The following is a 57,671-nucleotide window of genomic DNA, read 5'->3' as shown; positions in this document are numbered from 1 at the left end:
ACTGTCGATAATAATCCGGTTGTGATCGCGAATACGTAGTGCAGCAGCAATGGCAATTTCAATTTTGCACTGTGAGACTTTATCAGTTTCGACTTCAGGAAGCAGCTCTTTAGGAATGGGCACTGCGCCACCATAGCGACGTAACAATAACCCGTTCTGCTCTAATGCGGTGAGATCTTTACGGATGGTCACTTCTGATGTTTCAAAACGTTGAGCTAGTTCATCAACGCTGAGCTTACCTTGTTCTTCAAGTAGCTGAATGATGGTATGACGACGTTGCTGAGTATTGCGTTTTGACATAGTATTTGAGATTCATTTATAAAAGATAAGAGCGTAAGAATATCATAGATTAACAGCGGCTGTTATCTATGATATCTGACAAGAATGGCGTGCTAGCCTGAGAAGTATAAATTGTTACGCTGGATTAAATTGAATTTAGATAAGTGATCAGGATCGATATCGCTACTGCTAATCGCTTTTGTTATCGCAATATTATCATCAAGACAATGGCGTAGTAGTGGCTGTTTTTTTATCGGTTCAAGCTCATTGAAGTCAACAATAAGCGGCTGCCGTAAGCTATCTATAATCCCCATTTGTACCTGGGCTTGATTACTATTATCGTTACCGTAATTGACGATGGTTCCAACCGGAAATATGCCAATCATCTTAATAAACTGCTCGAGATACGCTTTATTGTAATGCTTATTCGCTTGCTTAAATAGCAAACCGATAGCAAGGTGTGGTGAATAGCGATGTTGCGGTAAATTGGCATTGCACATTTCGTTATAGCGGGTCGTGATCGCCACTAATTGCGCGTATTTTGATATTTTCTCTTGTTTGAAGCCGCGTGGATAACCGCTGCCATCAAATTTTTCATTGACCTGCAATATGCTATGAATGATGTTATCAGAGAGTGCCTCTATACCTTGTAGTCTTTGTGCTGCATAGGCGGGGTGTTGTTTAAGGTAATTCACTTCTGGTTTTGTCAGTTCAGATTTTTTATTACGAATTGAAGCGGGCACCCATAGCATGCCATATTGACTGAGTAAGGCTGTACTGGTGACGATTGCCATATCTTGGCTGCTAAACGCGAGTTGCTTGGCTAAACAGATACTGAGTACAGCTACATTCATGGCATTTTGATAAAGGGTATCACTTGATAGCTCTTCATTGCATAACACGAAGCTAAAGTCATGCTGCTGCTCGGCAGCAATAGTTAATTCACCGGACAGTAACTCTAATAACTGCATTGCTTTTTCAGGTTGTAAGCTAAGCTTGCTGTAAATATCTTTAAGAATGGCAATTTTTTCTTGATATTTAGAACGGCTATGACGGATCTGTTTCCACCAGGTCTGTTGCTGCACTAATTGTGTTAACTGTTGCTGTTTTTCTTTTTCTTCATTGAGCTGAGCTTGTTGTTCGGTGGCTTCAATATCTTGTTGTATTTGCGCTGTTTGTGAAGCGATAGCTGCTGAATCTTGAGCCAACTCGGATGTTTCCGACGCCACGGTCACCGCTGCTATGGTTTGTGGCTGCGAGAGTTTGCTGCGAGAAAGGTCAACAGAAATCGTTGCTAAACCAAGGTGTTGCACTATTTTAAGTTGTTTATCATCTTTAATTAGAAATGAATTAAGAATAAAAGGGTGGGATGTCCAACCAATAGGGAGATTAATATAGTGACCTACTTGGAGGTCTTTAATCATGAATGAGACATTTTCCATTATTTACCTTAGTTATTACCTTAGTTATTTACTGAATTATTTCTGCTCGTTTATTTAAACGTTAAAGCTTGAGCTGGTATCTGCTTACAATCAATGAAGTCGTGCTAAAGCATTATTAAATATCACTTCTAAATAGCGCATTGAAAATACAGTCAAAATAATTATAGGGGATAAACTTGGTGTTATCAAAACTAATGTAGCGAGGTGTGGGCTAGTTATCTTATTCATCAATAACATTAAAATAAAGGTAAAGTGCGACTAGTAATAAACAAATGCAGTTTACTATCGTATATATAAGAAAAGGGTGGGGAGTATAAAGTGGTTTATTCAACCTTATACTCCCCACCCTTAGTAGGTAATCGCTACCACCTTGTGCTGGATAGCGATGGCGGTATTAGCGAACAGTTATTTTTTTACTGTTTCTTTTTTCGCCGCTTGTTTTTCTAGTACGTAGCTTTCTTGATAGTCATTACCGTAGTAAGACGCAAGTAATAGTGCTTTTAGCTCGCTGATTAATGGGTAACGTGGGTTAGCACCTGTACATTGATCATCAAACGCTTCCATTGCTAGTTGGTCAACTTTAGCAAGAAAATCTGCTTCGTTAACACCCGCTGCTTGGATTGATTTAGGAATATCTAAATCAGTCTTAAGTTCGTCTAACCAGTTTAGTAATGCGTTGATCTTGTCTGCTGTTTTACCTTCACGGAAGCCTAAATGTTCAGCAACTTCTGCGTAACGAGCACGTGCTTTCGGACGGTCGTATTGTGAAAATGCCGCTTGTTTCGTTGGCATATCCGTTGCGTTATAACGAATTACGTTAGTGATGAGTAATGCATTCGCTAGACCGTGTGGAATATGGAATTCGGCACCGAGTTTGTGCGCCATTGAGTGACACACACCCAAGAAAGCATTAGCAAAGGCGATACCCGCAATCGTTGCGCCGTTGTGTACTTTTTCACGTGCGATTGGGTCTTTCGCGCCGTTTTTGTATGAACTTGGTAAGTACTCTTTTAACAGTTTAAGTGCTTGCAATGCTTGGCCATCAGCGTATTCGTTTTGTAGAATTGATACATAAGCTTCTAGTGCATGCGTTACTGCATCATAACCGCCGAATGCTGTTAGTGATTTAGGCATATTCATGACTAAGTTTGCATCTACAACAGCCATGTTTGGTGTTAATTCGTAATCGGCAATAGGGTATTTTTGGCCTGTCACTTCATCTGTTACTACTGCAAATGGTGTTACTTCAGAACCAGTACCAGAGGTTGTCGTTACTGCAACTAATTTCGCTTTGATACCCATTTTAGGGAATTTGTAGATACGTTTACGAATGTCCATAAAGCGCATAGCAAGGTCTTCGAAATGTGCATCTGGATGTTCGTACATTACCCACATGATCTTCGCTGCATCCATTGGTGAACCGCCACCGAAAGCAATGATAACGTCAGGTTGGAAGCTGTTCATCACATCAACACCTTTCTTCACGACTGCTAGCGTTGGGTCAGCTTCAACATCGTAGAATACTTCGGTATCGATGCCTTTGCTTTTTAGGATTGTCACTAACTCGTCAACATAACCGTTATTGAATAAGAATTTATCCGTTACGATACACGCACGTTTTTTGCCAACAAGATCGTCCATTGCAATTGGTAATGAACCACGGCGGAAGTAAATTGATTCTGGAAGTTTATGCCACAACATATTTTCAGCTCGCTTAGCAACAGTCTTTTTATTAATAAGGTGTTTAGGACCTACGTTTTCAGAGATAGAGTTACCGCCCCATGAACCACAACCTAGCGTTAGAGATGGTGCTAGACCGAAGTTATATAAATCACCGATACCACCTTGCGAACTTGGTTGGTTAATCAGGATACGAGCTGTTTTCATTTTATCGCCGAAGTCTTTGATACGATCTTCGTTTGCATCTTGGTCTGTATAAAGCCCAGATGTATGGCCGATACCGCCAAGCTCAACCATCGTGATTGCTTGTTCTACTGCGTGTTTGTAATCACGAGCGCGGAACATACCGAGTGTTGGAGACAGTTTTTCGTGAGCGAATGCGTCATCAACGTGTACTTCAGGACCTTCACCTATAAGTACTTTAGTGAAAGGCGGTACTGTAACACCAGCCATCTCAGCAATCTTAATTGCAGATTGACCTACAATCGCTGGGTTCATGTTGCCGTTGATTAAGACGATTTCACGTACTTTATCTGCTTCTTTCTTCGATAAGATGTAACCGCCGTGCGTAATGAAACGGGCTTTTACTGCGTCATACACTTCGTCAACAACAATAACAGCTTGCTCTGATGCACATACAACACCGTTATCGAATGTTTTTGACATTAGAATTGAAGAGACTGCACGTTTAACGTCAGCAGTTTCGTCAATCACGATAGGCGTGTTACCCGCGCCAACACCAATTGCAGGTTTACCTGAAGAGTAAGCCGCTTTAACCATGCCTGGACCGCCAGTTGCAAGGATAAGGTTGATGTCTGCGTGATGCATTAATGCATTTGATAGTTCAACTGATGGTTCATCAATCCAACCAATGATGTTTGCTGGTGCGCCTGCTGCAATCGCTGCGTCTAGTACAATTTTCGCTGCTGTATTCGTTGCATTCTTTGCACGAGGGTGTGGCGAAAAGATAATACCATTACGTGTTTTAAGCGAGATAAGAGCTTTAAAAATAGCCGTTGAAGTTGGGTTTGTTGTTGGTACGATACCGCAGATGATGCCTGTCGGTTCAGCAATCGTAATAGTACCAAACTCGTTGTCTTCTTCGATGATTCCGCATGTTAATGTGTCTTTGTATTTATTGTAAATGTATTCTGATGCAAAGTGGTTTTTAGTTACTTTGTCTTCAAGTACGCCCATACCTGATTCATCGACAGCCATTTTAGCGAGTGTGATACGAGATGTAGATGCGGCAAGTGCTGCTGCACGGAAAATTTTATCAACTTGTTCTTGGTTGAATGTAGCAAATTCTTGTTGTGCTATTTTTACTTTAGCAACCATTGCATTGAGTGTTTCGATGTTTTTAACAGTCATATTATTTCCCTTAAAACTAATTTGAAATCTTAAAAAGTATTTACAAAGTGTTACCTCTTAATGAATACCTTTGATTCGAAGTATAGGTAATATTTGGGATTAAAACTTGATTAAGATCAATTGTTGTAAAATAACGTATTATATTTTCATAAGAGTGTTAACTGGGTCGTAAATATTAGATATTTACGTATTGTGTAATTTTATTTCAATTTGGCTTGTGGACCGTTTAATTATGATTTTATGATTAATCGTAGAAAATGTTCGTCTATTTGACAAAGTTATTGTTAATTTAAGACGTGTTGCGGTAGCATTGTCTGAACTGTTTATTATAGGATTTAATACTATGCCAAAATTATCTAAGGTTATGGCGACAGCGCTTAACCAACAAATGACAAAAGAATTTACTGCATCTCATCTTTACCGCAGCATGGCGTCTTTTTGCTATGCATCTGATTTTATTGGCGCAGGTGATTTCTTTTATAAACATGCTGCTGAAGAGCAAGTTCACGCTCAGTTATTATTCCGTTATATGATCGACCGTGGCATCCAGCCATTAATGGAAGCGATTCCTGCGGCTGAGTCTGAGTTTTCGGACTTACTTGACGTGTTTAACCAGGCGTTAGCGCACGAAGTAATGATCACTGAATCGATTTCTGAAATCCTTGGTCTTGCTCATGAACTAAGAGATTTCCAATCAGTTGCTCACCTAAATACATTAATGGAAGAGCAAACTGAAGAAGAAGCCTTGTTTAATGGTATCGTTAGCCAAATCCGCCGTGTTGGTGTTGATAATGGTTACGGTCTATTCATCATGGATCAAGAATTAAAAGCAATGAGCAAAGCGCCAGCGCCAGCACCTATCACGATTTAATTCGTTTTAGCATCGCACTGTACGCGTGAACGTATTGTTATTCGTTTAAAGTGACGACTTTTTTGATATAAAACCGCTTATGCTTAGGTATTAGCGGTTTTTTGTTTTTTTAACTTACACTTTAGTGGTATGGTTGCTCGTGTAGAACGTAAACTTAAATGAATAGGTAGAATAATTATGTCGAATAATAACAATACTGATATTAAAGATTGCTGTGGTGCATTTGCTGAAATCGGCAGTATTATCCAACCTGATGATACTGAGCTATCTTTCCCTATTTCCTTTGATTCACAAGTTGCTGCAGATGAAAAACGCAGTGAACTTGAAGCATATGTGAATGAGCAATTTGATGAAGAAGTCACGATTGATTTTACTGCACAGGGTGAAAATGCTTACCTAGTGACGTTACAATTTACATGTACTGCTGAAAAAATGATTTTTGAAATGAACTTACGCCATTTAATGGCTTAGTTTGTGGCTGGATTATTCTATTCAATATAGTTTGTCTTGGCTCGACGCTAGGTAGGTTGACAGTGTATTGAATAAAAAAGGCATATAGCGCTCACTATATGCCTTTTTTTATGTTGTTTTTATTCAGAACACTTTTTCAGACTCTTAACCGAAATGTTGCTTACAATAAGCAAGTCGTTGGTCTAAATTCATGCTTTCGGTATTAGCGGCTTCGATTTGTTGTAATCTTGGTAGTAATCCCATGCCATTTGCAATCTGAATCGCCAGTCCTGGACGGGCGTTCAACTCTAGCAGCATAGGTCCATGATCACGATCTAATACCACATCGGCACCAAGATAGCCTAAGCCTGATATATCATAACACTGAGCAGCTAACCGAATAACTTCCTCCCAGTGCGGTACTTTTAGCAGCGCTAATTCTTTTTGGGTGTCAGGGTGATGACTTACCATTTCATCATACTGAACCGCGTTTAACGCTTCACCTGTAGTGATGTTGATACCAACACCGACAGCGCCTTGGTGTAAATTAGCCTTACCATCAGACATCGAGGTTGATAAACGCATCATGGCCATCATTGGAATGCCTTTGAATACAATAACGCGTACGTCTGGCACACCTTCAAAGCTATAACCTTCAAAGCTATCATCAAAGACGATCAGTGCTTCCACAACCGCGACATCGATACCACCACCGAGCGAGAATAAACCCGCTAAGATATTCGAGCAATGACGTTCAATATCATCGATAGAGCATTCGCTGCCACTAGGCTTGTAATAACGCCCGCCTTCGACTTTGGTTATGACTAAAATACCTTTACCACCAGAGCCTTTAGCAGGCTTGATCACAAAGCCATTAAGCCCAGCAATAAGCTTATCAACCGATTTAACCGAATGTTGGTTATCAATAACGCCAAGCAACTCTGGCGTGCTGACATTAGCGTCTTCAGCTATCTGCTTGGTCTTTAGTTTGTTGTCCACTAATGGAAACAGCTTTCTTGGGTTGTAGCGTGATATATACATATTATTACGCTGGTTCATTCCCAAGATACCCTGTTGCTTTAGTTTCCGTGGTTGAGCAAACTCTTTAAAAAATGAAAATGTCATCATTAGTCACCTTGCATGTCTTTAAAGCGGCGTAATTCAAGCAAACGGTAACCGGTATAAGTACCTAGCATTAAGATAATAGACATAATGATAAGCTGTAAACCGAGGAAGTTGAATGCCCAGTAACGGAGTACTTCATTGCTAATTGTTAGGTAGACAAGTACGGCAACAAATAAGCTACCACCACCTTGAGCGAATACTTCTTTCGGGCCCTCTTCTTCCCATAGAATTGACATACGTTCGATAGTCCAAGATAGGATAATCATTGGGAAGAAGGTGATTTTCAGACCTTCAGTTAAGCCAATTTTGTATGATAATACCGAGAATAGGCAGATAATGGCTATCACGGTAATGATGACCACGGATATTCGCGAGACAAGCAGTAAGTTTAATCGGGACAGGTAAGAACGGATCACTAAGCCGATACCGACAATCAGAGTAAAGCCAATCAGACCGGTAGCTAAACTTGTTTGTACAAAAGCCATGGCGATTAGAACCGGCATGAAAGTACCTGATGTACGTAGTCCAATAAGGATACGCATCATCACCACGATCATCACACCGAGTGGAATAAGTAAAATGCCTTTGAATAACGCTTGTTCTTCAAGTGGCAGGCTATAAATACTGAAATTAGAGAGGTTAGTACTATCAGCTTTTTCTTTTAATACCTGCATCACAGGCTGAGTTTGCTGAATAATAGAGAAGCTCACACGCGAGTTTGAGCCACCAATAAGATCTAATGTTGGTTCGCCGTTTTGTTCCCAAAGCAGGAGGTTTTTCGCATCTGCTGTTTTACCTAATTTCACATCAATTAAGCGAGTATCATCTTCGCTAAATACTAATACGAAAGGTTGTAGCTGTTGCTGACGTCGACCGTCTTCAAGATACAAACCTTTAACCAGTAAAGCTGGGATATTGGCTTCATTTAATAAGGCCACAAATAAATCTGATTTACTGTTCTGCTGCAGCATTAATTCAGCATTTTGGCCTAAATCATCCGCAGAAAGTAATTTCAAAAGTTCACGGCTATATGAAAATGCATCGGCGCTTTTTTCCATAGCGCTGCTAACAATTTGTTCTGCCGCTATATCATAAGGCGGTAACCAAGTCGTTTTATGAATACTCACATCTTGTTCATTAATGACATCTAATGGGATATCGTTGGTTAGCACATTTACTTTGTAGTATAGGTCTTGCTTACCTTCGGCGTTACGAATTGTCCATTGTGCACGATCATCAACAAACGATAATCCATAACCTGGAGATGCGGCTGTTTGATTTAAAACAGTAAAATTGCTTTGTGTTGAAGGTGTAGCAAAAGATGCATTAACTGCATCGCCTTGTGCGGTAAATTCAACTTTTGCTTCAATCATCCATGTTGAGTAAGTTTCACCTGGTAACCAAGGGATCTCACCAGTGTAATGGCGTTGTGCAATGCTGCCAACTCCAAGTAGGAAAAGTATCGCAACGAAAATGCGAAATGGGATCTTAGAAGGCATGATTAGTTAGTCCCTTTTTTAGCTGAAGTGGGTTGTTTTTTAATAGACGCGGGTTTATTTTTCGGTTGAGTATACTCTTTTGCCACATCGACAACTGCAATGTCTTTTAAGAACGTGCGGCCTAATAGAATTGGGAACGTCATGCGGCTACGATCTGCTAGTGTAAATTCAGTTTCTGTTTTTATACTACCAAGCTCAACGGGTATACTAACAACATAGCGTTCCAATGCTTTAGTGGCATTGGTTTGACGAATTTTAACGGTGCGGACAACGGGTGCTTCAATCGGAAATACTTCATTATCATCTTTGTGGGATAAATTGAATTTAACCCAATCACGGCCATCACGTTCAAATTTAACGATGTCAGTCGCATTTAATGATGAGGTTGTTGCGCCTGTATCGACACGTGATTTGAAATTAGTCTGTAATTGATCAAACCAAATCCATTCCTCTTGCCCTAGAATAACTTTACCAGCGATGTCACTTTTTACTTTTTGTGTTGTTGGTATGACGACTGGAACCACTTTACTTGCTGGTTTCTGCGCTCCTAATCCATCAAGTTGTTCAGTTAGTTTGCCAATGGCTTCATCTTGTTCTTTGAACTTATCTGGTTGTGCTTGTAACGTTGTTAATATTTGCTGTTGTTGCTGCAAAATTGTTTCTATTTGTGTTTGCTGTTTACTGACTATCTCTGTATTCGCTTTATTTTGTGTCATGGCACAGCCATTTAAAAATACAAGGCTAAGAGCACTAGCAATGGCGACTTTTGAGGTTTTTAATGTGCGAATTGTAGTTGTATTTTTCATTAGGTATTTGGCCCTATAGACTGATGAAAAAAGAGGGTTAGTTCACTAAAGTGGGATAATAGTTCCGTTATTCCTATATAAAAATATATATTTTTAACATAATAATAAATTTATATTTAAAAAACCGCTTGTTTCCCTTAAGCGTAGTGACTGCCTATCTCAAAACGATGGTATTGAATCGATTATAGTTGTTTTTAAGTTTGATGTTCACAACAACGATAGTATGACATACCATAAATGTGAAACATCTCTAATACAATAGTTATATATCAATTATTTATACGGTCGTTGTTTAAAATTTGTAATTTATCGGGGCTGATTATTACTGGAGGGGGATTGTTATAGGAGTTGTAGAATGCGAGATAATACATTACGCCGCACTCTACATTAATAATGGTATTAATTACTGAGTGATGGTTTCGCTTGATGTGTAAGTACGAGCGACATCAACCATGACAATATCTTTTAAGAATGTACGGCCCAGTAATACCGGGAAAGACATGTGACTACGGTCGGCGAGGGTAAACTCGGTAAGGGTTTTTATATCGCCTAGTTGGACCGGTAATTCAATAATAGGGCGGCGTGTTGGTTCTGTGCTATTCGCTTGACGAATTAAAATGGTACGCGCTACCTTCGCTTCGATGATTTGGCTATCAGTAAGGTTTTTATTGAAGCTAAATCGTACCCATTTTGTGCCATCACGTTCAAATTCAACAATGTCTGTCGCGTTTAATGATGATGTTGTAGCACCGGTATCGATACGAGCTTTAAATTTTTCAGTTAAATCATCAAGTAGCACAAGTTCTTCAGAACCGATCACTCTTTTATCAAGCGGAGTTATTGCTTCAGAAGACTGTGTAATAACAAGCCCGTTTTTACTTTCGTCTAATTTATGTTGTGCTTCATAGATCGCGATATTTTTACTGTTGTTGTCGATCTGTTGGCGTAATTTCACGTAATCTTCAAGTTTGGTATTAAGCTCAGTGATATTTTGCTTTTGCTGCTCGAAGAATTCAGGTTGCTGACTTAATGTTGCTAAAATAGTATTTTGTTGCTCAACTAATAAGGCTATTTGTTCGCTTTGCTGTTCGATTTGCACTGTCAGCTGCTCAGCTCTTTCTCCTTGATTGAGAAATTGATCGACATTGGCGCAGCCTGAAAGTAGGGCGCTAAGTATGACAGCTTTAATTAATTGATGAGGTTTTTTGAAAGTATCCATTTCTAACGTTAACTCTAAATTAATCTATGGGCAATGCGCATCATTTAATGCGCTTGTTGTCAGTTGAGGCGCGTATTAAGCGCCTCAATCATTTTATTCGTCTAACGGTTCAGCATAAGGTTTTGTCGCAATTAATACCGCGCGCTTTGGTGCTGGGTAGCCTTCGACTGTTTTACTGTGGTCGTTTGGATCAAGGAAATCAACTAAAGACTCATTACGCATCCATTCTGTTGCGCGCTGTTCTTCGATACTGGTATCAGAGACATCCACGATGCGAACATTTTCAAAACCGAGTTTTTCAACCCACAGTTTAAGTGCCGCGCAGCTTGGTAAGAACCAGACATTACGCATTTGTGCATAACGATCGCCCGGTACTAATACGGCTTGGTCATCACCATCAATGACTAATGTTTCTAATACTAATTCACCGCCATCTCGTAGCTGATTTTTAAGCTGTTCTATATGATCGATTGGCGATTTGCGATGATACAGGACACCCATCGAGAAAACTGTGTCGAAGGCACGTAATTTAGGTAATTCTTGAATACCAAGTGGTAATAAATGTACGCGTTGATCGTTATTGGCAAAGTGACGGATCGCTTCAAACTGCACTAAAAATAATTGGCTTGGGTCGATACCCACAACAAATTCAGCGTCATCACCCAGCATACGCCACATGTGATAGCCGCTACCGCAACCAACATCAAGCACGTAACGGTATTTTAATGGTGAGATAAATTCACGTAGGCGTTCCCATTTCCAATCACTGCGCCATTCAGTATCAATGTGAATGCCATGGATGTTGAACGGGCCTTTACGCCACGGGTGGAATTTTTGTAACAGGCTTTCGGTTTTACGCAGGTCGCTTTCGCTTAATTCACCTGGCGCGCCAACTTCAAATTTGTCGGTGATGTTAATGTGCTTAGTTTCAATCTTAGGTAGCTTCTTTAGTACCTTTTCCCAGCGCGGTAAAAAACCATGTTTGTGTTCGCGTTCCCACTCGTGCATTTGCGCGGGTAGGGTGTATAACCAATGGTGTAACTTGTTTTTTGCAATTATCTGGTAAAAATTTGAAAAGTCGATCATGGGTAACCTATATTACGTTCAATTAATGCTACTGCTTAAAATTAGTTCGGTGTATTGTCGCTATTGCTTGCGCTGATTTAATGGCAACCCTATTTTATCGCAACCATAGAGCCAAAATTAAAACACTGGAACCAAGAGTTTGCGCTGCTAAAGCCAATTTCTTTAAGTCGTTTTAAATGAGTTTCTATGCTATCGGGACGCATCACATCTTCAATCGCGCTGCGCTTTTGACTGATTTCTAACTCGCTATAACCATTAGCACGTTTAAAATCTTCGTGTAAATTAATCAGCAAATCATTGACGTTTTCATCACCAAAGCAGAATTTTTCTGACAAGATCAAAATACCGCCTGGGACTAAACCGGCATAAATTTTAGCAAGAAGTGCTTGGCGCTCTGCTGATGGAATAAACTGCAGGGTAAAGTTCAGCACCACAATAGATGCATTGGTGATATCCACTGCACAAATATCGTCACACAATACTTGTACTGGCGTATCACTTTTATAAGCCGATAAATGGCGCTCACAACGCTCTAGCATGGCTTGTGAGTTATCTATCGCTACGATATTACAGTTGCTTGCTTGTACGTTACGGCGCATAGCAATCGTCGCAGCGCCCAGTGAGCAACCTAAATCATAAAGTTGGGTATTATCTTGCGCATAACGCGCGGTCATCATGCCAATCGCAGAAATGATATTTGAGTAACCGGGTACAGAGCGTTTAATCATATCCGGAAATACTTCTGCAACACGTTCGTCAAAGGTGAAATCACCGATTTGATCTAACGGGGCTGAGAAAATCTGATCGCGTTGTTGCATTGTTATAACCTGCAATAAAAATTAGCAAAATAAGGCGGCATATTTTAGTTAAATTGACTGGCTTTGTCTCTAGCTAAACACCATATAGACGGATTAATTTGCTTGTTTCGCGCTCGTGTTGGTTTTTTCAGCGCTAATAATGTGTTTTTTGTTAATAAAATAACGGTTATTTAACCAGCAGGGAGCAATGGCGGTCGAGATAATCAACGCATTTACGCGCTGTGAAGGAGTAACTCCGAGCAGTTTAGGGATAACTTTACGTTGTTTGAGTATAAGTATTGGTTGCGGTGCTAATTTCTATTACAATAACGGTAATTTTTTGAGGGTTGCCAAAGTGGCTACCCGATTCATCGATTAGTAGGATTATACAGATGCGCACAGTGTATTGCGGACAAGTAAATGAAGCACATATCGGCCAGCAAGTTGAATTGTGTGGTTGGGTTAATCGTCGTCGTGATTTAGGCGGTGTTATTTTTATCGATTTACGTGACCGTGAAGGCATTGTACAAGTTGTTTATGATCCAGATGTAGAAGCTGTATTTGAACGTGCTAGCCAATTACGTAACGAATTCTGTGTGAAAATCACAGGTAAAGTTCGCGCACGTGACGAACGCCAAGTAAACAAAGACATGGCTACTGGTGGTATTGAAGTTCAAGGTCTAGAACTTGAAGTTATCAATAAAGCAGACGTTCTACCGCTTGATTTCAACCAAGTAAATAGTGAAGAACAACGTCTTAAGCACCGATTCCTCGATCTACGTCGCCCAGAAATGAGCAACCGTTTAAAGATCCGTGCTAAAGCAAGTAACTTCGTACGTCGTTTCATGGATGACCACGGTTTCCTAGATATCGAAACACCAGTGCTAACTAAAGCAACGCCAGAAGGCGCACGTGATTACCTTGTACCAAGCCGTACACATAAAGGTCAATTCTTCGCTTTACCACAATCGCCACAGTTATTTAAACAGCTGTTGATGATGTCTGGTTTTGATCGTTACTACCAAATTGTTAAATGTTTCCGTGATGAAGATTTACGTGCTGACCGTCAGCCTGAATTCACGCAAATAGATATCGAAACTTCATTCATGACTGCCCCACAAGTGCGTGAAGTGACTGAACGTTTAATCACAAGCATGTGGAAAGAAATCTTGGACGTTGAATTACCAGCGTTCCCAAGCATGACTTATGCTGATGCAATGCGTCGTTTCGGTTCAGATAAACCTGATCTACGTAACCCGTTAGAGCTTGTTGACGTTGCTGACATTCTTAAAGATGTTGAATTTAAAGTATTTGCAGAACCTGCTAACAACCCTAAAGGTCGTGTAGCGGTATTATGTGTTACTGGTGGTGCTAAACTTTCTCGTAAGCAAATTGATGAATACACTAAATTTGTTGGCATCTATGGCGCGAAAGGCATGGCATGGATGAAAGTGAAAGACGTAGCAGCTGGCGCTGAAGGCGTACAGTCTCCAGTAGCTAAGTTCTTAACTGCTGACGTTATCACTGCATTACTTGAGCGAACTAACGCGAAAGACGGCGATATCATTTTCTTCGGCGCAGATACAAACAAAGTTGTAACTGAAGCACTTGGCGCACTTCGTCTTAAAGTAGGTACTGATTTAGAACTTACTACAAACGAATGGAAACCACTTTGGGTTGTTGACTTCCCAATGTTTGAAGAAGATGGCGAAGGTAACCTACACGCGGTTCACCACCCATTCACAGCACCTATGGGCGTTGACGCAGAAGAGTTACTAGCTAACCCTGCTGACGCAATCTCAGACGCATACGACATGGTTATTAACGGCTATGAAGTTGGTGGCGGTTCTGTGCGTATTCACAAAGGTGAAATGCAAAAAGCGGTATTCGAAATCTTAGGTATCGAAGCACAAGAACAACAAGACAAGTTTGGTTTCCTACTTGAAGCACTTAAGTACGGTACGCCGCCACATGCTGGTTTAGCATTTGGTTTAGACCGTCTAGCGATGTTGCTAACAGGTACTGATAACATTCGTGACGTTATCGCATTCCCTAAAACTACAACAGCTGCGTGTTTATTAACATCAGCACCAAGTGAAGCAAACCCTGCATCACTTGAAGAGCTAAGCATTGCTGTAGTGAAGAAAGAAAAAGAGGAAGCGACTGACGCTGAGTAATTTTATTCACTGCGAATAGCGGTGATTAATGTAACTTAATCGAAGGTAATAAAAAACGGATATAGCCTTTGGTTATATCCGTTTTTTTATGGATGCTTACAGGCGAGATTGCATGCAGACCGAGCTTTTTAAAATGCTGCAGGGCAACGCATTAAAAATTGATACTCATCGAGTGAGTTTAGAGTATTGAGCTATTTATTATTCTACATCCAGTAGCGAGATCACCCAGCGTTGTAATGCATCGTTATTATAACGCGGATGCCAAGCGGCTATTACATCAAACTTGTCGGGTGAATGAGCTAGTGATATTTCAACTAAATCTAAGCCTTTAATCGCCCTCGATGGTAGAAATGCGATGGAGTCTGTGGTGTTTAAATACATTGGTACAATAGAAAAACAAGGCGCGGATACCACTACGTTGCGAGTTAAGCCAAAGCTCTTAAACCAATCATCTATAGAGCCTTTGAAATTAGGGCGCGAGGGTGAGGCAATAATGCTGGGGTAACTGGCAACGTCCGCTAACGTCGGGTCGGTATGAGCAATCGATGAATTCGGCGATGCCACACACACATGATGTTCTTCAAATAACTTCAGTACAGGGTAGCTTTCGGGAATGTAATCTGGAAACGCGATTGCCAAATTTACTTTGCCACTTTCCATTAGTTCATCGAGCTTATCTATTTCAAAATCTCTGACGATTAATTTTAAATTTGGCGCTTGCTGTCTTAATGTCGCGACCAAGCTTGGTAACAGCACTTGCTGGGCGTAATCGGTGGCTGCAATGACAAACATGCCAGAGATGGTTTTTGGATCAAATGAAGTAGGAGCTAATAAGGCTTTAAAATCAATTAGCAACTTATCTACATTAATCGCTAATGCTTCGGCAAAGGGCGTTGGAGTGAAACCTTTCGAGCCTCTTAAGAATAGGCGATCATTAAATACATCGCGTAATTTCTTTAAATGTTCACTCACGGCTTGCTGGGTCATACCCAATTGCGACGCAGCTTTTGAGGCATTTTTTTCACGGTATATTGCTTGAAAAATCCTTAGCTGTTTTATGTCTAGTCGGTCTAATTTACTCAAAAATATCCCCTCACTGCATCTATTGATAACACATCATTTCATGTCTATTAAATTATCACATACCAAGTAAATATTGTATTACTAACAATGAATCATTGTTTCAAGTTGTAGCTGTAGTTATCTATCATGACTCCATCGAAACAAACTTAATAAGTGGAGAGCAACATGAAAACAATTATTCTAATCGGTGCACTGGGTAAAATAGGTCAAGCAGCTTTAATGGGGTTAGGTAACCACAAAGTTATTACCGCTGGTCGTTCTGGTGATGTTGACCACATTGTTGATATTACCAATGAAGAGTCTATCCGCGCTTTATATGAAAAAGTAGGGCACTTTGACGCTATCGTAAACACCGTAGGTGCTTGTGAATATGCCAGCTTTACAGAGATGACAGAAGCGCAGTGGATGACCACTGTCATGAGTAAAATGATGGGACAAATTAACCTTGTGCGTATTGGCCAAGAATACATTGCTGATGCTGGTTCATTTACTTTAATCAGCGGTATCTTAAACGTTAAACCAATTCCTTATGCGATTGCTGATGCAACAACTAGCGGTGCGATTGATACATTTGTGAAATGTGTAGCGCTAGAAATGCCACGTAATACCCGTATCAACGTGGTTAACCCAACTGTACTTGCTGAAGCGTGGGATGTTTACGGCGAAATGATGGCTGGATTCCAACCTGTGCCAAGCGCATTAGTGGGTAAAGCGTTTGAACGTTCAGTAGATGGCTTTATCAACGGTGAGGTTATCTTTGTTGATGCGTAATATGAAGCTGTATTAGTTCATTGATGTAAGCGAATTCATCAGTAATCAATCAAGCAGGTGCATTCCACCTGCTTAATTGTAGATAAAGTTGGTGCTGTAGTAGCTAACGCCTCGTTGATTGCTAAGGCTTAAACAGTATTTTTACACTGCTATCTACGTCTGCTTCATCCATATAGCTAATACCATTAGCATGTTGGCTGATGGTCGCTTTGACTGTATTGGCGTTAGCCACTTCCACTGGTGGTGTTGCTTTACCGGTAAACAGTTGCTTTGACCAGTACGATTCCAATTGTGCTAAACTCTTCTTGGTTACTTTCTTATGAAATTTTGCTTTCATCGGATTACTTGATATCAGCTCAATTACGTATAGATCACCTTGGATAAATTTATTCTTTTTACCTAAGAAAATTTTCTTAGCATCTTTTTTAGTTAGACCATCAGGTAGTGATGGGTTACCGACAATGACGATGTCTGCAAACGCTGGGAATGTAAATAATGCGCTAAGCAGTAAGATGAGTATGTTCTTTTTCATGATTAGCCCCTTAGAATGTCGCATCGACTTTAACGGTGAATACAGTCGTGCTGTCTTCTCCGTTGCCTGTAGTTAAACCACCATCAGTATCGCCAAATTTCGTTGCGTAAGTTACATCGAACTTCATCGCTAAACCTGGTTGAATATCCCAACGCGTACCTATGCTGTAAGCATTACGTTGATAAGTTAATGATTGTGAAGTTATTTTATGCATGCCTGTTAGTGATTCACGTTCTTCATTATCCACGGTTTCTAAGCGAGCTAGTGACACGTAAGGCATTACTTGATTGAGATGGTAACCTAAAGTGACATAACCAGCGTTGGAATCCGAAAAGTAACCATCAACGCGAGTCTGGGTTGCCTCACCCATGACTAGCCAGTTTTCATCTTCATAACGAATACCAAAGCTGGCATAAGAACCTGACTCTGAATCAATATCGGGTAAAATTGAAATCGTTGTGTCAGGTATTCCATCCTGATTAGTATCAATTAGCATTTTACTAAAATTGACATCTTTCACTGTTGCCACGGTATAGCTCGCGCGTACAGTCCAATAATCATCATACCAAGACGTCACTAGGCCTACTATATCTTCAACACTCCCGGCACCGCCAGCAGAGCTTTCATCACTCATTTCTTCATTACCGGTGAAGGCTTGTAGATTAATGTATGAATCATCTAGTTCAATCTCATAATTCGCATCAATACCGGTAAATGATGTAATTGGTACGCGACCGTAAACCTCTTCTGGGCTGCGAGCCCAAGGTTGTGCGTAACCAAGATCTAAATAATCAGATAGCATGAATAACGGTAGGCGTAATTTACCCGCACGTAATTTCAGAGCATTATCAAACGTGTAACCAATGTAAGCTGACGTTACTTTTGGCGCCCAATCGAGTTCACCCTTAGCAACGAGCTGAATTGCAGCCTCAAACTGTTTTGATGGTTTAAAAGTGGCTTGTACACCAAATAAAGAATCTTCGTGATAACTGCCATCCGTTGTATACCCAGCATAACCCGCATCGTTATTAGCAATACCAAAAGCACCCGAGGCAAAGCCGCTCACGTGAACCGTATTTTTGTTTATATTGGCCACTAAGCTGCTAAGCGCAGTGACTTGTTGTTGCAGTTGGGCTACGTCTTCAGTGGTGTCGCTTGCGTGCACACTTGAGCTTGTTATCGCTGCGATGATAGCTGTGGTGATGATTGTTTTTTGCATATTAATGCCTCTATTCCCTTATGGCTTATCGTTAATCTTGATTGTTCATTACTAAAAATTAGAGCCTGAACTGCTTGGTTAAATGCTGAAATTGATGGTTAAGCGTCTGTACTTGTGCGGTGATTTGCTCTAATTCATCGGCATTGTTTTTTACGTCACTCGCATTGTCTGCGATACTTCCAATGCTGGTTTCGATGAGATTTGAAGCGCTACGCTGTTGCTCTGCAGCCGCTGCGATACGTTCATTAATTTCGTTGATGGCACTTACCTTTGTCGTGATACTCGCCAGTGCTTCAACGGCATTGTAGGATTCGGCGACACTTTTATTGGCTTGAGTAACACCACGATTCATGGCTGTTGAGGCTGCGCGTGATATCTTATTGAGGTCGTCTAAAATATGCTTAATATCAGCTGTCGATGCTTGTGTTCTTGACGCGAGATTACGCACTTCATCAGCAACAACAGCAAAACCACGCCCTTGCTCACCGGCTCTAGCAGCTTCAATCGCGGCATTTAGTGCTAATAAATTAGTTTGTTCCGCTATTTCACCGATGATATTGATTGCACCACCGACTTTCGCGGTGAAGGTCAGTAATTGACTTACAACGTCTGCACTGTTTTCTACATCGCTAGCGAGTAGGGTGATCGATTCAATCGTTGTTTCAATGACTGCGTTACCGTCAATGGCATCTTGATTCGCGGCTACTGTGGTTTGCGATGCTGATATCGCGTTGTCGGTAATAGAGCTGATTGCGACTAACATCTCACTGATCGTTGATGATGTTTCTGTCACGTCTTGCGATTGTTTTTGCGAGCAGGTTAAATTGCGTTGGCTGTTATTGTTTAGTTGGTCTGTAATGTTTGCTAACGCCGTTATATTATTCGCGGTATCTTGCATTGATCCTTGTAGACGTTCGACGAATAAATTAAACCAAGTAACTAGCTCAGCCAGTTCATCCTTACCTTTATAATCAATACGTACTGATAGATCGCCGTCGCCTTCTGCAAAACCTTGTAAAGACCTGCTAACACGGCGCAAGTTTCGACTCATGGTTGAGCTCGAACGCCAAGCGTACAAAGCTGCCAGCATTAAAATGAATAAACTGAAAATATTGAACCAAAAGAATTGTTGTTTGGCGATATGGGTTTCAGCTAACGTCGCGCTAATTGTTTTTTCAAACTCAGCCTCTAATTGATTTTTGATATCTTGAAAGTGAGTCACTAACAGATTGAAATTTTTAACGTTAGCCTGTGCAAGCAAAGATAACTCAGCATTGCTTATCTCACCATCAATGAAATAGTAAGCGACATCCGAGGCTTTTTTAGCGTGCGCTAATAGTGCTGTGTCTAATACTTGCACGTCTTTTGTGTATGCTTTTGAGATGAGGTTGAGTTGTTTCAAATTACCATCGATTTGCTTGACAATATCTTGTGCTGATTCGATGTATTCTTCTTCCGCTAACATGACTGCTGTTTCTATTTGTTGGTCAAATTGCTGCAGTAAATTGTTATTGGTGATGGCAATTTCTAATGCTGGGTAATAATCTGTTTGTACGCGGTTTAAGTTTTGACTCACGATCCGATCTAGTTGCCCCTGCATATAAAATGAGGAACCAAATGTAGTGAAAATAAATGAAGTGAAAATAATAAATTTAATTTTTAGCGGCATACTGGTTCTCCTTAACCTAGGAGCATCATAGTACACAACAGTCTATATTAGGTTTGTGTTATCGTTAACATAACCCGAGTTTTAGTTATGCTATGTTATTTTATGGTACAACTAACACATTGATACTTAACTGCTAATTTCAAGTGTCATAATGTTGTTAGTGGTAAGGCTATCTACCATATGTATGATTATGTGGTGAGATGTAGAAAAAACGTAACAAAGTGTAAGCGAGGTGTAAGATTAAGTGGGGTTCGATCATTAATTAACCAAAGTAGGGTTTAAACTCTAACCTGAGATCCGTATTGCAGGGTTAAGATGCAGCTACAATGCAATTTCTACCGTTACGTTTTGCTTGATAAAGTGCTTTGTCCGTATGAGAGATAAACTCATCGACGTTAAAGGAGTTGTACTCGTGCCATTGCGCGAGTCCAATACTGACTGTTAGTCGTATCGTATCTTGACCATAAGAGATCAGCAGTTCTTGGATGTTATTACGCAGTCGCTCTGCTATCACGTGTGCTTGAGCGTTATCCGTTTCCGGCATTAATATAGCGAATTCTTCACCGCCAATACGGGCCACGATATCTGATGACTTAACACTATTAAAGCAGGCGTCATAAAACTCTCGCAGCGCTTGATCGCCCCCCGCATGACCATAAGTGTCATTAATACGTTTGAAGTGATCAATGTCGAGCAGTAATAATGACAACTTTTGCTTATCTTGTTTGGCAAAGTTGATCTCCTGCTTGAGGACCAAGTTAAACTTACGTCTATTTAATGCGCCTGTTAAGGTATCTCTTGATGCTAATTCTCGGTATCTATCTCGTTCTTTACGACGGTCGAGTAATGATTGTTGCTGACGTTTAATAATGTTTTTTGACATGTCAGCCTGTAATAGTTTTCTGCGTAATGTTTCATACGCACTATACATGGCGCCTATTTCGTCCTTAGACGTAGACTCATTCATTTGTTGGTTATAGCGGCCTAATGTAACTTGCTTTAAGGCATGGGTAATTCGGCGAATGGGGGTGATGACACTGTGATATAAAATAGTCGAAAATAAGGTGTTCAAGACAACAATCGTGCTAATAATGATAATAACTAGATAGAACCTAGATTCTAATTTTTCGAGTTTTAATTGTGTTTTAATATCGAGATCATGGATGATTTTATCGCTAATTATTTCGATATCATCAATGCGATTGGTTAGCTGCAGGAACCAACGTTGACTGTTTTGCTCTCTTTCTGGTTTGAGCATGAAGTCTTCAATCGTATTGTTAATAAATGCTTTTTGTTCTGCTGTATTACATAGCTTACCACAAGCCTGTTGTTGATCTGGAGTGGCTGAATAATTAAAAATAAAAATAGCATTAAGCTGCATGCCAAGCTGCATATATAGCTGCTTGTAACGTTCAGTGTGCATTAATTCATGTTTAGAGAGATCATCATCGATGAGTAATGTTCCGAGTTCTCGTTGCTGACCGAGGATCTCTTTTAATCCAACAATGGCATTAATCGCTGTAATGTTATTAGCAAATTCAGAATCCATTTCTATTTGTGATAAACGATTTACACGTGATAATAGTTTGCCAATAATCAGGTTATAGCCTGTAAGCATTTGTTCACTACTAATTGTTGTATTTTTTAAGCTATTTCGAAATATGATCAACTCGGCAATATCAATTTTGGTTGAGTTAATAAATTCGATTAACATTGGCTCTGTTAGTAGCGCTTTACGTGAGTTGAGTAATGTGGTGAACGCATATATTTCTTCATTACTTTTGTATTGTTGGGCTGCAAGCGCTTTAGAAAATCGTTGATAGTCAGAACTGATATAGCTGGATAATAATCCGCGTTCTACTTGCAAATTGTGTGTGAGTGAATTCACTTGCTGGACGATCTCGGTGAGGTTGTCTAATAGCAGCATATTTTTATACTGTAGGTAGTTGTCTTTAATGGCGATAAAGCTGAGGAATAATATACCAAAGATAGGTAATAATGACGTAATAAGTACGCGTGTTGAAATGTTAACACGATGGCTTAGCCATTCAGAAGCGCGCTGAAATATGGCTTTAAACGAGACGCGACGCTTTTCTTCACTGTAAAAGGCATGTACATAATCCATATCTGCTATCAGGATATGTTCAATAACCCAATCATATAAAAATTGGCTAACTTCGCCAGCGGCCTCTGCATTATTAGAGTGAAGCAGTTTGTTTTTTAATTCAGGTAGTTGTATTAAAAATTGGTGATGACCTTTTTGGTGTTCAATAAAATCTTCGAACCCCATTGTCTTCATTAACGCTTCTTCATGTTTAAAGTGTGAAACGATACAAGCGGTAAGTTCTGCAAAATGTTTTTCAATTGTTTCTACATTCGCATTAATATCAATCGCATCGATTATAGCGGCTATAATAATAAGGATCTTTTTATGGTCGGCATCAATCTCATCGATACCAACACACATGTCTTCATTCCATTCGAGACTAATCATCAGAGCGACTACTTACCATTGACTAAAGAGCTTGCAGTATAAAATTTCATTTATTTATGTCAACATATTTAGCTGTAGAACAATCCTAAATGAGTGTTTTTATTAGGGTTATTCATATTTGTTCATGTTTCTTTATCTTTATAGGGGATGAATGCGATATCGGTAAGTAACTACTATCCCTGTATTTATTAAACTACGTCGGTTTATGTGCTTGCTGTGGCGCTATTATCTTTTCGTAGGCCGGTTAATCGGTTTTGGGTAATACCAAACACCGAGTTATGTGCGTATTCTCCTTTGTTGTTCCTTGAGCCTGCGATGATGTTAGTGAGTAAATTAATCGCTTCGGTGACATGATCAATTGCCCAAATATGGAATCGACCTTGTTCAACTGCGACAATGACATCGCTCCTTAACATTAAATTGTGGACATTAGCGCGTGGAATAATAACCCCTTGTGTTGATAGTGTTGTAATCGATGAGCACACATCAAAGAAGCCTTCTATTTTTTCATTGACGCCGCCGATAGGCTGCGCATGGCCAAACTGATCCATGGAACCTGTGATGGCTATATCCTGCCGCAATGGCAGTTGTGAAAATGCCGACATAATGGCGCAGCATTCGGCGAGTGAGGCGCTGTCACCATCGACTTGACCGTAAGACTGCTCGAACGTTAAACGCGTTGTCAGTGGAATGATGTCAGTCTGGCCAAATACTGATGCTAAATAAGCGGATAAGATCATCACCCCTTTAGAATGGATATTACCACCAAGTTTTACCTGCCGTTCAATATCGAATATTTCCCCTTCACCAAAAGAGGCTGTGGCTGTGATACGACCTGGAATACCAAATTGACTGTCTGATGTAGCAATGACGGAAAGCGCATTAATTTGGCCAATTACTAGGCCTTTAATATCAATGAGCGTGGAGCCGTTCATAAAGCTGTGCAATAGATAATCTTGCAATCGACCTGATCGTTGCTGTTTGTTTGCCAGCGCTTGTTCAACATGGTGATGGCGAATTAGGGTGGCATTGGCGAGTCGGGCGCAATAGTTAGTCTCGCGCAGTAAATTAGCTATATCAACAGAGTGCAAGGAAAGCATGTCTTGATCTTCTGCTTGGCGAGAACTGTACTCGATGATCCTGATCATGGCTTTACGGTCGCAATGCAGCATATTATTGTCGTGCACTATGCTCGAGATGAATTTAGCATAGTTGGCTTCGGCGATATCTGTTCTAGGCATGACATCTTCAAAATCAGCGGTGACGCGAAATAGCTCTCTAAATTCAGGGTCATATTGTTGTAGCAGTTGATAAGTCTGATAATCACCGAACAGTATGATCTTAACCGTCAGTGGTATTGGTTCGGGATCTAATGAGATAGTGCCTGATAAGCTGACCTCGCGTTCCAGTGAGCTGAGGCTAAGTTTGTTGGCGCGTAAGGCGCGTTTCAAACCATCCCAAACATAAGGACGCTCGAGGACTTTGATGGCGTCAATCATTAAGACACCGCCATTAGCGCGATGCAAGCTACCAGCTCGGATCAAAGAGGCATCGGTGAACACGGTGCCTTTAAACGTGGCGTTTTCGATATAGCCAAAAATAGTATGGTAGTTAGGGCTTTCTTCCACGACGATGGGGAAGGTGTTTGTTTCTTGACAAACCAGTACGTTAATTTGATAGCGGCGTGGAATTTTTTTGTCTAACGCTGCATAAGCCAAGGTGATATCATCCTCGCTGTCTTCCACAAAGATATCCAGATTGTCTAATATGTCTTTATTCATCGCAATTAAATGGGCTTTGACGTCGGGTAAGTGGCTATATTTCTCTTTTAATGGGGTGGTGCAATGCACTAATACGTCCAGCGCTATTTGTTCATCGAGCTTTTGGATCTTATCGGTGAATTCTTCTTCCCAAATTGTTAATTGGCGAATAATGCCACGTAACTTTATTTCCAACTCACTGATCTTCGTTTCAAAACGTTTTTTTTGGCTGTCCGTTAACGCGTTAAAATCACTTTCAGAGTAGGCTTCATTTTTGTCGTTCATGGCAACGAGCTGGTAATCTCCTTGCACTGTGAGCGTTAAGCTAATGCTATGTTGTTCGGCTGATTTGGTCAGATCTTGTAATATCGCTTCTTGTTTACTTTCTAATTGATTTTTGAGTTTTTCGGCGCGAGCAAAATAGATCTCGTTATCAAACGTCATCGATAAGGCTTTGACTAAGCGTAGGCTAAGGCTTTCAACTTCTTTTTTAAATTGATGAGCGGTGCCTGCAGGTAGTTTTAGTACTTTGGGAATGCGGGCGTCGTCAAAATTAACCGTATAGCACCAATCAAAAATTTGCTGGTTGTTGGTACTTGGATCATGTCGGTTAAGGTAGCGTAATATCATGGTGCGCTTGCCGAGGCCATTGTGTCCAAGTGCATAAATATTGTAGCCTTTTTCTTTTATAGACATGGCAAATTCAACCGCTTGTTGTGCGCGATCTTGACCGATAATTTGGTCGAGTGGTTGCAGGTGTTTAGTTGACTTACAGTCAGCAGCAAGCTTGGTGAGTGTTGCAGCTCTGTATAATTGGCTACAACTTAGAGGTTTTATCGACATACAGTTCCCTCTTATAAAACAGCTATTACCCCTAGTGTAGACATAGATCGCTTGTGTGAGCATACTGTTTTATAATTCATGGCTGACTTATAAGTTACAACGAGAGAGTACGTAGGAATGATAGTGAACGCTGATACCCTTATTATATTGGATTTCGAGACCACGGGGTTATCTCCTGATATGGGGGATCGCGCGATTGAAATCGGTGCGGTAAAAATTGAAGATGGCGAGATCACGGGGCGCTTTCAAGAGTTGATGCATCCTGGCCGTCGTGTCAGTAGTTTTATTGCTGATTACACGGGTATCACCAATACCATGCTCGAAGATGCTGCGCCTTGTGAAGAAGTGATGCACCGCTTTGCCGATTTTATTCAAGGTTATAATTTAGTTGCCCATAATGCTTCATTTGATAAGCGTTTTTTAGACGCTGAATTAACCCGCATTGGTCGCAGTTATAATGGTGAGTTTAGTTGTTCGCTGCTGGTGGCTCGACGCATTTTTCAAGACGCGCCGAGTCATAAATTAGGTGAACTGATTAACTATACTAATATCCCCTCAGACGGTGGTTTTCACCGCGCGTTATTTGATTCTGAAATGACCACGAAACTTTGGTTAGTGATGCTAGATGAAATAAAATTACGTTATAACTTGGCCTATATTCCTTTCCCATTAATACAGAAGTTAGTTAAAACGCCAAAGAAATCAGTCGATACTTTTTTACGTCGTTATCAGCAATAACTTAACTGCAGCGGTGATACAAATATCCTATTTAACGGCTTAGGGTTAACTGACATCGTAGCTACGCAATATTTATGCAGTATTTATATTATGTGCAGGTGCTGTGGTGGTTTATATACGAATGATACAGATGTACTAAATATAACTAAGTTGCGTTGGTTAATCGTACAGGTCAAAGTGTCAGGTAAATAATTTACACTGCTTTAAATAACTATTTTTGTAGACGTAAATATCGCTATTTGCAATGTAGTAGCGTTATATAAGCCGTTGATAGGTTGGGGGATGTGAGTGTAGTGCATAACGCTAATATACCTATTCTGTTATATACAGGTGTTTTTCGATGGTGTAATTGGCCGCATTATACGCTTGTAAATTGCTCCTATTTAGCTATTATTTTTGGCTTTTAATCGTACGATGCAAATAATGATGGAGTTATAATGAGCAAGCAAGCTGTGGCAAACACACCTGATAAACCCTCTGGGGCAATGGATAAATTTTTGAATTTAATTGAGCGAGCAGGTAACAAAATACCTGATCCTGCGATTTTATTCTTTTGGGGCTTAGTCATTGTTTGGCTATTATCAGCGTTATTTTCACAGTTTGATTTTGGTATGATCCATCCGATCACTGGTCAAGCTATCGAGATTAATAATTTACTCACCGGGCAGTCACTGGCTTCTTTCCTTGCAAATATGGTAACTACATTTACCAGTTTTGCGCCGTTAGGTATTGTACTGGTATCTATGCTTGGCCTTGGTGTGGCTGAAGCATCTGGCTTTATTAATACTGGTTTGAAGAAAATGCTTAACTTCACTCCAGCTAAGTTATTAACACCTATGTTGATCTTGGTGGCTATCATTTCACATACTGCTGCTGATGCCGGTTATGTGTTAGTGATCCCGATGGGTGGTGTGATCTTCCATGCGGCAGGCCGTCATCCCTTAGCGGGTATCGCGGCTGCATTCGCAGGTGTATCTGGTGGTTTCTCGGCTAACTTTATCCCATCGGGAATTGATCCGCTTCTTGCTGGCTTTACGCAATCAGCTGCACAAGTATTAGACCCTGCTTATGTGGTTAATCCACTGGCAAACATTTTCTTTACTGGCTTATCTTCAATCCTTGTTGTGTGTGTTGGTTGGTACGTAACAGAAAAAATCATTGAACCTCGTCTTGCTGCAACACCTGTTGATACAGACGCTGAAGAAGCGCCTAATTTAGCTGTGTTATCAACCGCTGAATCAAGAGCATTTAGCTATGCGGGTTGGACTATGGTTGCAGGTATCGTGGCATTAATTACTGCGTTATACCCTGAAACATCGCCATTACGCTCACCTGAAGGCGAATTAACGTCATTTTCAGCGCCGATCATGCAATCAATTGTGCCACTTATTTTTGTACTATTTATTATTCCGGGTATTGTTTACGGTCGTGTTTCTGGCTCGTTCAAATCAGGTGATGATGTCATTAAAGCGATGGCAGCGACTATGGGGACTATGGGCGGTTACATTGTAATGGCTTTCTTCTGCGCACAATTCCTTGCGGCATTTAGCCAGTCTAACTTGGGTACATTACTAGCGTTGTCTGGTGCAGATCTATTGAAATCAATGGATATGCCGGGGCAGGTGACGATTGTTGGTATGATCTTATTGACGGCATTTGTTAACTTATTAGTTGGTAGTGCATCGGCAAAATGGGCATTAATCGGTCCAGTACTTGTGCCTATGTTGATGGCTGTTGGTATTTCACCTGAACTTACCCAAGCGGCTTATCGTGTTGGTGACTCAGTGTCTAACATTATCTCACCACTAATGGTGTTCTTCCCATTAGTTGTTGTTTACACACAACGTTATATGAAGAGCTCTGGTATTGGTACATTAGCAGCATTAATGATGCCTTACTCGATTGCGATGTTAATCGGTTGGACAATCTTCTTACTTGGTTATTGGGCGCTAGGTATCCCACTGGGTATTCAAGCACCTTATACATATAGCATGGGCTAATTAGCCTCGCTTTAGTTAATGAAACTAAACATTAAAGCCAATTTAATTAAAGAGTTAAATTGGCTTTTTTTGTTTTTTTATACCAGATTTATATTACTGATAACAAAGTGAGCAAATAATTGTGCAACTTGTATTTATAAGTTGGCTCGGTATATCATGATCAGTCCTCTTTATTATAAAGCCAGTCGGATTTTACGGTTTATATTTAAGCATTAGTAGTGAAAGGATTCTCATGTCTCGTTCTGTCTTTGTTATTTTGTTTGTATTGTTATCTGGTTGTGCCGCCGCTGTCGTGGCTAATTATGATGTCATGTATGGCACTGAAGAAGTTCAGGTGCGCACTGTTTCCCCGATAAGCCCTCAGGCATCAACTTACCTTAACGAAGTTCAACCTTTGCTTAACCAACGCTGTGTGGTGTGCCATGGCTGTTATGATGCGCCTTGCCAATTAAAATTAACCTCTCCAGCAGGTATTGAGCGTGGTTTGAGTAAGTCATTGATACACAGTGGTTCACGTTTATTGGCTATTCCACCCACACGATTATATGAAGATGCGACATCGACTCAGGCATGGCGTGAGCAAGGCTTTTCTGCGGTATTAAATGAACGTAAGCAAGTCGATGAAGCTAATTTAATGGCCAGCGTACTGTATCGCTCATTAGCATTAAAGCAGCAGGATAGCTTTAATCATGACTCTGTTACTAGCAACATATTACCTGAAAGCTATGACTTTTCGCTTAATCGAGAGCAGCAATGTAGCACCATCGGTGAGTTTGATGATTACGCATTACAACATCCTGAAGGCGGTATGCCCTATGGTCTGCCAGCACTGAGCAATGGTGAATTCACATTATTGACGTCTTGGCTGTCAGCTGGGGCTAAAATGTCAGCTTTACCAGTACTTTCTGATGAGCAGCTTACGAAAGTAGCATATTGGGAACAATGGCTGAATAAAAGCACATTAAAAAGTCAGTTGGTTAGCCGCTATATTTATGAACATTTATTTCTATCTCATCTTTATTTTAGTGAGTCAGAACCAGCCTATTTTAAATTAGTACGCTCGAAAACCCCACCGGGAATGCCAATAGAGATCATTGCCACACGCCGCCCTTATGAAGACCCAAAAACAGCACGTGTTTATTATCGCTTGCAGCGTGAACGTGAAACTATTTTAGCTAAAACACATTTACCTTATGCGCTAAATCCAGCGCGTATGGCAACATTTAAAGAAATTTTTGAACAACCACAATATGAAGTCAACAGCTTACCAAGCTATAAACCGGAAGTTGCCTCGAATCCGTTCATCACTTTTGAAGCAATACCTGCGCAATCGCGTTACAAATTTATGCTACAGGAGGCTCAAAATACCATTATGGGCTTTATTAAAGGGCCTGTTTGTCGTGGTCAAATAGCGGTTAATGTAATTGATGATCATTTTTGGGTGTTTTTTGTTACACGTGAAGCCCAAGCCGGACTGAACAGTGATAATTTTCTTTCTGAACAGAAAGCGCATTTACGCTTACCTGCTGAATCGGAAAGTAACGCAGGTGTCGTCGTCACTTGGTATCAATATTCACAAGCGCAAAAAGCATATTCACAAGCGAAGAAACGCAAAGTTAATCAGCTATTTAATCAAGAGTCATTATTAGATTTACATTTGGTTTGGAGTGGTGAAAACCTCACATCTGCGAATCAAAATCCGCAAGGGAATGACAACGCTGCACTGACTATTTTCCGTCATTTTGATAGTGCGACTGTGGTGAAGGGGCTAGTGGGGCAGGCACCTAAAACAGCTTGGTTAATTGACTATCCCTTACTCGAGCGTATCCATTATTTATTAGTCGCTGGATTTGATGTGTATGGTAATGTTGGCCATCAATTGAATACCCGCCTATATATGGACTTTTTACGCATGGAAGCGGAGTTTAATTTTTTAAACCTATTGCCTAAAGACAGTCGCCAGCAAGAGCATGATTATTGGTATCGTGATGAAGGCATTAGCTTACAAAAATATTTAGAAGAGAGTGATCATTTTGTCGCCAAAGACAGCGATATTGATTACCAGACACAAGATCATAAAGCGCCATTTCATAAACTAGAGCTGTTCGGCTTATTGAAACAGCATCTTGCGCAGGTATTACCAACTCAATATGCACTAGAGCAGGAAGGTACACCCGCTAAAGAAGTTGCATTGATGCAGGTGCTTATGGCACTGGTGGGGAAACCGGTTAATCAGTTGCCAGAAACTGCGATATTATTGGTGAATGATGGTGATAAGAAGCGCGTTTATAGCTTAGTGAAGAACGTTGCTCACAGTAATATGTCTAGTTTATTGGATGAAGAATCGAATTTATTACCGGCAGAAGATACCCTAACGGTGGTGAGTGGCATTATTGGTGATTATCCTGGCGTGTACTTAACGGTAGATGCAGCACAATTACCGATATTTGTTGCGCGTTTAGCTGCGATGCAAACTGCCACAGATTATAGTGCTTGGTTAGATGATTATGGTGTTAGGCGCTCAGATCCTCGATTCTGGCCACACAGTGATACCATTCAAGCGCTTAATCAGCAGTTACAGCCTATTAACGCAGGCTTATTGGATTATAACCGCTTACAAAATAGGTAATTTACAGCGTTATAAGCAATTGATTTTTTGATGCTTAAAACGTACAGTAACGGGATATTAAAAAGCCAGATGATGGCGTGATTATATTAAAATCGGCGGGCAAGATAGGTGGCCATTTATGTCAATGATTAAACCATGGAAGTTAATAAGTCTGTTATTTATTTTACAGCTGTTAGCTGGCTGTGAATCAAAACTAGAACAAACACAAAAGACAATTACGCAGCAAGTGCTCACTACTGAGCAGTCACTTGAACGACTTGGCACGGCAATTGAAACCGGCTCAATTCGTAATGCAAGATTGTTATCTGAGTATGCGCATGTTCTAAAACAACAAAAGCCAGAGCTTACTCGTATCGCGGACTTGATTGCAGAGGATGCAACGCGTAAGGGGCCTTTATATGAAAATCTGGCGATGCGTCTCAATGATGTGCGAGCTGAAACGGTCACACTCGATAATGCGGGTTCATTGCTGGATGAATTGACGCGTATTAACGAGGCCTCTAAACAAAGCTTATTTAATGATGCACTCACGGATCCAATTAATGTGCTCGCGGATATGTCTGACGGCCAACTTGCTCGTGTTGGCGCAATTAGTCAATACGCTGAACAAAGCAGTGGTGATGGTGCTGATTATGGCGCTGGTAGCCAGATGGTTGGCAACCCCAATTACGGTAATTGGCAAAGCGGCAGTAACGGCACAAGTTTCTGGCAGTGGTACGGTATGTATCGCATGTTGGGCGATTTAACTGGTCGTGTGGGTTATTCGAGTTGGAGTCAAAATCGTCGTTATAGTTATTACAATGATTATGGCCGTTCACGTTATACAAGTCCTAAGCAAAGCGTCAAGCAAGCGGCCGTTGAAACTAAAACACGTAAATCATTTCAACGTAAAGGCCAATCGTTTAGTTCACCTTATGCGAAGACACGCTCGGGTTCTGCTGGGCTGAGTCGTTCTAGTTATACGCCGACTAAAACAGCGAGCAGCTATTCTAAACCGAAAAAGTCGTTTACGAGCAGTAATAAAGCGACCAGCAAGACCGGATCATTTAGAAATAGTGGTAGCCGTACATCGCGTGGTGTCAGCCGCGGTAAATAGATGCTTTGCGTGAATAGACTGTCGTAAGTAAACAGACGGCCTTGAACAAATAAAAGAACAAGTTATGGAGATTGAGTATGTACGAGTTTGATGGATTGACGATGTGGACGACACAAGCACTGATTATTGATTTTACAGTCATCATTGCGTTATTTGTGAGTTTAAAAATGATCAAGGGCTGGGTATCAAATTTACATGCCAATGATGAAATTGCTAAACGTGATAATTTTGCCTTTGGTATTAGTTTCGCAGCGGGCTTAGCTGGCTTAGCAATCGTATTAACAGGCGTTAGTAGCGGTGACTTTGCAGATTCATTATTTGAAGAAGCAACACAAATGGCGGGTTATGGTTTATTAGCGATTGCGCTAATAAAAGCCGGACATTTTTTCCAAGATAAAGTGACACTGCAAAAAGTTAGCTTACACGATGAGATTGTAAAAGGTAATGTAACGGCGGCTTTTGTTGATTTTGGTCATATTGTCACTGTCGCTATTGTTGTGCGCTCAGCGTTGATATGGGTGTTAACAGAAGGCTGGCATGGAATACCTGTTGTGATCGCGGCGTTTGTTGTTGCCAATATCATTATGCTGTTAGTCAGCAAATACCGTGTGAGTTTGTTCAAGCGTACAGGTGATTGCCTACAACAACTGATCTTAGATGACAACTTAGCTGTTGGTATTCGTTATTCAGGTTTCTTAATCGGTTCAGGTTTGGCTATTACAGCGGCAACTGGTCTTGCACCTTATGCTGCAGACAATATCACGCTTAGCCTGACATATTGGGCATTCTCAGCTGTAATTAGTGTGGCTATTTTCGCTGTTTTACAATTGATTACCATTAAAGTGATCTTGTCTGGTGTTGATATTGCAGATGAAGTCATTCGCCAAAAGAACATTGGCGTTGCAGTGATTTCGGCAACGATATCATTTTCAATCGGCCTGACAATGGCAACCTTACTTGGCAGCTAATGCCCTATAAGGTAATCAGTTTATCTAAGTCATAGACATGGCTCAAACTCGGTAGCGTTTTGCAGTTGTTATTACACTGTGAATGTTACTGAGTTTGGGCTTTTTAAGTTTGTGTTTCGATTTCATTTTTAAACCTCAATTAAACTTCATTCAAACTACGGTAAGGCATTGTGTGGAACCCTCAGTTGTAAATAGCGATAATAAAGCCCAACAAGCCCGTCAGCGTAAACGTTCATTGTGGTTTCACGATGCGTTATTAATTTCGGTTATGATCATTCTTGCTGGTTGCGGCTTGATCTATGAATATTTGCTTTCGCATTATGCGGGCAGGGTATTAGGTTCAGTTGAAAGTGCGATCTATGCGATGATCGGTACCATGATTGTCGCGATGGGTATTGGTGCATTTATGGCGCGTTGGTTTAAAGACGCCTTTACTGCATTTGCTTGGTTAGAGGCTTTGATTGCTTTAATTGGTATGAGCTGTATTTTGATTATTTCAGCGATGATAGCCTTAAGTTACAGCTTGCCACAGTTATTATCGGCGACGTTCAATTTACCCAGTAATGTCGTGCTTGATGGTTACCTACCACAACAGCTAGAAAAAATAGCCAAATTCATGCCTTATGTATTTGGTTTAATTCTCGGTATTTTTATTGGTATGGAGATCCCGTTGATTGCCCGAGTGCGTCAGCAGGTTTACGGTCGATTTTTAGAGAATAACGCCGGTACAATTTATGGTGCTGATTATATTGGTGCGGGTATTTGCGCGGCTATTTGGGTTTTGATCATGTTGTCGTTACCGATAATGGAGGCGGCTGCATGGACTGCGTTATTTAATATCATCGCGGGTCTGGCGTTTTTATGGTGTTATCAAGACAAGATCCGTTGGGCAAAATTGTTGTTTGTTTGTCACTTATTACTGGTTGGATTATTCGCAATTATTCTCACTTTAGGTACTGGCTGGCTGGCGGAATTAAGCAGTGTGTTGTACAAAGACAAAGTGATCTATTCACAATCGACAAAATATCAACATGTGGTGGTGACTGAACGCTATTTGAAAAACCACGCAGAGCCGGTAACTGACTTGTTTATTAACGGTCATTTACAGTTCTCAAGTGTTGATGAGCAGCTATATCATGACTTGTTAGTGTATCCGGCAATGATGGCGTCTAATCGCCATGATAAAGTGTTAATTATTGGTGGTGGCGACGGCTTAGCGCTGCGTAATGTATTGCGCTGGCCTGTTGAAGCGGTCACTTTAGTGGATTTAGATGCTGAACTATTGGCCTTATTTGGGGCTAATACCGTTGACTATGCAGCGCCAGAAAATATAAAACAACGCATGTTGGGTTTAAATGAATCATCATTACTGGATCCGCGGTTAACTTTATTTGCTACCGATGCATTTTTACAAGTAGAAAAACTGCTGGATGAAGGGGCTAAATTTGATACTATTATTATTGATTTACCCGATCCAAATCACCCCGATTTGAATAAGCTCTATAGCGATTACTTTTATAATCAAGTGCGTCAATTACTCGCTGCAGATGGTGCATTAGCAATACAATCGACATCACCTTATCATGCACAAAAGGCGTTTTTGAGTATCGGTAAAACAGTCAAAGAGGCTGGTTTTTTACATGTAGAGCAGTACCAACGGAATATTCCGTCATTTGGTCAGTGGGGTTGGACTATCGCGACAACACGCGGTAAATCGGCAAGTAAACGCATCAGTGATATGGATAGTCTGCCTGTCCCATCTAATTGGCTCAATAAACAATTTTTGTTGGCATCGTTTGTTTTTCCCGGTAATTTTTATGACAAAATGGACGAGATTGAGATTAATCGATTAGGTTCTGGCGTCTTGTATGATTATAACCGTGCGGCGTGGCAAACTGAGTCAGAATTGTATAAGAATTAGTGACAGCGGGTATTAATGAATATCCGCTGGCTATGTTGTTTTAGTGTAATGTGAATAAGTGAAATAACGATGGAAGCAAAAATATATAATCAACGCTGGTGGTTAAGCTGCTGTGAGAGTGAAGCACTCAAAGGTGTTATTTCTGCAGGTCTTGAGCAGGCAGGTTTTAGCGTATTAAATTTTGTTGAGCATTATTTTCAACCACAGGGTTATACCGCGCTGTGGTTGTTAGCTGAAAGTCATGCTGCAGTGCATACCTTTCCTGAGGAGGGTAAGGCCTATGTGGAATTATCAAGTTGTTCAGCGGCGTTGTTAGCGAGCTTTGATACACACTTGCAAGCAGCTGCTGAACAGCTGCATTGGCAAGTGACGGCTAAATAGGGTCAACAAGTTTTAAGCAAAAAGTAGCTTTAAACTCATGGCGATAGACATAGTGACCATCAAAGGTTTAATGATTTTAACGCCTTTTGATAGTACCAAACGTGAGCCAAGTGTTGCCCCGAGCGCTTGGCCAACTAACATAATGCCACCAAGCGCCCACAAGACCTTCCCACCTAATGCAAAGAACAACAGTGACGCAATATTCGTGGCAAAGTTTAATACTTTAGCGTGCGCCGTGGCTTTTGCTAAACCAAAACCAGCCAGTGATACAAATGCCAAGGCAAAGAAACTGCCTGTTCCAGGGCCAAAGAACCCATCATATAAGCCTATGCCGAATGCTGCGGTGATAGCGAACAGTGTGGGGGTGAGTAGTTGATGTTTATCTTCGTCAGAGATCTGTTTAGATAATAAGAAATAGCCACCGATAGCGAGTATGAGAAAGGGTAAGATAACTTCCAGAATGCTCGGGTCTATTGATTGGATGGCAATACTACCTAAAGCGGAACCCACAAAGGTGCAGGCAATCGCGAACTTCATCTTCTTTATATCGACCATGCCTTTACGAATAAAATAAAAACTGGCAAAGAAGCTACCACCACAGGCTTGTAGCTTGTTGGTCGCGAGCGCTGTTGCGGGAGGCAAGCCAACCCATAATAATGCTGGAATAGTCAGTAAACCACCACCGCCAGCAATCGCATCAATGAATCCGGCCACGACGGCAACTAAAAATAACAACCCAACAATTTCTGTAGATAGTTGTAATGACATATCCAAAATCATAATGCTCTGCTCCTGCGTAATGTGAGGGGCTATTTAATCTTCTTTACAGATGTAACGCAAAGGAGTTATCTTCTTTATAGTGTGAGATAAACTCACGCTGTTTTTATTCTTTATTTAAAATGAGTATTTCTATGTACCCTAATCTACCACCATTAAATGCAATGCGTGCTTTCGAATCCGCTGCGAGAAATGTGAGTTTTACGCTAGCAGCGAAGGAACTGTTCGTGACGCATGGCGCGGTGAGTAAGCAAGTGAAGATATTAGAGCAATATCTAGGGGTTAATTTATTTATTCGTCAACACCGAAAGTTAGTGCTTACTGAAGAGGCAAAGCCTTATTTAATTAAGGTTCAGAGCGCGCTGCAAACGATTAATGGCGCGACACAAGAGCTTATCTCTCAGCCGCAGTTCGCCCAACGCATCGCTATTAATGTATTACCGAGCTTAACCATTAGCTGGCTAATCCCGAGTCTGGAAGGCTTTAAACTCAGTAACCCCAATTTGTTTGTTGATCTATCGATTGGCGATTTTGCGATTGATTTTAGCCAGCATCAATACGATATAGCCATACGCAGTGCCACTAAAAAGCCGCAGGGTTGTAATGTCCTTAAGCTAATGGATGAAGATTTGTGCTTGGTGTGTTCACCGCAGTTGGCTACCACAATGACTTCACTGCAAGACATCAACAATATGACCTTGTTAGAGCATACTTCGCGACCTGGATTATGGCGTTTTTGGGGGGATGATATCGGCATTGAAATAACAACGGATAATAAATTTGGTATGGAGCATTTTTATATGCTCAGTCAAGCGGCGGTAAGTAGTATGGGAGTCGCGCTTATTCCACGATTTTTTGTCACTCAGCAATTAGCTGATGGTAGCTTAGTCATCCCATTTTCAGCGGGCTTTGTCAGTCCCTACAGTTATTATTTGCTCACGCCGACAGCCAGCCCATTACCATTGAAAGTACAGACCTTCATTGACTGGTTATTACCTTTGTTTGCACCTTATCGATAAGTTATTCGCACGTCATTATTAGTTTGGATCAACGGCGAATAATTTTACGTGACACCACTTCAATACCAGGTTGGTTACGCCCGTTAGCCGCACTAAGCGCCATTTTTAACGCATGTTTGGCAATTAATTCAAACTGCTGTGGTAACGATTGAATTTTACTGGGTAAGAAATCTAATAAACGATTATTACCGAAGGTCGCGAGTTTAGTGCTGGCCATTAAGCTTGGATTACGTATCAAGCAATCGAGTACCCCTTCAAATAAGGTATAAGAGGTTGCTAAAATTGCATCGGGGAATGTACCGTTATCAATCCATTGTTGTACTTGGGCTTGGCCTTGTTGTTGGCTAAAGTGATCGCCATAGGCCGTTAGCTGCTTCACATCCCGTTCATGTTGGCTGATGGCTGATAAGAAACCTTGTTCACGTTCTTTTGATATACCCAGTTCAGGTACAGCGCCAACTAAACCAATAGAGTTGATATCGCTTTCGAGTAAAGCTTGCGTTAGTTCATAAGCGCCGTCTAAATCTTCACTGATGACACAAGCAAAAATTTCATCATCCATTGCGCGATCAAGCCCTATTACTGGCACGCCATTGGCTTGTACAGTGCGATAATAGCTGTGTTCAGCGGGCAGGGAACTTGCGACTAGCAAAGCATCGATACGGCGACTAAGCAAGGTCTCAGCGACTTTCATCTCGGTATCTGGATCATCGTCAGAGCATGAAATGATGAGTTGGTAACCAGCTTTACGCGCATCACGTTCAAGTAATTTGGCTAATTTAGCATAGCTGCTATTTTCTAAATCAGGAATGATTAAACCAAATGAACGGTTACTGCCACCGCGTAATGATTGTGCGGCATGATCAGGACGGTAATTATGCTCATTCACCACAGCCATTACTTTTTGCTGGGTTTTTTCACTAATTCGGTACTTACTGGCTTTACCGTTAATCACATAACTGGCAGTGGTACGTGATACCCCAGCTAGTTTGGCTATTTCATCTAATGTCATACTTGTTTCATCCCTAATCTGTGCGCTTGCTCAAAGTTTCTTAAATGATCTGCTATTGAAAATTGTAATCAGCTTAGAAACACTTCAGTATATTAGCTGAAAGGTTTCAGCAATGCCATTTATAATCATTTTGTCATTGCTGCAGCCTTTTTAATTAACTTGTTGCTGAAACGATTCAGCTGTCGTCAGCAAAGAATTAAACCACCAGTATTAACGCGGTATTGTTTACCTATGTAGTGCCCAAGCAGTTATGTAAGTAGTAGATAAATAATACCGAAATATGGAGTAAAGTTATGTTGTCACTGTCTTCGAATGACATTCAATTAAAGCAATCGGCGCCGAACAAGCAGCACGCCATTAAAGCCCTTGCACAAAGCTTGGCGAATAAAACCTATGTTGAAGCAAGTTATGTTGACGGGATGTTGGCGCGTGAAGCGCAGCATTCAACGTATTTAGGTAATGGTATCGCGATCCCGCATGGCACCGTAGGCACACGTGATTTAGTTAATAAAACCGGTGTGCAATTACATCATTATCCACAAGGGGTTGATTGGGGCGAGGGGCAAACTGTGTACCTTGCTATTGCGATAGCGGCTAAATCGGATGAACATTTAGCGATTTTAAAGCAGCTTACGCATGTATTAAGCGCAGATGGTATCGAGCAAGAATTACAAAATTGCGATAGCGCGGAAGCGATTATTGCTTTGCTTGAAGGTAATAGTCTTGAGAGTAAGCAGCAATCAACAACCTTATTAACTGCGGATCTGATACAACTAGCCTTTCCTGGGCAAGATTTATCCCAACTTATCGCTGTTGCAGCTGGACTGCTTAAACACCATGGCTGTATTGACAATAGTGGTGTTGCCGATGCGATCACTACGCCTGCATGCCATTTAGGTCAGGGATTATGGTTAGCGAAAACCAGCAAAGCGGTTACTACGACGGCAATATCATTTGTAACGCCAACAGAGTGCTTATTACAAGCTAACTTAGATTATGAAAGCTTAGCTGTTAAAGGCGTACTAATGCTAGCAAGTGATAACAATTTACACTTAGATAATATGCAATGTGTGGTCGATTTAATTTATAACCAACAAGTGAATCAGTTATTTAATGCAGATGAAGACACCATTATTCGTTTATTAACAGAAGTGCAGCCAAGTGGTGAAACGGCGACATTTACTATCCATAACAGTCATGGTTTACATGCTAGACCAAGTGCGATGTTGGTGAAAATCATCAAGCAGTATCAAGCTGATATCCAGGTGACTAATGCGGCGGGTAAATCAACCAATGCTAAAAACTTGATGAAATTAATGTCGCTGGGTGTGCGTTGTGGTGAAGCATTAACATTTACTGCAAATGGCCATGATGCACAGTTAGCACTCGAAGCTATAGGTGCAGGTATCGAAGCTGGATTAGGTGAAGGTAAATAATGATCATGCAATTAACAAACTTGAAAGTCGTCACTGTGACGTTAAACCCAGCGTTAGACTTGACTGGGCATTTACAAATATTAACGAAAGGCACTGTGAACCAAGTGCAGCACTGCGCGCTAGAGCCTGCAGGTAAAGGCGTTAATGTGGCAAAAGTATTAGCGGAACTTGGCGCAGAGGTGACTGCGACTGGTTTCTTAGGTGTTGAGAATCAAGCGCCGTTTTGTCAGTTATTTGAGCGCAGTAATATCAAGGACCAATTTATTCGTGTGCAAGGCGCTACTCGCATTAACGTTAAATTAGTCGAATCAAGCAGTCAGGTCAGTGACATTAACTTCCCTGGCGTGAGTGTGACAGCGGCTGCGATTGTTGAGTTTGAAACCATGCTCGCTAACTTGTCTGTTGATCACGATGTCTTTGTGATGGCGGGTAGCTTACCGATTGGCGTGACACCAGAGCAATGTGCTAAATGGATCACACAGTTACAGCAAGCGGGTAAGAAAGTTTTTTTTGATAGCAGCAATGCAGCGCTGAGTGCGGGTATTGCGGTGCAACCTTGGCTGATCAAACCGAATGATGAAGAATTGGTGCACTGGGCTAAGAGCTCTAAGGATGCTAAAGCTGCCTCAATGGCAGACAAGAGCTTAGCTGAGATTGCAGAACAGTTAGTCAGTACGGGTATCGCGAATGTCGTGGTATCGCTGGGTGCTGACGGTGTTATGTGGCTTAACCACGAAGGTTGGTTACAGGCTAAACCGCCTAAAATGGCTGTCGTGAGTACAGTCGGTGCGGGTGACACTTTGGTGGCAGGTATGTGCTGGGGACAGTTAAACAACTGGAATAAAAAACAAACATTAGGCTTTGCAACTGCATTATCAGCATTAGCTGTTACTCAGGTTGGTGTTGGCGTTGAAGATATAAATGAAGTGATCACGATGAGTGAACGCATCACTATTTGCGAATAAAGGATATTCATAATGAAAATTGCAATTGTAACTGCGTGTCCAAGTGGCATCGCAAGCAGCCTTATTGCTGCGGGTTTATTAGAAAAAGCAGCGACTGAATTAAACTGGCAAGCAGATATTGAGTGCCATTCATCAGTGGCGCCTATGAAAGCTTTAACTGAGCAGCAGATAGCCGCGGCTGAGTATATTGTTGTTGCCGCAAGTGCCAATATTGATGACAGTCGATTGATTGGTAAAAAAGTCTATCGTTCAGCGGTAGATGCAGTATTTTCGGATGCTAAAACATATTTAGAACAGGCGATTGAAAAGGCAACTGAGCTTACGATTAGTAATGAAGTAAACAGTAATGAAAAAAGCAGCAGTAATAAATTAGCTGCAGCGACTACAGATGCAGGCAACAGCAGTAAAACGATTGTTGCTATTACAGCTTGCCCAACGGGCGTTGCTCATACCTTTATGGCAGCGGAAGCGCTAGAACAAGAAGGTCAACGTTTAGGGCATAAAATTAAAGTTGAAACTCGCGGCTCTGTAGGCGCTAAAAACCAACTTTCGAGTGATGAAATTGCCGCTGCCGATGTGGTCATTATTGCCGCTGACATTGATATCGACTTAGCGCGTTTTGATGGTAAAAAGGTGTATAAGACCAGTACTGGTTTAGCACTGAAGAAAACTAAACAAACGATGGATAATGCTTTTAACGACGCGCACGTTTATAGCCATGGTAAAACGGCCACAAATGCACAGGATAACACGGAAAAAACGGGTGCTTATAAACACCTTATGACTGGGGTATCACACATGCTACCATTAGTGGTAGCAGGTGGTTTGGCTATTGCTTTGTCCTTTGTATTTGGTATTGAAGCGTTTAAAGAAGAGGGCACATTAGCTGCTGCACTAATGACTATCGGTGGTGGTTCAGCCTTTGCGTTAATGATCCCTATTCTTGCTGGCTTTATTGCCTTCTCGATTGCTGACCGACCTGGTTTAGCACCTGGCTTGATTGGTGGCATGTTAGCGAGTTCAACTGGCGCTGGTTTCCTCGGTGGTATTGTGGCGGGTTTTCTTGCTGGTTATACCGCGAAATTAATTGCTGAAAAAGTGCAGCTGCCACAATCAATGGAAGCGTTGAAACCGATTTTAATTATTCCACTTTTAGCCTCACTGATTACCGGTTTGGTGATGATATATGTGGTTGGTGGCCCTGTTTCTGCTGCAATGAATGCGTCAACTGAGTTTTTGAATAATATGGGCTCAGCAAATGCTGTGTTGTTGGGTATTATTCTTGGCGGCATGATGTGTTTCGACCTTGGTGGTCCTGTAAATAAAACCGCTTATACTTTTGGGGTGGGTTTATTAGCATCACAAACGTATGCGCCAATGGCGGCGGTTATGGCTGCTGGTATGGTACCTGCGTTGGGTATGGGTCTAGCGACGTTCCTTGCTAAGCGTAAGTTTAATGGCAGTGAACAAGAAGCGGGTAAAGCCTCATTTGTGTTAGGTTTATGCTTTATTTCTGAAGGTGCTATTCCGTTTGCAGCCCGCGATCCAATGCGTGTGATCCCTAGCTGTATCGCTGGCGGTGCATTAACGGGTGCACTATCTATGTTGTTTGGTGCTGAATTAATGGCCCCACATGGTGGTCTGTTTGTGTTACTCATTCCAAATGCAATTACACCTGTGCTGATGTATTTAGTCGCGATAGCTGCGGGTACGCTAGTTACAGGCGTGAGCTATGCAATGCTTAAGCAAGCAGATGAAAAAGTGGTTACGGCATAAGCTGTTGAATCATAATGCCTCTTAGCTGTACCGCATAACAATATGAAATAATACAACGATTCATGATGAAAAAAGCCAGCTAATTTAGCTGGCTTTTTTGTTCGCTTTGATTGGGAATAAAGCTTATAAATAATCGTAAACTGAACCTTGTGGTGTCGGTGATTGGCTCGACACTACTTTATTACGCCCGCGGCCTTTGGCTTTATATAAGGCTTCATCAGCGCGCGCGATCATTTCTGTAATACGCTCTTTGCCCATTTGGGCGACCCCAATACTGCAAGTCAGCGGTTTATTATGACACCAGTTATGAGCTGCGATGATGCCCCTCAGTGCTTCGGCTCTATTCATTGCCTGCTGGCCATCGGTATCAGGAAAAAACACGATAAATTCTTCTCCGCCCCAGCGTACTAAAAAATCATTGTTGCGAATATTTTTTGATATCACGAATACAAACTCACGTAAGATATCATCACCGACTTGGTGGCCATATTTATCGTTAACACTTTTAAAGTGATCAATATCGATAAACAGTGCCGAAAAATTTTGGTTGCCCCAGCGCACTTGCTGAGCCATTTTTTTTAACCAATCTTGCACTGCGTTTCTGTTTAATGCGCCAGTCAGTGGGTCGCGGTTGGCTAATTCAGAAAATTCGATATTCTTTTCATTTAAATTTTGATTTAATTTAAATAGGCGGGCTGCTCTTTGATGGCTTTGCTTCAGTCGGCGATGTAGCTTAGTTTGTTCATATAAAACAAAACTGATGATTAATAATAGCCAGGTGTATAACAGTCCTTTGAGTAGCGTAGACTCTTTGATCCATACGCCTTGAAATTCAATGCTGTTAACCACTATTTCAAACTGACCTTCAGTGACACCTGATGCCGTTGCAATTTCAATAATCGGCACGTTAGAAAAATCAGGTGAAGCGTGTTCAAGTCCGATATTATTATCCGCTATCCACCAAGTTAATACTTGAAAAGTATCTAGTGTAATCGCAGTTTCACCATCGCCAAAACCTGGCCGGTATTCAATGCCATTAAACTTTAATGAAGTTCGTTCATCTACTCGGGTATAAGCGGGGTTACTATTGCGTATGTATACACGCAAACGTTTATTTGAATGTGTTGTGGTGTAATCAATGTCGAGACTGATTTTATTATAATCAGATAAGTCGATACCTTGGATTAGATTATCAGAAAGACTGATCTCTAATTCACAATAGGGCCAAGGATAATCGGATTCTTTAACGACGTTACAAGTAAGGTACGCTTTTCCATCTTTGATCTCGATTGCAGAGCTGCTTAACCCCCCTTTACTGCTATCATCGATATTTGCAAAATGGAACTCGTCAGGTGTTACTGTGTAGGTTTTCGTATTAGCACGGAAATGGTACCAAACTAATATAATTAAGGTAACGATCACTATCCCTATCGTTATTTTTTGAATATTTCGCACTTAAAACTCCATTGGCGACAACCCGTCGTAATTATCCATATTATAGAATGAAATGCTCAATAAGAAATATAATCATGTAGACTTAACATATATGCAATATGATGTGTGTTGGCTGTGATTATATTTTAATCTATTATGATAAGCAGATAGTCAATAAAGTTAAATTATTGATATAAGTGAGAATTAACACTAATTATAATATCAGATATTTTACTTAGTGTTTAATTTGTTATGTTTATTTTATTATAAAGAGGTATTGCTAAAGTTAACGTTTATTTACTTGATTAAAACGTGAACGTTAATTCAGTGACTTAGCCAATATTGAAATATACAATTGTTTACAAACTATTGTATATTGTCAGAATAACTCATTACTTCAAATGAGCATTATATTTATATTGTGGAGCGATTATGCCATCTCATTTACCCAAGAAATTTAGTCGTGTTTTCTTAAAGCTATTCAGTTATGTCGAAGCTGTTTTGTTGGTTGCTATTACACTGGCTACCATATTTGCAATGGCAAATGATTTCTATCATGTTTATGAATTACGCACGGTAAAACTAACAGATATTTTACTTATGTTTATTTACCTTGAAGTATTAGCAATGATCCAACAGTTTGTCGTCAACGGTAAGATCCCCGTTCGTTATCCTATTTATATTGCGATGATGGCGATTGCTCGTTATGTTACGCTGGGCATGAAAGAGCTAGAGAGTGTTGACGTGGTGTGGTTGTCATTGGCTGCGTTAGTCTTGGCTATAGCGACCGTTATCATCCGCGCAGGCCATTTTTACTGGCCTTATAAATCATTGGGTGACGAATAATAACGGTTCAGCGTGCTTAGTCTTTAACACATATTCTTGATGTCTGTAGCGGCTGTTGTATCGCCGCGATGACAGACGCCGGTGATTGCTTAAATGTTTTATTTAACGACTCACTATTTAGTTTGTTTTCTAAATAGTGAGTATAATCACTGATTTTATGCTCTGCATAAGCCGCAGGGTAACTGGTCTTGCATGTTTGGTACCACTGCACATAGTTATCAAAAAAATGAGCTGCATGGTCAGCTGACATTGCCGACATTAAATTCGCCATATTGCGGCTCACTTGAAAGTGTTGATAATCAATTGGCGTATTCCAAAAACCACCCCAATATAAAAAACCATTATCAGCAAACGTGGTGATTACATCTTCAGCAAAACCCTGACGTTGCTCTTTACCATACCTAAACTGCATCCTATTGGCATACTTAGATCCATCCTCAGGCTTGAAGTTAGCGCGACCTTGTTCGCCAAATTCAACAAATGGATTCTGTTTTGGATTGATATCGATTGCGAGACCGTAAGCATGAATAGAGAGTGAACGCTTGCCGGCAATAGGACGATAATTAAATGCAGAGGTGTTGTTATCAGCCATCGATAAATCATCATTGCCTTGATAATGACGTATTGGCTGGGCTTTATTAATAGGGAACTTCAGGGTATATAAACGCTCAAAAATAGTCGCTATATGTGGCGCTACGGCATCCATGACAATAATTGAACCGTTGTTGTGCTGTTGACCTTGGAAGTCGATATAGTCGAACTGCACTTGTCTTAAGCGGTCACATTGCACTGGTGCTGTAGCGGACATTATCCCCGCGGTTGTCATCGTTTTGCATTCAGCGGCTGAAATTTCAGCTATGTTTTCTGCTGAAACTGGTATCAGCGCATTGCCTAGCAGAATTGGAATTAACCTTTTAAACCAATGTTTTGACATACGTATCCATTCATTAAGTCGTGTTTGGTTATCATCTTAACGTGGATATTTTGAATGTAAATATAGTGCGGCTATATACTGCATATTTGTCCACATTATCTTGATGTTATAAGCTATACTGGATTGGACAGGATAGGATAGGATAGAAGTGCTGTGTATTGGCAGTGCGTACATATAAAATAAGGAAATATTAATGTATAAAATAATCGCTGTAGTATTATTTGCTGGCACACTTGCTGGCTGTGAAACGTCATCTCAAGCTTATAGCATGGCTCAACAAGGCGCGGATGCGTTTACCTGTCCAGAGATCAGTAAAGCATTTACGGCCTATGAGGCAGACCGCCAATCGGCATCGGCATTAACGGTTATCGCGCCACTGATTTCAGCTGATGTAGGTGCTTTGACCCAAACAGGGCTGACTACGACAGATGCATATTATGCCCAAGCGAAAGCAAGCTCTAATGTTGCGCTTATGCTGAAAGGTTGTTCACCGATTATTTAACTTATAACGACATTGGTTGGATATTGATACTCAACTAATCTTAGGTATTGCATCCTGCAGTTGTTTAAGAATAGAAAGTAGAAAGTAGAAAAATGAAAACAAGCAGTGATCTACTTTCAGCTTGTTTTCCTTTTTTAAGACGAGGAAATATCAGTAGTGAATAATTAGCCTGAAGGCATTGCTAAAATTTCAGCAATATTAATACTATGAGTATATTGCACCAGCTTAGGTTCTTGTTGAGTTCGCGCTAGCACTGCCATACGATCAGACAACTCATTACCTTCAATGTTCGCATGTCCTTTGACATGAGAGATGATCAGGTTAGATTTTAACTTTTCGTATAAAGTGAAGCATTGCTGGATAATGGCAAGGTTTTTAATTTCTTCGTTTTTACCGCGTTTCCAACCTTTGTTTTTCCAGCCTTTTGCCCACTTAGTGATACAATCAATTGAATATCTTGAGTCAGATAGTACTTGTACTGTTTTACCTTGCTCGATATGCGATGCCGCAAAACGAAAGGCCACCAGTAACCCATTTAATTCTGCAGAGTTGTTGGTGCCATTTTCTTCATATAAGCCGTACCATAATTGCGCTAGTTTATCTTTTTCATAAACCGCCATGCCAGTACCCGATTTACCTGGGTTAGGCGAGCAGGCACCGTCACAGTAAATATTAAGATCTGCAACTTGTGGTGCCGCAGATAAAATGGACCTTGAGCTGCCAACTGGACGCGTTGCTTTTGGTTTAACACCAGATCCTGTCGCATCGTCTTTTGCGAATGAGCGTTTCATTAATGCGCGTGTATACGTTGAAGCGAATGCTTGGTCTGCTTCGTCTTTTGATGGAAAGCCCATATATTGAGCATCACTGCGGCCATCAATTTGTGCTTTCGTTTCAGACCAGCTATCAAATACACCAGTCTTCACGCCTTTCCATACTACGTAATGTTTTTTACTCATAACTAATTCAATGCTCTCAATGTTTCATAACGGCATAATAACAGCTATACCGCTATAAACAGTACTATCTTTAAGCAGTACTATCTTTTTTCGCTGTCGATAAAGTTTTTGATTAAATGTACAACCATTTCCGGTTGTTCGTTGGTAACCCCGTGGCCAGTGTCAGGTATCACAACAAGCGGGGCCTGGATTTTTTTACTGAGATAAATACCATGTTCAAGAGGAAATATCTGATCTTTTTCTCCCCAGATTAATAGCGTAGGTATAGGTGACTGTGGCGCATCGAGTAAAACATCACGATCTGCTGGCAGTGACTGGATCATCTCTACTCTTTGTTTATGCCAAGCAGCAAAGTAAGTTTGATAAATTTGGTCAGCAACAAAGTCTGGCATCATTTTAGGTCTAACGAAAATACCATCAAATAAACGGCGTAGTTCATCGCTGTTTTTTGGAATAAAGAAATCTTCTGGGTTGTCGACACCAAAACGGGTTGTTAACGCGTCAAGGTCATCATCGTTAAAGTAAGGACCTGGACTGGCGATAATAATCGCTTTATTAATCTGGCGGGTTTGCTCTGGGCTATTATTCATCATATTTAAAGTGATAAAACCGCCATAAGAAATACTGGCTATATTGATATTTTCAAGTTCCAACTGATTAACAAGCTGCCAAATGGTTTGTGTTTCAGTTGTGAGGTTCGCTTCACCGGCACTGAAAGAATCACCAAACCAAGCAAGATCTGGAGCAATGACATCGTAGTCTGCGCTTAAAGCCTGCATTTCATCTTTCCAAGTGGTGACTGCATTACCACCGAATCCATGAATTAATAATAACGGTTGGCCTTTACCTCCGCGCCAATAGCTCAGGGTACCACCTTCATCTAGGCTAACATCATGTTGTGTAAAACCAACGGCTTTAAGACTGTCTTCATCACTGTCTATTTTCCAGCGAACAACTGAGCAACCGCTTAATAGTGAAAAACAGATATAGATAATAAATAATTTTAGCTTGTTTGAAATCATATTATTAGGCCTTAGGCCGATTGCACAGGAAAGGGAAACCATACATGAGAATACGGATAAATAAAATAACATTTCCTTAACTTAGTGATATTAGTACTACTTTATAAGCAGTACCGCTGTGTAAGTGCTGCTACTTACTGGAGAATGCTGGATTGATGATTTGAGAGGCGACTGACGATACGAGGTTCGAAACAGAAGTTAGCGATCGCTTTGCTGGTAGATGTCAGCAATAAAAAAGCCTGCCTGTTATCTAATACAGGCAGGCTTATGGCTATAATTTAGTTACTATTTAGCAGTTAAGTGCTTATTAGCGATTTTTCTTCGCTTGTTTCTGCAGTGCCATATCAAATTCGTCAGGGAACATGATAAGTCCTTCGTCTGCAAGGTTAGGAAAAATAACCAATGCTAAATCATCATCCATCAAGCCTGATGTCCAACGGCTTTGCCATTTAGCTAACGAGATAGATTCTGTTTTACAGTCTTTCCATTCGCCAGTTGCCCAAGATTGTGCAAATTCAGCGTTAGGCCATACAGGTACACAGTCTTCGTCTTCATTGTTTAGCATTACGCAACCGTGCTCATCCGTTAGGATCCAGATTTGACGTTCGCTAGTCACTTCTTTTAATAAATAGCTTAGGCGTTTTTCAGCATCATAAGCTTGGATTGTCGCGATTTGGTTGCTATCGAGAGTTTTTGACATTTAATCTGTTCCTAGTGTGACTAAAATAACGGTCAGATACCAATTGTGTGCAATAAATAATTTGTCATTTAAGCAATTGATATCATATCGGTACTTACTTTTAAGACCGACCCTTATTTATTAATCGAAAATTGTTTATTAACCGAAAATAAGCGACCAAACGCTAGGCTTACTTTTCTTATGATATTCTTTTCTTAAGCTATCCACTTGTTCTAGCTTACTTTTAGCAAGATCTAGATTCGTGTCTGTAACGTCGACTTCTTGAATGCTGTTAAGTACCGATTCAACTTTATTTAAACCTTGATTTGACATCTCTGCACGATCAGGGGAAAAGTTATAGCTTTGTGCAACAGCAAGCATTTCACTTATTTCATCAATGCGCATGTTAAACTCATCCGCAGATGTAGTTTTCATTGCTTGAGTATACGCTAATCTCATGTGTTTCATGGTGACTTTAAGGTCGATACTGTCTATTTCGGCACTGTTAACCAAAGTTGAAAATAATAAGCTGATGATAAGACCAAGCTGAGCAATACGATTCTTCATGATTTTTATCCATAAGTAATAATGAAAGTCTTTCATTCATCACCGTCGTAATAACGTGATGAATAATAATTTGGTTTGTATTCGGTGTTAGCCGCGATACATATTTTCGAATGATTTTATTGAAAAACCCCGTAGTACTTGATCACCAATTTTGAGTGTTGGAACACCTCTACCACCAATTGCGGCGAGTTCTTTACTGCCACGTGGCTCATTGACGCTGCATAAGCGATACGGAATTTTTTTTTCATCTAAGTAGCGCTTTGCTGAATCGCAATTTGGACACTTCTTCTGTGTGTATAACACGACTCTTTTCATATTAGCCAACTATCTTCATCGTAAAAGCGCGCATTATAACAAGCTAACACTGATTAACAATGCATCAATACAGGCAAACCTTTTGAAATACACTTCTTTACATGCATGCTGAATAATCTAGTGTGGTAACGAGGTTTTTAACTGGTTAATTTATACGCGTTATTTTACAGATATACAGATAAAGTAGAGGGTTTAGATTTCAAACGGATGTGCAGGTATACTGTAATTATAAACATGATAATTGAAGATAATGAAGTATGAGTATTATTCTTGGCATTGATCCTGGTTCTCGCATTACTGGGTATGGTGTGATCCAACACATACACGGCAAATTTCAATATTTAGGTAGTGGTTGTATCCGTACCACGGGTGACAACTTACCTGAGCGCTTAAAGCAAATTCACGCTGGTGTGTGTGAAATCATTATCCAGTTTCAGCCAGATAAATTTGCTATTGAAGATGTATTCATGGGTAAAAATGCGGCGTCAGCATTAAAACTGGGTCAGGCTCGTGGTGCCGCAATCGTTGCAGCGGTATCGAATGATCTTGAGGTCGGTGAATATACCGCGCGTCAGATCAAGCAAGCTGTCGTAGGGAACGGTGGTGCTGATAAAGAGCAAGTTCAGCAAATGGTCGTTAATCTACTAAAGCTAGGTGGAACGCCGCAAGCGGATGCTGCAGATGGACTCGCGGTCGCGTTATGCCACGCGCAAAGTTTACGTACCCTCATTAATATGGCGGGTAAAGTAAAGGGTACTGCGCGTGGTCGCTTTAACTAATTATCTTTAATTAATCGGGTGTCGTGGTAGCGAAATAAAATGATCTGGATATTTAACCAGTATTTTATTATGCTACTGAACATTATATTCGTATTTAAAAATGTTGGAAAATAATTGTGATTGGACGTTTACGTGGCACTTTACTAGAAAAGCAACCACCCGAGATCTTACTAGAAGTAAATGGTGTCGGTTATGAAGTTCAACTGCCAATGAGCTGTTTTTACGAGCTTGGTGATGTTGACAGCGAAGTGATCGTTTACACCCATTTTGTGGTGAGAGAAGACGCCCAATTACTTTACGGTTTTAATAACAAAATGGAACGCTTGATGTTCCGCGAATTGATTAAAGTAAATGGGGTCGGTCCTAAACTGGCATTAGCTATCTTATCGGGTATGACGGCGAATCAATTTGCTCATTGTGTTGAGCATGATGATATCAACAGCCTAATTAAATTGCCGGGTGTTGGTAAAAAGACAGCCGAGCGTTTATTGGTTGAAATGCGTGACCGTTTGAAGAATTGGGTTACTCAAGATTTATTTACCCCTGAAGCAGACAAAGCGCAATTACAGGGTTATGGTAATACTGCATCGAATGCGATTGAGGAAGCGGAAGAAGCCTTGGTTGGTTTAGGTTATAAACCGGCGCAAGTAGCCAAAATGATCAAAAAAGTTGCTCAGCCAAGTATGAGCTGTGAAGAGATCATTCGTCAGTCATTACGTGCCACCTTACAGAATTAATTTAGGAAGTTACTTTAGTGATTGAAGCTGATCGATTAATTTCTAGCGGCACCGTCCGCGAAGAAGAAGTCATAGACCGTGCCATCCGACCGAAAATGTTGTCTGACTACCAAGGCCAGGATCATGTACGTGATCAAATGGAGATTTTTATTGAGGCCAGTAAGCGTCGTGAGGATGCGTTGGATCATTTATTAATCTTTGGACCGCCGGGACTCGGTAAAACCACGTTAGCCAATATTGTCGCTAACGAAATGGGTGTAAGCATTAAAACCACGTCAGGTCCTGTATTAGAGAAAGCGGGCGATCTCGCTGCATTGCTAACAAATTTAGAACCGCATGATGTATTGTTTATTGATGAAATTCATCGCTTGAATCCGTCGATTGAAGAAATTCTATATCCAGCAATGGAAGATTACCAATTAGACATTATGATTGGTGAAGGGCCGTCTGCACGCTCGATCAAACTCGATTTACCGCCTTTTACACTTATTGGTGCGACTACTCGAGCAGGGTCATTAACATCACCTCTACGTGATCGCTTTGGTATTGTGCAGCGTCTGGAGTTTTATAAGGTTGAAGATTTACAAGACATCGTATTACGTTCGGCTAATTGCTTAGGGCTCAATATGGATAGCGCTGGTGCGTTAGAAATTGCGCGACGCTCACGTGGAACACCGCGTATTGCAAACCGGTTATTACGTCGTGTTCGTGATTATGCCGAAGTGAAGCATGACGGCGATATTGATGCCCATATAGCGTCTGCAGCACTGAGTATGCTAGACGTTGATACGTGTGGATTCGATTACATGGACCGTAAGTTGCTCATTGCGATTGTGGATACTTTCTCTGGCGGTCCTGTGGGACTTGATAACGTAGCGGCTGCGATTGGTGAAGAACGTGAAACCATTGAAGATGTACTCGAACCTTATCTTATTCAGCAAGGTTTCTTGCAACGTACACCACGTGGGCGAATAGCCACACCACGTGCTTATTTACATTTAGGTTTTGATCATCCTGAAAAGTAATCACTGAAAACAATACCTAATAAATAATTACTGAAATGTATTCTTCATATTAAATCAATTTCATATATTATTTTTGTCAGGTATATTAAATCACTTATAGCGCTAAACTTATAAGTGATTGTTATTGAGTTAGTACAGACGGACTGTCAAATAATGCAAAATGAAATAGTACAACGTGAGTTTAAGGTACGCGTTTATTTTGAAGATACCGATGCTGGTGGGGTGGTTTATCATAGTAACTATTTGAACTATGCTGAACGGGCAAGAACAGAAATGTTACGCGATAGAGGCTTTTCACAAGCACTATTATTACAACAAGATCTTGCATTTGTAGTACGTAAAATAGACATAGATTATCGCTATCCTGCATACCTTGATGATTTATTAACTATAAAATCACATATTAAGGAACTAAAACGCGCATCTTTGGTCTTTTCTCAGAGTATTTATCATGAAAATGGTAAATTATTGTCAGAATTAACAGTTAAAGTGGCATGCATTCAATTGTCTCATAAGAAACCTTGTGCAATGCCTACAGAAATTATAAGGAAACTAACCAGTGGAAGCTGCTGATATTTCGTTTTTTGGTCTTTTTTGGGAAGCTAGCATACTTGTTAAAACAGTCATGTTATTGTTACTTTCTATGTCGGTAGCATCGTGGGCTATGATTTTTCATCGTTCTAAAGCGTTGAAACAAGCAAATGATGCATCAAAACGATTCGAAGATAGATTTTGGTCCGGTATTGATTTATCAAAATTATATAAAGAAAGCGAATCCCGTAAGAATAATATCCAAGGTATGGAACTGATTTTTCACTCGGGTTTTAAAGAATACGTACGTATCCACAATACTAATCAAGAGAATACGGATGCGATCATGGATGGTAGCTACCGCGCTATGCGGGTTGCACTATCTCGTGAAGTTGATGAGCTTGAAGTTAACTTAAATAACTTAGCCACAATCGGCTCAATTAGCCCTTATATCGGTCTGTTTGGTACGGTTTGGGGGATTATGAGTTCATTCATAGCATTAGGCGCAGTGCAACAAGCGACATTAGCGATGGTTGCACCTGGTATTGCTGAAGCATTGATTGCAACGGCGATGGGTTTATTTGCTGCGATCCCCGCTGTTATTGCTTACAACCGATTTTCTAATCAAGTAATGCGCATTGAAAATAACTACGCTAACTTCATGGAAGAATTTTCTAGTATTTTACATCGCCAGAGCTTGGCGAAACGAACACAGGACTAAGCGATGCAGCCTTATCAACGTAAGCGCAGACGACCTGTAGCAGAAATTAACGTAGTACCTTATATCGATGTGATGCTGGTGCTACTTATTATCTTTATGGTGACTGCACCACTTGTCACTCAAGGTGTGCTTGTTGATTTACCGCAAGCACAAGCAGAGGCATTATCACAAGACAGTAAACCGCCCATTGTCGCCTCTGTTGATAAAGATGGTTTATATTACCTTGATGTTGGCGATGGTGATAAATCACCGATGTCACCAGATGATTTAGCCGTGTTAGTTGCTGCACATTTGAAACTACAACCTGATACACCTGTTGTCGTTAAAGGCGATGGTTCTGTGGCATACGAGCAAGTGATCCGCTTAATGGTCGTTTTACAGCAAGCTGGAGCACCTTCAGTTGGTCTGATGACTGATCCTGCTGAGTAAAATCAAGAAAAGCGTTAAGTTATAAGAGATGTTAGCCGTTGTTATGCGTAGAGTAGGTATAAATAAAGATGAAGGATAATCAATCGAAATACTCTGTTGCGATTATTATTTCGGTCGTTTTACATGTGGTACTTCTAGTAGTATTAGGACTAAGTGCGACATCGACGCCATTAAAGCAGCAACCAAAGCCAAAAGCACAAGCGATCCAAGCTGTGGTCGTGAGTGAGAAAGCGATAAAGCAGCATGCAGATCGTATTAAGCGCACAGAACAAGATAAACGAAAAAAAGAACAACAACGTTTACAGGCTGCTGAAGACCGTATTAAGAAATTGAATGTCGAACGTCAGCAGAAAGAAGCGGCAATTGTGAAAGCCAAAGAACAGCAAAAAAAGGCTGAACAAGCAGCAAAGCGTGCTGAAACAAAACGAGCAGAAAAAGAAGTTGAACGTAAAGTTGCTGAAGCGGCTGCTGTTAAAGCAGAGAAACAGCGCTTGAAGAAAGTTGCAGAGCGTAAAAAAGCCGAGGCCGAAACCAAGAAAGCAGAACAAGCTGCCGCCGCTGCAGAAACCAAGCGTAAAGCCGCAGAAGTGAAAGAACAAAAACGTCAAGCTGCTGTCGCTGCCGAGAATAAACGTAAAAAAGCAGAACAAGAGCGTAAGCGTCAGGAAGTTGAAAAAAAACGTGTCGCAGAGGAAAAGCGAGTTGCAGCAGAGAAAGAGCGCCAGCGTTTAGCTAAAATTGAACAAGACAGGCAAGAACGTTTGATGCAAGAGCAGATTGAAGCTGAGTTTGCCTCCGAGCTTGATAGTGAGATCCAGCAACTTGATGCAGTACGTCAGCAAGAAGTATTGAGTGAAGTGGATAAGTACACAGCGCGTATTCAAAGTTCAATTCAACGTAATATGCTTACGAGTGATGCGATGAAAGGGAAGTCCTGTGCGCTTAATATTCGCCTATCTGATTCTGGTTTGGTATTAAGTGCGACCAGTGGTAAAGGTGACAGCATCGTTTGTCGTGCAGGTGTTAACGCAGTAAATAAGGCCGGTAGTCTACCTATGTCTGCGGATCCTGAAGTTGCGAGCAAGCTTAAAAATATTAATTTGATTTTTAGACCAGAGATTTAATATGAACATAACGAAACGTTTTTTATCTTTCTTTGTTGTATGCCTTATGCAGATACAGCTGGCACATGCAGCATTAGAAATTATCATTACTGAAGGTACAAACAGTGCTAGACCTGTCGCTGTCGTGCCATTTAAATGGCTAGGTACCCAACCTCAGCCAAAAAACATGACTGATTTCGCGAGTATTATTGCGGATGACTTACGCAACAGTGGCCGATTTTCACCATTAGATCGAAACTTGATGCCGCAAACACCGGCAACAGAGAGTGCGATTGATTATGCCGCATGGAAAGACGCAGGTGTTGAAGCTATCGTAATTGGTACTGTTAAGCCTTTAGAAAGTGGGCGTTTGCAGATCCATTTTCAGCTCGTTAATGTATTGTCTGGCTTTAAAAACCAAACTCCACAAAAGATTGATGAACAGCTGGTTAAAAATACTGATCATATTAAGCTTAATTTAAAAGGTAATTTCTCGACTCGTCGTCCTCGTCATATTTCACACCGTTTAAGTGATTATATTTTTGAGAACCTGACTGGTACGCGTGGCGCATTTCTAACACGTATTGCTTATGTAGCAATTAATTATGATGATAAATATCCATTTAAATTATTAATTTCTGATTACGATGGTATGAATCAGCACGTATTATTCCGCTCAACAGAGCCTGTCATGTCCCCATCGTGGGACCCAACAGGTAAAAAACTAGCTTATATGAGCATGGAAGATAAAAAGCATGAGATCTGGATTTATGATCTGGTGACGCAAAAACGTGAGCTAATAGAACCGTATAAAGGCAGCAATATTTTACCGGTATTTTCACCTGATGGTACAAAATTATCGATGGTATTGTCTAAATCAGGTCAGGCTGATGTTTACGTTTATGATTTGAAAACGAAGAAACTTGATCGATTGACTAAAAATCGCGGCATTGATACGGAAGCAACATGGGCTCCAGATGGTAAGTCGCTGGTGTTTACGTCTGAACGTGGTGGTCGTCCACAAATTTATCAAGTTAATTTAGAAAGTAAGAAAATTAAACGACTTACCTTTGAAGGCAATTCAAACTTAAATCCTTCAATTAGCCCTGATGGCCAGAATTTAGTTATGGTCAGTTTGCAAAAAGGTAAGTATAGTGTAACGAAGCAGGATTTGTCAGATGGATATGTGCAAAAACTGACTGACGGCCGCCTTGATAAGTCACCAAGCATTGCACCAAATGGCAGTATGGTGATCTACAGCACGGTTGTTAAGGGAAAACAGGTATTATCGCTAGTCTCAATGGATGGACGTTTTAAGGCAGTATTACCAGCAAGTGATGGAGAAGTTAAAGCACCAGCTTGGTCACCTTTCTTGACATCTAAAAAGAATTAATTATTGATAGGAAAATGAAAATGCAACTAAATAAAATCTTAAAAAGTTTAGTAATTGCGTTACCAATGCTGACATTGGCTGCATGTAGCTCAACAACTGATACAACGACAAATGACGCAGTAGAAAGCACTGCACAACAAACAGCAAACGATGCGGCAGATAATGCAGCAGCTGAATCAGGTTCAAATGTTGTTGTTGGTAGCGATACTGATGTAAGCATTGACGACGTTGAAAACCTTACTGCTGAAGAAGCTAAAAAACAAGTGATTGACGAATTACGTAAACGTCATGTTGTTTACTTTGGTTTTGATCAACAAGCTGTTACTGCAGAATATGGCGAGCTATTACAAGATCACGCTAATTTCTTAATTGATAACCCTGTTGTTAAAGTACTAATCGAAGGTCATGCTGATGAACGTGGTACGCCAGGTTACAATATCGCACTAGGCGATCGTCGTGCTGATGCTGTGGTTAAATACCTAAACAATCTAGGTGTTTCTTCAAGCCAAATTTCAACAGTAAGTTATGGTGAAGAAAAACCAGTAAACACTTCACACACTGAAGCTGCATTCTCTCAAAATCGACGTGCAGTACTAGTTTACTAAGGATTAGTCACCTTGATTCGAATTAATACTAAAACGGCCATGATTATGGCCGTTCTTTATAGTGGAATAGGGCATGCTGCACCGGCTACAGTACTAGATGCTACAGTTAGTACTAATAAGGTAATTACAGCAAAACCAACTCGTTCAGTTGAACAACGCCTAACCCGAATAGAGAATATCCTCCAAGCTCGCACTAGAGCGCAATTAGAAACTCAGCAAAGACTTGATCAATTATCGATTGAATTAATGAACTTGCAGGGCGCTATTGAAGAAAGCAATCTAGAGCAGGGTAAAATCACGCAACGTCAACGCGATATCCTCAATGATATTGAACGTATACGTACCACGCTTGTAGCGAAACCAGTAAAATCTGTCGCCACGGATGCTGCTATCTTAAACGCGGCCAATCAACCGGTAAATCTAACTGGAAAAGATTCTTATAATTATGCCATTAAATTAATTAAAAATGAGCGTAAGTATGATGAGGCAATTCCTGCATTACAAAGTTTTATCTCAACGTATCCAGAGTCTGAACTTGCTGCTAATGCGCATTATTGGTTAGGCTTGCTGTTGCGTAAAGATAACAAGAATGATGAAGCTAAAGTTGAATTTGAGAAGATCGTGACTAAATACCCGACATCAAATAAACGTGCGGATTCATTACAGAAATTGGGTCAACTTGCTAAATTAGCTGGTTCAAATAGTGAAGCTAAACGCTATTTTGAATTAGTGATCAAAGATTATCCGAATGACGCTGTCGCTAAGCTTGCGAAACAAGAATTAGCAGCACTAAAATAATCTGTTGCAGTCGATAAGTTTCTTTACCTTTTGGGGTTGTGTTATTTATCGTCGCATTGATGTTAAACTGAGCGGAAGTCAGCGTGTTATCACTGAATTGTGATTCTAAGCAGATTTTACTTGCAGAGTTTTCTGAAAAAAGTATTATAGCCGCCATCGAGACGGGGCTTAACGAAACAAAGAAATTTGCTTTGTTAATTAACATCTTGATTATAGATTGTCGCGGGATGGAGCAGTTTGGTAGCTCGTCGGGCTCATAACCCGAAGGTCGTAGGTTCAAATCCTGCTCCCGCAACCATTTCTATAACCAATTTATTTGGTATTTGTGGGTCCTTAGCTCAGTTGGGAGAGCATCGCCCTTACAAGGCGAGGGTCACTGGTTCAAGCCCAGTAGGACCCAC

51 protein-coding genes and 2 tRNA genes (1 of these 53 running past the window's edge) are annotated in these 57,671 nt (G+C 40.7%); 29 read left to right on the top strand and 24 right to left on the bottom strand.

Translation table 11 applies throughout. The annotated features are described in order from the left end of the window. The 3 genes from JFU56_RS19655 to adhE all read right to left on the bottom strand — a co-directional run. Positions 1 to 300, bottom strand: the start of a protein-coding gene (locus tag JFU56_RS19655; protein ID WP_198438954.1) for a DeoR/GlpR family DNA-binding transcription regulator. The gene continues 486 nt to the left of window position 1, outside the view; 300 of the gene's 786 nt are visible here — the first part of the coding sequence; the start codon lies at positions 298 to 300; its stop codon lies beyond the left edge, outside the window. Between the two features lie 92 nt (positions 301 to 392). Beyond that, entirely contained in the window at positions 393 to 1,721 is a 1,329-nt protein-coding gene (locus JFU56_RS19650; protein WP_198438953.1) for an HD-GYP domain-containing protein, read from the bottom strand. Between the two features lie 405 nt (positions 1,722 to 2,126). After that, complete coding sequence (gene adhE / locus JFU56_RS19645; RefSeq protein WP_198438952.1) at positions 2,127 to 4,772, bottom strand: bifunctional acetaldehyde-CoA/alcohol dehydrogenase; 2,646 nt, start codon at positions 4,770 to 4,772, stop codon at positions 2,127 to 2,129. A 343-nt stretch (positions 4,773 to 5,115) separates the two neighbouring features. Between adhE and JFU56_RS19640 the strand changes: the two genes are divergently transcribed. Both JFU56_RS19640 and JFU56_RS19635 read left to right on the top strand, forming a co-directional pair. Next, complete coding sequence (locus JFU56_RS19640; RefSeq protein WP_198438951.1) at positions 5,116 to 5,643, top strand: ferritin; 528 nt, start codon at positions 5,116 to 5,118, stop codon at positions 5,641 to 5,643. Between the two features lie 177 nt (positions 5,644 to 5,820). Continuing rightward, a complete protein-coding gene (locus JFU56_RS19635; RefSeq protein ID WP_198438950.1) occupies positions 5,821 to 6,114 on the top strand; it encodes a DUF406 family protein in 294 nt (97 codons plus the stop codon). Positions 6,115 to 6,258: 144 nt separating this feature from the next. Here the strand turns inward: JFU56_RS19635 and JFU56_RS19630 are convergent, their stop codons facing one another. The 6 genes from JFU56_RS19630 to cmoA form a co-directional block, all read right to left on the bottom strand. Continuing rightward, positions 6,259 to 7,221 carry an alpha-L-glutamate ligase-like protein gene (locus JFU56_RS19630; protein WP_198438949.1) on the bottom strand — a complete coding sequence of 321 codons (963 nt, stop codon included), beginning with the start codon at positions 7,219 to 7,221 and terminating at the stop codon, positions 6,259 to 6,261. Further along, complete coding sequence (locus JFU56_RS19625) at positions 7,221 to 8,717, bottom strand: inactive transglutaminase family protein (protein ID WP_198438948.1); 1,497 nt, start codon at positions 8,715 to 8,717, stop codon at positions 7,221 to 7,223. The genes JFU56_RS19630 and JFU56_RS19625 overlap by 1 nt, the downstream gene beginning before the upstream one ends. 2 nt (positions 8,718 to 8,719) lie before the next feature. After that, the gene (locus tag JFU56_RS19620) at positions 8,720 to 9,523 is read right to left on the bottom strand and encodes an ATP-dependent zinc protease (RefSeq protein ID WP_198438947.1); all 804 of its coding nucleotides are present in this window, start codon (positions 9,521 to 9,523) and stop codon (positions 8,720 to 8,722) included. Positions 9,524 to 9,926: 403 nt separating this feature from the next. Next, positions 9,927 to 10,742, bottom strand: coding sequence for an ATP-dependent zinc protease (locus JFU56_RS19615; RefSeq protein ID WP_198438946.1), 816 nt, complete (start codon positions 10,740 to 10,742; stop codon positions 9,927 to 9,929). Positions 10,743 to 10,835: 93 nt separating this feature from the next. After that, complete coding sequence (cmoB, locus tag JFU56_RS19610; protein ID WP_019443051.1) at positions 10,836 to 11,828, bottom strand: tRNA 5-methoxyuridine(34)/uridine 5-oxyacetic acid(34) synthase CmoB; 993 nt, start codon at positions 11,826 to 11,828, stop codon at positions 10,836 to 10,838. Positions 11,829 to 11,917: 89 nt separating this feature from the next. Then, complete coding sequence (gene cmoA, locus JFU56_RS19605) at positions 11,918 to 12,646, bottom strand: carboxy-S-adenosyl-L-methionine synthase CmoA (RefSeq protein WP_198438945.1); 729 nt, start codon at positions 12,644 to 12,646, stop codon at positions 11,918 to 11,920. A gap of 371 nt (positions 12,647 to 13,017) precedes the next feature. Between cmoA and aspS the strand changes: the two genes are divergently transcribed. After that, the gene (aspS, locus tag JFU56_RS19600) at positions 13,018 to 14,802 is read left to right on the top strand and encodes an aspartate--tRNA ligase (protein ID WP_198438944.1); all 1,785 of its coding nucleotides are present in this window, start codon (positions 13,018 to 13,020) and stop codon (positions 14,800 to 14,802) included. Positions 14,803 to 15,000: 198 nt separating this feature from the next. On the opposite strand, the gene JFU56_RS19595 is transcribed toward aspS, so the two are convergent. Continuing rightward, positions 15,001 to 15,885 (bottom strand): LysR family transcriptional regulator, encoded by an 885-nt coding sequence (locus tag JFU56_RS19595; protein ID WP_198438943.1) that lies wholly within the window; start codon positions 15,883 to 15,885, stop codon positions 15,001 to 15,003. A gap of 165 nt (positions 15,886 to 16,050) precedes the next feature. On the opposite strand from JFU56_RS19595, the gene JFU56_RS19590 reads away from it, so the two are divergent. After that, a complete protein-coding gene (locus tag JFU56_RS19590; RefSeq protein WP_198438942.1) occupies positions 16,051 to 16,656 on the top strand; it encodes a short chain dehydrogenase in 606 nt (201 codons plus the stop codon). A gap of 121 nt (positions 16,657 to 16,777) precedes the next feature. On the opposite strand, the gene JFU56_RS19585 is transcribed toward JFU56_RS19590, so the two are convergent. The 5 genes from JFU56_RS19585 to JFU56_RS19565 form a co-directional block, all read right to left on the bottom strand. Further along, positions 16,778 to 17,188, bottom strand: coding sequence for a hypothetical protein (locus JFU56_RS19585; RefSeq protein ID WP_198438941.1), 411 nt, complete (start codon positions 17,186 to 17,188; stop codon positions 16,778 to 16,780). Between the two features lie 10 nt (positions 17,189 to 17,198). Then, positions 17,199 to 18,407, bottom strand: coding sequence for a hypothetical protein (locus tag JFU56_RS19580; protein ID WP_198438940.1), 1,209 nt, complete (start codon positions 18,405 to 18,407; stop codon positions 17,199 to 17,201). A gap of 58 nt (positions 18,408 to 18,465) precedes the next feature. Further along, a complete protein-coding gene (locus tag JFU56_RS19575) occupies positions 18,466 to 20,076 on the bottom strand; it encodes a methyl-accepting chemotaxis protein (protein ID WP_198438939.1) in 1,611 nt (536 codons plus the stop codon). A 310-nt stretch (positions 20,077 to 20,386) separates the two neighbouring features. Next, positions 20,387 to 22,570: a bacteriohemerythrin gene (locus JFU56_RS19570; RefSeq protein WP_198438938.1), complete on the bottom strand. Its 2,184-nt coding sequence runs from the start codon at positions 22,568 to 22,570 to the stop codon at positions 20,387 to 20,389. A gap of 203 nt (positions 22,571 to 22,773) precedes the next feature. After that, positions 22,774 to 25,173, bottom strand: coding sequence for a Lon protease family protein (locus JFU56_RS19565; protein WP_198438937.1), 2,400 nt, complete (start codon positions 25,171 to 25,173; stop codon positions 22,774 to 22,776). Between the two features lie 117 nt (positions 25,174 to 25,290). Between JFU56_RS19565 and JFU56_RS19560 the strand changes: the two genes are divergently transcribed. From JFU56_RS19560 to JFU56_RS19530, 7 genes are all read left to right on the top strand, one after another. Next, complete coding sequence (locus JFU56_RS19560; RefSeq protein WP_198438936.1) at positions 25,291 to 25,911, top strand: PolC-type DNA polymerase III; 621 nt, start codon at positions 25,291 to 25,293, stop codon at positions 25,909 to 25,911. Between the two features lie 437 nt (positions 25,912 to 26,348). Further along, on the top strand, positions 26,349 to 27,911 hold the full coding sequence (locus JFU56_RS19555) for an AbgT family transporter (protein WP_198438935.1): 1,563 nt from the start codon (positions 26,349 to 26,351) through the stop codon (positions 27,909 to 27,911). 232 nt (positions 27,912 to 28,143) lie between these two features. Beyond that, the gene (locus tag JFU56_RS19550; RefSeq protein ID WP_198438934.1) at positions 28,144 to 30,540 is read left to right on the top strand and encodes a fatty acid cis/trans isomerase; all 2,397 of its coding nucleotides are present in this window, start codon (positions 28,144 to 28,146) and stop codon (positions 30,538 to 30,540) included. 118 nt (positions 30,541 to 30,658) lie between these two features. Next, complete coding sequence (locus JFU56_RS19545) at positions 30,659 to 31,636, top strand: CHAD domain-containing protein (RefSeq protein ID WP_198438933.1); 978 nt, start codon at positions 30,659 to 30,661, stop codon at positions 31,634 to 31,636. Between the two features lie 77 nt (positions 31,637 to 31,713). Beyond that, positions 31,714 to 32,604 carry a DUF350 domain-containing protein gene (locus JFU56_RS19540; protein WP_198438932.1) on the top strand — a complete coding sequence of 297 codons (891 nt, stop codon included), beginning with the start codon at positions 31,714 to 31,716 and terminating at the stop codon, positions 32,602 to 32,604. 172 nt (positions 32,605 to 32,776) lie between these two features. Continuing rightward, positions 32,777 to 34,525 (top strand): polyamine aminopropyltransferase, encoded by a 1,749-nt coding sequence (locus tag JFU56_RS19535; protein WP_198438931.1) that lies wholly within the window; start codon positions 32,777 to 32,779, stop codon positions 34,523 to 34,525. Between the two features lie 69 nt (positions 34,526 to 34,594). After that, positions 34,595 to 34,906 (top strand): S-adenosylmethionine decarboxylase family protein, encoded by a 312-nt coding sequence (locus JFU56_RS19530; protein WP_198438930.1) that lies wholly within the window; start codon positions 34,595 to 34,597, stop codon positions 34,904 to 34,906. 12 nt (positions 34,907 to 34,918) lie between these two features. On the opposite strand, the gene JFU56_RS19525 is transcribed toward JFU56_RS19530, so the two are convergent. Further along, positions 34,919 to 35,686 (bottom strand): TSUP family transporter, encoded by a 768-nt coding sequence (locus JFU56_RS19525; RefSeq protein WP_242066034.1) that lies wholly within the window; start codon positions 35,684 to 35,686, stop codon positions 34,919 to 34,921. Between the two features lie 131 nt (positions 35,687 to 35,817). Here JFU56_RS19525 and JFU56_RS19520 point away from each other — a divergent pair, with 131 nt between their 5' ends. Next, entirely contained in the window at positions 35,818 to 36,702 is an 885-nt protein-coding gene (locus JFU56_RS19520; RefSeq protein ID WP_198438929.1) for a LysR substrate-binding domain-containing protein, read from the top strand. Positions 36,703 to 36,730: 28 nt separating this feature from the next. On the opposite strand, the gene cra is transcribed toward JFU56_RS19520, so the two are convergent. Continuing rightward, positions 36,731 to 37,714, bottom strand: a complete 984-nt coding sequence (gene cra, locus JFU56_RS19515; RefSeq protein ID WP_198438928.1) for a catabolite repressor/activator — start codon at positions 37,712 to 37,714, stop codon at positions 36,731 to 36,733. Between the two features lie 293 nt (positions 37,715 to 38,007). Between cra and fruB the strand changes: the two genes are divergently transcribed. Genes fruB through fruA form a run of 3 tightly spaced genes read left to right on the top strand, consistent with a single transcriptional unit; the run spans position 38,008 to position 41,891 of the window. Then, positions 38,008 to 39,150: a fused PTS fructose transporter subunit IIA/HPr protein gene (gene fruB / locus JFU56_RS19510; RefSeq protein WP_198438927.1), complete on the top strand. Its 1,143-nt coding sequence runs from the start codon at positions 38,008 to 38,010 to the stop codon at positions 39,148 to 39,150. Then, on the top strand, positions 39,150 to 40,115 hold the full coding sequence (pfkB, locus tag JFU56_RS19505; RefSeq protein WP_198438926.1) for a 1-phosphofructokinase: 966 nt from the start codon (positions 39,150 to 39,152) through the stop codon (positions 40,113 to 40,115). Before fruB ends, pfkB begins: the two co-directional genes overlap by 1 nt. A gap of 12 nt (positions 40,116 to 40,127) precedes the next feature. Beyond that, positions 40,128 to 41,891, top strand: coding sequence for a PTS fructose transporter subunit IIBC (gene fruA, locus JFU56_RS19500; protein ID WP_198438925.1), 1,764 nt, complete (start codon positions 40,128 to 40,130; stop codon positions 41,889 to 41,891). 123 nt (positions 41,892 to 42,014) lie between these two features. Here fruA and JFU56_RS19495 read toward each other — a convergent pair whose 3' ends face one another. Then, positions 42,015 to 43,346, bottom strand: a complete 1,332-nt coding sequence (locus JFU56_RS19495; RefSeq protein WP_198438924.1) for a GGDEF domain-containing protein — start codon at positions 43,344 to 43,346, stop codon at positions 42,015 to 42,017. A gap of 411 nt (positions 43,347 to 43,757) precedes the next feature. Here JFU56_RS19495 and JFU56_RS19490 point away from each other — a divergent pair, with 411 nt between their 5' ends. Next, on the top strand, positions 43,758 to 44,171 hold the full coding sequence (locus JFU56_RS19490; protein ID WP_198438923.1) for a phosphate-starvation-inducible protein PsiE: 414 nt from the start codon (positions 43,758 to 43,760) through the stop codon (positions 44,169 to 44,171). A 16-nt stretch (positions 44,172 to 44,187) separates the two neighbouring features. Here the strand turns inward: JFU56_RS19490 and JFU56_RS19485 are convergent, their stop codons facing one another. Next, complete coding sequence (locus JFU56_RS19485) at positions 44,188 to 45,105, bottom strand: M15 family metallopeptidase (protein ID WP_198438922.1); 918 nt, start codon at positions 45,103 to 45,105, stop codon at positions 44,188 to 44,190. A 193-nt stretch (positions 45,106 to 45,298) separates the two neighbouring features. Here JFU56_RS19485 and JFU56_RS19480 point away from each other — a divergent pair, with 193 nt between their 5' ends. Continuing rightward, the gene (locus JFU56_RS19480; protein ID WP_198438921.1) at positions 45,299 to 45,607 is read left to right on the top strand and encodes a hypothetical protein; all 309 of its coding nucleotides are present in this window, start codon (positions 45,299 to 45,301) and stop codon (positions 45,605 to 45,607) included. 164 nt (positions 45,608 to 45,771) lie between these two features. Here the strand turns inward: JFU56_RS19480 and JFU56_RS19475 are convergent, their stop codons facing one another. From JFU56_RS19475 to JFU56_RS19455, 5 genes are all read right to left on the bottom strand, one after another. Beyond that, positions 45,772 to 46,566 (bottom strand): ribonuclease H family protein, encoded by a 795-nt coding sequence (locus JFU56_RS19475; protein WP_198438920.1) that lies wholly within the window; start codon positions 46,564 to 46,566, stop codon positions 45,772 to 45,774. An 80-nt stretch (positions 46,567 to 46,646) separates the two neighbouring features. Continuing rightward, the gene (locus JFU56_RS19470) at positions 46,647 to 47,588 is read right to left on the bottom strand and encodes an alpha/beta fold hydrolase (RefSeq protein WP_198438919.1); all 942 of its coding nucleotides are present in this window, start codon (positions 47,586 to 47,588) and stop codon (positions 46,647 to 46,649) included. A 307-nt stretch (positions 47,589 to 47,895) separates the two neighbouring features. Beyond that, positions 47,896 to 48,288, bottom strand: a complete 393-nt coding sequence (locus JFU56_RS19465; RefSeq protein WP_019443084.1) for a DUF2750 domain-containing protein — start codon at positions 48,286 to 48,288, stop codon at positions 47,896 to 47,898. Between the two features lie 138 nt (positions 48,289 to 48,426). Beyond that, complete coding sequence (locus JFU56_RS19460) at positions 48,427 to 48,834, bottom strand: cytochrome b562 (protein WP_198438918.1); 408 nt, start codon at positions 48,832 to 48,834, stop codon at positions 48,427 to 48,429. Positions 48,835 to 48,921: 87 nt separating this feature from the next. After that, on the bottom strand, positions 48,922 to 49,149 hold the full coding sequence (locus JFU56_RS19455) for a glutaredoxin family protein (protein ID WP_019443086.1): 228 nt from the start codon (positions 49,147 to 49,149) through the stop codon (positions 48,922 to 48,924). A gap of 257 nt (positions 49,150 to 49,406) precedes the next feature. Here JFU56_RS19455 and ruvC point away from each other — a divergent pair, with 257 nt between their 5' ends. From ruvC to JFU56_RS19395, 12 genes are all read left to right on the top strand, one after another. Further along, positions 49,407 to 49,928: a crossover junction endodeoxyribonuclease RuvC gene (gene ruvC, locus JFU56_RS19450; RefSeq protein WP_198438917.1), complete on the top strand. Its 522-nt coding sequence runs from the start codon at positions 49,407 to 49,409 to the stop codon at positions 49,926 to 49,928. Between the two features lie 116 nt (positions 49,929 to 50,044). Next, the gene (gene ruvA, locus JFU56_RS19445; RefSeq protein WP_198438916.1) at positions 50,045 to 50,665 is read left to right on the top strand and encodes a Holliday junction branch migration protein RuvA; all 621 of its coding nucleotides are present in this window, start codon (positions 50,045 to 50,047) and stop codon (positions 50,663 to 50,665) included. 17 nt (positions 50,666 to 50,682) lie between these two features. Continuing rightward, the gene (ruvB, locus tag JFU56_RS19440) at positions 50,683 to 51,690 is read left to right on the top strand and encodes a Holliday junction branch migration DNA helicase RuvB (protein ID WP_198438915.1); all 1,008 of its coding nucleotides are present in this window, start codon (positions 50,683 to 50,685) and stop codon (positions 51,688 to 51,690) included. Between the two features lie 153 nt (positions 51,691 to 51,843). Next, positions 51,844 to 52,263: a tol-pal system-associated acyl-CoA thioesterase gene (ybgC, locus tag JFU56_RS19435; RefSeq protein ID WP_198438914.1), complete on the top strand. Its 420-nt coding sequence runs from the start codon at positions 51,844 to 51,846 to the stop codon at positions 52,261 to 52,263. After that, positions 52,250 to 52,942 carry a protein TolQ gene (gene tolQ, locus JFU56_RS19430; RefSeq protein WP_198438913.1) on the top strand — a complete coding sequence of 231 codons (693 nt, stop codon included), beginning with the start codon at positions 52,250 to 52,252 and terminating at the stop codon, positions 52,940 to 52,942. The genes ybgC and tolQ overlap by 14 nt, the downstream gene beginning before the upstream one ends. Positions 52,943 to 52,945: 3 nt before the next feature. Further along, complete coding sequence (tolR, locus tag JFU56_RS19425; protein ID WP_198438912.1) at positions 52,946 to 53,371, top strand: protein TolR; 426 nt, start codon at positions 52,946 to 52,948, stop codon at positions 53,369 to 53,371. Between the two features lie 68 nt (positions 53,372 to 53,439). Continuing rightward, positions 53,440 to 54,495: a cell envelope integrity protein TolA gene (tolA, locus tag JFU56_RS19420; protein ID WP_198438911.1), complete on the top strand. Its 1,056-nt coding sequence runs from the start codon at positions 53,440 to 53,442 to the stop codon at positions 54,493 to 54,495. A 1-nt stretch (position 54,496) separates the two neighbouring features. Further along, on the top strand, positions 54,497 to 55,867 hold the full coding sequence (tolB, locus tag JFU56_RS19415; RefSeq protein WP_198438910.1) for a Tol-Pal system beta propeller repeat protein TolB: 1,371 nt from the start codon (positions 54,497 to 54,499) through the stop codon (positions 55,865 to 55,867). Between the two features lie 20 nt (positions 55,868 to 55,887). Next, positions 55,888 to 56,472, top strand: a complete 585-nt coding sequence (gene pal / locus JFU56_RS19410) for a peptidoglycan-associated lipoprotein Pal (RefSeq protein WP_198438909.1) — start codon at positions 55,888 to 55,890, stop codon at positions 56,470 to 56,472. A 12-nt stretch (positions 56,473 to 56,484) separates the two neighbouring features. Next, positions 56,485 to 57,270, top strand: coding sequence for a tol-pal system protein YbgF (gene ybgF / locus JFU56_RS19405; protein ID WP_242066033.1), 786 nt, complete (start codon positions 56,485 to 56,487; stop codon positions 57,268 to 57,270). Positions 57,271 to 57,491: 221 nt separating this feature from the next. Continuing rightward, positions 57,492 to 57,568: transfer RNA gene (locus JFU56_RS19400), tRNA-Met, on the top strand. Between the two features lie 29 nt (positions 57,569 to 57,597). Then, a tRNA-Val gene (locus tag JFU56_RS19395) sits at positions 57,598 to 57,670 on the top strand. Position 57,671 lies beyond the last annotated feature (1 nt).

The organism is Moritella sp. F3, assembly GCF_015082335.1.
Classification (GTDB): domain Bacteria; phylum Pseudomonadota; class Gammaproteobacteria; order Enterobacterales; family Moritellaceae; genus Moritella.
The sequence above is the reverse complement of the archived record's forward strand: the minus strand, read 5'-3'. Positions and strand labels throughout refer to the sequence as shown.

Excerpts from the sequence above, each read along its gene's own strand:
- JFU56_RS19650 (WP_198438953.1), bottom strand. The coding sequence starts at position 1,721 with ATGGAAAATGTCTCATTCATGATTAAAGACCTCCAAGTAGGTCACTAT.
- adhE (WP_198438952.1), bottom strand. The coding sequence starts at position 4,772 with ATGACTGTTAAAAACATCGAAACACTCAATGCAATGGTTGCTAAAGTA.
- JFU56_RS19640 (WP_198438951.1), top strand. The coding sequence starts at position 5,116 with ATGCCAAAATTATCTAAGGTTATGGCGACAGCGCTTAACCAACAAATG.
- JFU56_RS19635 (WP_198438950.1), top strand. The coding sequence starts at position 5,821 with ATGTCGAATAATAACAATACTGATATTAAAGATTGCTGTGGTGCATTT.
- JFU56_RS19630 (WP_198438949.1), bottom strand. The coding sequence starts at position 7,221 with ATGATGACATTTTCATTTTTTAAAGAGTTTGCTCAACCACGGAAACTA.
- JFU56_RS19625 (WP_198438948.1), bottom strand. The coding sequence starts at position 8,717 with ATGCCTTCTAAGATCCCATTTCGCATTTTCGTTGCGATACTTTTCCTA.
- JFU56_RS19620 (WP_198438947.1), bottom strand. The coding sequence starts at position 9,523 with ATGAAAAATACAACTACAATTCGCACATTAAAAACCTCAAAAGTCGCC.
- JFU56_RS19615 (WP_198438946.1), bottom strand. The coding sequence starts at position 10,742 with ATGGATACTTTCAAAAAACCTCATCAATTAATTAAAGCTGTCATACTT.
- cmoB (WP_019443051.1), bottom strand. The coding sequence starts at position 11,828 with ATGATCGACTTTTCAAATTTTTACCAGATAATTGCAAAAAACAAGTTA.
- cmoA (WP_198438945.1), bottom strand. The coding sequence starts at position 12,646 with ATGCAACAACGCGATCAGATTTTCTCAGCCCCGTTAGATCAAATCGGT.
- aspS (WP_198438944.1), top strand. The coding sequence starts at position 13,018 with ATGCGCACAGTGTATTGCGGACAAGTAAATGAAGCACATATCGGCCAG.
- JFU56_RS19590 (WP_198438942.1), top strand. The coding sequence starts at position 16,051 with ATGAAAACAATTATTCTAATCGGTGCACTGGGTAAAATAGGTCAAGCA.
- JFU56_RS19585 (WP_198438941.1), bottom strand. The coding sequence starts at position 17,188 with ATGAAAAAGAACATACTCATCTTACTGCTTAGCGCATTATTTACATTC.
- JFU56_RS19580 (WP_198438940.1), bottom strand. The coding sequence starts at position 18,407 with ATGCAAAAAACAATCATCACCACAGCTATCATCGCAGCGATAACAAGC.
- JFU56_RS19575 (WP_198438939.1), bottom strand. The coding sequence starts at position 20,076 with ATGCCGCTAAAAATTAAATTTATTATTTTCACTTCATTTATTTTCACT.
- JFU56_RS19570 (WP_198438938.1), bottom strand. The coding sequence starts at position 22,570 with ATGATTAGTCTCGAATGGAATGAAGACATGTGTGTTGGTATCGATGAG.
- JFU56_RS19565 (WP_198438937.1), bottom strand. The coding sequence starts at position 25,173 with ATGTCGATAAAACCTCTAAGTTGTAGCCAATTATACAGAGCTGCAACA.
- JFU56_RS19560 (WP_198438936.1), top strand. The coding sequence starts at position 25,291 with ATGATAGTGAACGCTGATACCCTTATTATATTGGATTTCGAGACCACG.
- JFU56_RS19555 (WP_198438935.1), top strand. The coding sequence starts at position 26,349 with ATGAGCAAGCAAGCTGTGGCAAACACACCTGATAAACCCTCTGGGGCA.
- JFU56_RS19550 (WP_198438934.1), top strand. The coding sequence starts at position 28,144 with ATGTCTCGTTCTGTCTTTGTTATTTTGTTTGTATTGTTATCTGGTTGT.
- JFU56_RS19545 (WP_198438933.1), top strand. The coding sequence starts at position 30,659 with ATGTCAATGATTAAACCATGGAAGTTAATAAGTCTGTTATTTATTTTA.
- JFU56_RS19540 (WP_198438932.1), top strand. The coding sequence starts at position 31,714 with ATGTACGAGTTTGATGGATTGACGATGTGGACGACACAAGCACTGATT.
- JFU56_RS19530 (WP_198438930.1), top strand. The coding sequence starts at position 34,595 with ATGGAAGCAAAAATATATAATCAACGCTGGTGGTTAAGCTGCTGTGAG.
- JFU56_RS19525 (WP_242066034.1), bottom strand. The coding sequence starts at position 35,686 with ATGATTTTGGATATGTCATTACAACTATCTACAGAAATTGTTGGGTTG.
- JFU56_RS19520 (WP_198438929.1), top strand. The coding sequence starts at position 35,818 with ATGTACCCTAATCTACCACCATTAAATGCAATGCGTGCTTTCGAATCC.
- cra (WP_198438928.1), bottom strand. The coding sequence starts at position 37,714 with ATGACATTAGATGAAATAGCCAAACTAGCTGGGGTATCACGTACCACT.
- fruB (WP_198438927.1), top strand. The coding sequence starts at position 38,008 with ATGTTGTCACTGTCTTCGAATGACATTCAATTAAAGCAATCGGCGCCG.
- pfkB (WP_198438926.1), top strand. The coding sequence starts at position 39,150 with ATGATCATGCAATTAACAAACTTGAAAGTCGTCACTGTGACGTTAAAC.
- fruA (WP_198438925.1), top strand. The coding sequence starts at position 40,128 with ATGAAAATTGCAATTGTAACTGCGTGTCCAAGTGGCATCGCAAGCAGC.
- JFU56_RS19490 (WP_198438923.1), top strand. The coding sequence starts at position 43,758 with ATGCCATCTCATTTACCCAAGAAATTTAGTCGTGTTTTCTTAAAGCTA.
- JFU56_RS19485 (WP_198438922.1), bottom strand. The coding sequence starts at position 45,105 with ATGTCAAAACATTGGTTTAAAAGGTTAATTCCAATTCTGCTAGGCAAT.
- JFU56_RS19480 (WP_198438921.1), top strand. The coding sequence starts at position 45,299 with ATGTATAAAATAATCGCTGTAGTATTATTTGCTGGCACACTTGCTGGC.
- JFU56_RS19475 (WP_198438920.1), bottom strand. The coding sequence starts at position 46,566 with ATGAGTAAAAAACATTACGTAGTATGGAAAGGCGTGAAGACTGGTGTA.
- JFU56_RS19470 (WP_198438919.1), bottom strand. The coding sequence starts at position 47,588 with ATGATTTCAAACAAGCTAAAATTATTTATTATCTATATCTGTTTTTCA.
- JFU56_RS19465 (WP_019443084.1), bottom strand. The coding sequence starts at position 48,288 with ATGTCAAAAACTCTCGATAGCAACCAAATCGCGACAATCCAAGCTTAT.
- JFU56_RS19460 (WP_198438918.1), bottom strand. The coding sequence starts at position 48,834 with ATGAAGAATCGTATTGCTCAGCTTGGTCTTATCATCAGCTTATTATTT.
- JFU56_RS19455 (WP_019443086.1), bottom strand. The coding sequence starts at position 49,149 with ATGAAAAGAGTCGTGTTATACACACAGAAGAAGTGTCCAAATTGCGAT.
- ruvC (WP_198438917.1), top strand. The coding sequence starts at position 49,407 with ATGAGTATTATTCTTGGCATTGATCCTGGTTCTCGCATTACTGGGTAT.
- ybgC (WP_198438914.1), top strand. The coding sequence starts at position 51,844 with ATGCAAAATGAAATAGTACAACGTGAGTTTAAGGTACGCGTTTATTTT.
- tolR (WP_198438912.1), top strand. The coding sequence starts at position 52,946 with ATGCAGCCTTATCAACGTAAGCGCAGACGACCTGTAGCAGAAATTAAC.
- tolA (WP_198438911.1), top strand. The coding sequence starts at position 53,440 with ATGAAGGATAATCAATCGAAATACTCTGTTGCGATTATTATTTCGGTC.
- tolB (WP_198438910.1), top strand. The coding sequence starts at position 54,497 with ATGAACATAACGAAACGTTTTTTATCTTTCTTTGTTGTATGCCTTATG.
- pal (WP_198438909.1), top strand. The coding sequence starts at position 55,888 with ATGCAACTAAATAAAATCTTAAAAAGTTTAGTAATTGCGTTACCAATG.